Origin of the sequence: Leifsonia sp. NPDC102414 (assembly GCF_044765685.1) — a bacterium.
Taxonomy (GTDB): Bacteria; Actinomycetota; Actinomycetes; order Actinomycetales; family Microbacteriaceae; genus Leifsonia.
Genome location: NZ_JBIWKN010000004.1, coordinates 176785 through 233995, shown reverse-complemented (window position 1 = coordinate 233995; position 57211 = coordinate 176785). Strand labels below are relative to the sequence as shown.

Sequence of the window (57211 nt, the reverse complement as noted above, 5' to 3'; positions counted from 1 at the left end):
CGACCCCTGCAGGGATGTCGATGGGCAGTCTTCCAATACGCGACATGACGAACTACCACACGTAGGCGAGGACTTCCCCACCCACGCCCTTCTTCTCAGCCTGACGGTCGGTGAGCAGACCGGAGGAGGTGGACAGGATGGCGACGCCGAGGCCGCCGAGCACCTTGGGGATCTCGGTGGACTTCGCGTAAACGCGGAGTCCGGGCTTCGAGACGCGCTTGATGCCGGCGATGGAGCGCTCGCGGTTCGGTCCGAACTTCAGACCGAGTGTGAGGGTCTGGCCGACGCGTGCGTCGCTGACCTCCCAGCTCGCGATGTAACCCTCGGACTTGAGGATGTCGGCGATGTGCGCCTTGAGCTTCGAGTGCGGCATGGACACGGTGTCGTGGTGCGCCGAGTTCGCGTTGCGCAGTCTGGTCAGCATGTCTGCGACCGGATCTGTCATTGTCATTGCGGTGTTTCCTTTGTTCACCAGGTTTCGTTCAACCGTTACACGACTGACGACCTGTGGTGGAAGCGGGCCGGCCGGATCGGCCGGCCCGACAGGGTGAGGACTAGTTCGCTGCCTCGTTGGAACGGAAGGGGAAGCCGAGCTGCTTGAGCAGCGCGCGGCCCTCTTCGTCGTTCTTCGCGGTGGTCACCACAGTGATGTCCATTCCGCGAACGCGGTCGATCCTGTCCTGGTCGATCTCGTGGAACATAGCCTGCTCCGTGAGACCGAAGGTGTAGTTGCCCGTTCCGTCGAACTGCTTGTCCGACAGACCGCGGAAGTCGCGGATACGGGGAAGTGCAAGCGAGAGCAGGCGGTCGAGGAACTCCCACATGCGGTCGCCGCGCAGCGTGACGTGCGCGCCGATCGGCTGACCCTCGCGCAGCTTGAACTGCGCGATGGACTTGCGGGCCTTGGTGACCTGCGGCTTCTGACCGGTGATCTTGGTGAGGTCTGCGACCGCACCATCAATGACCTTGCCGTCGCGAGCAGCCTCGCCGACGCCCATGTTGACGACGATCTTCACGAGACCCGGCACCTGGTGCGGGTTGGTGAAGCCGAGGTCCTTGGACAGCTGAGCTGCGATCTCGTTCTTGTACTTCTGCTTGAGACGCGGCTGGATTTTGCCAGCAGCGGTTGCAGTGTCGGTCATTACAGGTCCTTACCTGACTTCTTGGCGTAACGAACGCGGACCGTCTTGCTGACGCCGTCCTTCGTGACAGTCTCGTTGCGGAAGCCGACGCGGGTCGGCTTCTTGGTCTCGGGGTCGACGAGAGCCACGTTGGAGACGTGGATCGGAGCCTCGTGCGTCTCGATGCCGCCGGTCTTCGTGCCACGCTGCGTCTGACCGACGCGCACGTGCTTGGTGACGAAGTTGACGCCCTCGACGATCACGCGGTTCTTCTCGACGAGAACCTCGATCACGCGACCCTGCTTGCCCTTGTCGCCTCCGCGCGCCTGCGACGCACCCGAGATGACCTGGACCAGGTCGCCCTTCTTGATGTTCGCCATCTGTTACAGCACCTCCGGAGCCAGCGAGATGATCTTCATGAACTTCTTGTCGCGGAGTTCGCGACCGACCGGTCCGAAGATGCGGGTACCGCGGGGGTCCCCGTCGTTCTTCAAGATCACTGCGGCGTTCTCATCGAACTTGATGTATGAGCCGTCCGGGCGGCGGGTGTTCTTCACCACGCGCACGATGACAGCCTTGACGACGTCGCCCTTCTTGACGTTGCCGCCGGGGATCGCGTCCTTGACCGTGGCGACGATCGTGTCGCCCAGGCCGGCGTAACGACGACCGGAGCCACCGAGAACACGAATCGTGAGGAGCTCCTTGGCGCCGGTGTTGTCGGCGACCTTGACTCGGGATTCCTGCTGAATCACTTGGCCTTCTCCAGAATCTCAACCAGGCGCCACCGCTTGGAGGCGCTCAGCGGACGGGTCTCGTTGATGAGAACGAGGTCGCCGATGCCGGCGCTGTTGCTCTCATCGTGCGCCTTCACCTTGGAGGTGCGGCGGATGACCTTGCCGTACAGGGGGTGCTTCACGCGGTCTTCGACCTCGACGACGATGGTCTTGTCCATCTTGTCGCTGACGACGTAACCGCGACGGGCCTTGCGGTACCCACGGACGAGGGCCTCGTCGGCCGCCGACTCCGCGGCCGCAGCCTTGGTGGTCTCAGCCATTACTTGGCCTCCTCAGTCTCAGTCTCGGCGGTCTCGGCGGCAGGAGCCGCCTTCTTCGCCTTGGTCTTCTTCTCCGCCTTCGCGTCGGCGACCTCGGCGGGGGCCGGGGTGGGCCTGATGCCGAGCTCACGCTCACGGATGACGGTGTAGATACGAGCGATGTCGCGCTTCACGGCGCGCAGGCGGCCGTGGCTCTCGAGCTGGCCGGTGGCCGACTGGAAGCGCAGGTTGAACAGCTCTTCCTTGGCCTTCTTCAGCTCGTCGACGAGACGCTCGTCTTCGAAAGTGTCGAGCTCCGCGGATGCGAGCTCCTTGGATCCGATCGCCATTACGCGTCGCCCTCCTCGCGCTTGATGATGCGTGCCTTGAGGGGCAGCTTGTGAATTGCACGGGTCATGGCCTCGCGAGCGAGTTCCTCGCTAACACCAGAGACCTCGAAGAGGACTCGACCCGGCTTGACGTTGGCGACCCACCACTCCGGCGAACCCTTACCGGAACCCATGCGGGTTTCGGCCGGCTTCTTCGTGAGCGGACGGTCGGGGTAGATGTTGATCCACACCTTGCCACCACGCTTGATGTGACGGGTCATCGCGATACGAGCGGACTCGATCTGACGGTTCGTCACATACGCGGGGGTCAGGGCCTGGATACCGAACTCGCCGAAGGAGACCTTCGTGCCACCAGTGGCCTGGCCGGAACGGCCAGGGTGGTGCTGCTTGCGGTGCTTGACTCTACGTGGGATCAACATGGTTATGCCTCAACTCCTGCTGCGGCCGGCGCAGTCTCGGCAGGGGCGCTGGTGCGCCCGCCGCGACGCGGACGGTCGTTACGCTCACGCGACGGCTTGGTGTTCGCCTGCTCGCGAGCGAGTTCCTTGTTCGTGATGTCGCCCTTGTAGATCCACACCTTGACACCGATGCGACCGAACGTGGTCTTGGCCTCGTAGAAGCCGTAGTCGATGTTGGCGCGGAGCGTGTGCAGCGGCACACGACCCTCGCGGTAGAACTCCGAGCGGCTCATCTCAGCGCCGCCGAGACGGCCGGACACCTGGATGCGGACACCCTTGGCGCCTGCGCGCTGGGCTCCCTGCAGACCCTTGCGCATCGCGCGGCGGAACGCCACGCGTGCGGAGAGCTGCTCTGCGATGCCCTGAGCGACGAGCTGAGCGTCGGCCTCGGGGTTCTTGACCTCGAGGATGTTCAGCTGGATCTGCTTGCCCGTGAGCTTCTCGAGGTCGGCGCGGATGCGCTCGGCCTCTGCACCACGGCGACCGATCACGATGCCCGGGCGGGCGGTGTGAATGTCGACGCGGACGCGGTCACGGGTGCGCTCGATCTCGATGCGCGAAACGCCCGCGCGGTCGAGCGACGTCTGCAGCAGACGACGGATCTTGACGTCCTCGGCGAGGTAGTCGCTGTAACGCTGACCCGGCTTGGTGCTGTCCGAGAACCACCGCGACACGTGGTCGGTGGTGATGCCCAGACGGAAGCCGTATGGATTGACTTTCTGACCCATTACTTGCTCGCCTTCTTCGTAGCCTTGGCAGCTGCGGCCTCATCCGGCGTCGCGAGGACGATCGTGATGTGGCTGGTGCGCTTGTTGATGCGGAAGGCTCGGCCCTGTGCACGCGGCTGGAAGCGCTTGAGGGTCGTGCCCTCGTCAACGAATGCGCTGCTCACGTACAGGTCCTGCTCGTCCAGATAGGTGTTCGACTGGTCGGCCTTGACTCGCGCGTTGGCGATCGCCGAGGCGACGAGCTTGTACACCGGCTCGCTCGCACCCTGCGGGGCGAACTTCAGGATGGCCAGGGCCTCCTGTGCCTGCTTGCCGCGAATCAGGTTGACGACGCGACGAGCCTTCTGGGGGGTCACGCGGATGTGTCGCACGCGTGCGATCGACTCCACCATTTCTCTCCTCCTTACGTCACCGCGTTAGCGGCGACGACCCTTCTTGTCGTCCTTCACGTGTCCACGGAAGGTGCGGGTGGGAGCAAACTCACCGAGCTTGTGCCCAACCATGGTCTCGGTGACGAACACCGGGATGTGCTTGCGACCGTCGTGCACCGCGATGGTGTGACCCAGCATGGCCGGGACGATCATCGAGCGGCGCGACCAGGTCTTGATCACGTTCTTGCTGTTGGCCTCGTTCGCGGCGACAACCTTGCGAAGCAGGTGGTCGTCGACGAAGGGGCCCTTTTTGAGACTGCGTGGCATCTTCTACTCCTACTTACGCTTCTTGCCGACAGTACGACGACGCACGATGAGCTTGTCGCTTTCCTTGTTCGGGTGGCGGGTGCGGCCTTCCTTCTGACCCCACGGGCTGACCGGGTGACGACCACCGGAGGTCTTGCCCTCACCACCACCGTGCGGGTGGTCGATCGGGTTCATCGCGACACCGCGAACGGTCGGGCGGACGCCCTTCCAGCGCATGCGGCCTGCCTTGCCCCAGTTGATGTTCGACTGCTCGGCGTTGCCGACCTCGCCGATCGTCGCGCGGCAGCGTGCATCCACGTTGCGGATCTCACCGGACGGCAGACGGAGCTGCGCGTACGGGCCGTCCTTGGCGACGAGACGCACGGATGCGCCGGCCGAACGGGCAAGCTTTGCGCCACCGCCCGGCTTGAGCTCGATCGCGTGGATCACGGTACCGGTGGGGATGTTGCGCAGCGGCAGGTTGTTGCCGGGCTTGATGTCCGCGCCTGCACCCGACTCGACGATGTCGCCCTGCGACAGCTTGTTCGGGGCCAGGATGTAGCGCTTGGTGCCGTCCACGAAGTGGAGCAGCGCGATACGCGCGGTGCGGTTGGGGTCGTACTCGATGTGAGCGACCTTGGCGTTCACGCCGTCCTTGTCGTTACGACGGAAGTCGATGACGCGGTACTGGCGCTTGTGGCCACCACCGATGTGACGGGTGGTGATGCGACCCTGGTTGTTGCGGCCACCGGTCTTCGACAGCGGACGGAGCAGCGACTTCTCAGGCGTCGAGCGAGTGATCTCGGCGAAGTCGGCAACGCTCGAACCGCGACGACCGGGGGTCGTGGGCTTGTACTTACGAATAGCCATTGTCTGTTTTCCTCTAGATCCCGGCCTTAGCCAACTGCCGTGAAGATGTCGATGGAACCGGACTTCAGCGTGACGATGGCACGCTTGGTGTCCTTGCGCTTGCCGGTGCCGAACTTGGTGCGACGGGTCTTGCCCTGACGGTTCAGGGTGTTGATCGACGCGACCTGGACCTTGAAGATGCTCTCGATGGCGAGCTTGATCTCGGTCTTGTTCGAACGCGGGTCGACGAGGAAGGTGTACTTGCCCTCGTCGATCAGGCCGTAGCTCTTCTCAGAGACGACCGGGGCGATGATGATGTCGCGCGGGTCCTTGTTGACGGCCATTACGCGTTCACCTCTTCCTTGTTGGACTTCGAAGCGATGAAGCCTTCGAGCGCACCCTTGGTGAAGACGATGTCGTCACTGACGAGCACGTCGTATGCGTTCAGCTGGTCGAAGGTCAGCGTGTGGACGGTGGGAAGGTTGCGGACGCTCTTGAGGCTCACCGCGTCGTCGCGCTCGAGCACGATGAGGACGTGCTTCGAGGTGGCGACGGTGGAGAGGTACTCGGCGACGGCCTTGGTCGACGGGGTCTCGCCGAGGGCGAGCGACTCGACGGCGTGCAGGCGGCTTCCGCGGGCGCGGTCCGAGAGAGCACCGAGCAGAGCAGCGGCGATCATCTTCTTGGGGGTGCGCTGCGCGTAGCTGCGGGGCACTGGTCCGTGGACGATGCCACCACCGGTCATCTGAGGGGCGCGGATCGAGCCCTGACGAGCGCGACCGGTTCCCTTCTGCTTGAACGGCTTGCGACCGGCACCGGAGACCTCACCACGACGCTTGGTCTTGTGAGTTCCCTGACGTGCGGCAGCGAGCTGCGCGACGACGACCTGGTGGATCAGCGGGATGTTGGTCTGGACGTCGAAGAGCTCGGCGGGAAGCTCGACAGAGCCCGCCTTCTTGCCCTTGACATCGAGAACGTCAATCGAGGTAGCCATACGACTAGGCCCCCTTCACTGCGTTGCGGACGAAAACGATGCGGCCACGAGCACCGGGAACGGCGCCCTTGACCAGCAGGAGGCCCTTCTCTGCGTCGACGGCCTGGACCTTGAGGTTCAGGACGGTAACGCGCTCGCCACCCATGCGACCGGCCATGCGCATGCCCTTGAAGACACGGCTCGGGGTCGAGGAGGCGCCGATGGAACCCGGCTTGCGGTGGTTGCGGTGCGCACCGTGCGAAGCGGAGACACCCTTGAAGTTGTGGCGCTTCATGACACCGGCGAAGCCCTTACCCTTCGACGTTCCGACGACGTCGACCAGCTGGCCGGCCTCGAAGGTCGCGTCGACGGTGAGCTCCTGGCCGGCCGAGTACTCGGCGGCGTCCGCGGTGCGGACCTCGGTGAGGTGACGGCGCGGCGTGACGCCGGCCTTGTCGAAGTGGCCTGCGGACGGCTTGTTGACCTTGCGCGGGTCGATCTGGCCGTACGCGATCTGGACGGCGTTGTAGCCATCGACCTCTGGGGTGCGGACCTGGGTCACGACGTTCGGCGTGATCTCGATGACGGTCACGGGGATGAGCTTGTTGTTCTCATCCCAGACCTGGGTCATTCCGAGCTTCTTGCCGAGGAGGCCACGGGAGGTCTTGGTTTCGATGTTCGACATGGCACTCCCCCTTAGAGCTTGATCTCGATGTTGACGTCGGCGGGCAGGTCGAGACGCATGAGCGAGTCGACGGCCTTCGGCGTCGGGTCGATGATGTCGATCAGCCGCTTGTGCGTGCGCATTTCGAAGTGCTCGCGGCTGTCCTTGTACTTGTGGGGAGAACGGATGACACACACCACGTTCTTCTCGGTGGGAAGGGGCACTGGGCCGACGACGGTAGCGCCTGCACGGGTAACCGTGTCGACGATCTTGCGCGCCGAGGTGTCGATGACCTCGTGGTCATACGACTTAAGCCGAATGCGGATCTTCTGTCCCGCCATGTCTGACTCACTCTCTTGTTATGGCGTCGTACGAGACCGGCTCCCGAGAGAACCTGCCTCGCATTGGACGCGGATGCGACGAACGCTTGTTGGGGAACGCCACTATTCTTCTGTCAACTCACCGACCCCCGCGCTCGGGCGTGTCACCCGCGCCGAGGACATGGGTGACCCCTTGTCCTCGTGGTTGTCGATTAAGCTTTGCTCTTCTACCCGCGGCCTAACCATCTTCCGCACACGGTCTGACGACCTCGCGGTGGGCTATGCACTGCCTGGCAGTGATCCGTTCGGAGCACACGTGAGCGCGCTCGTTCCGAAATGTTGAACTAGACAAGTTTGCCAGACTCTCGCCCAAGCTGCAACCCGGGCGTGTCGCGGGCGCGTCGCCGAGTACGTCGCAGCCTGATTCAGTGCCCTCCAGCGCGCACGATCACGTCGACGGCGAGCACGACGACGGCGATCCCGACCAGCAGATCGGTCCACGTCGCGAGCGATTCCTGGGCGTTCTTGCCCTTCTTCGGCAGGTGCATGATCCCGGCGATCAGCAGGAAGAGGCCTCCCGCGATCCCGGCCGGCAGCGCCCATCCAGGCACGAGCGCCAGGAGCCCTGCGGCGCCCATCCCCACGTTGGCCATGCCGAGCTCGCGCGTGAGCTGCTTCTCCTGCACACTCGGAGCCGTTGCCCCGAGGATCTCGGTGGTCGGCCCCTTGCCGGAGACCTGGGCGATGCCCGCGACGAGCAGCCGCGTTCCGACGCCCCAGAACACCCACCACTTGCCGAAGACGAAGACGGGGTCTCCCCCGGCCACCGCGAGCTCGATCGCGCCGGAAACGATCGGCAACGCGATCGTCTGCGCGATGACGAGAACGAAGTAGCCCATGGACATGACTGTAGCGCCGTGGAGAGCCTCCCCGAACGCAAGGAGCGGGGCCCGGCTGTGCGCCGGAGCCCCGCTCGGGTGACGCCTCGCGCCGTCACCCCGTGCTAGTGCCAATGGGACCGCTTACGCGACTCCCGAACTTTCCGTCCGAATGCCTGTCTGCGGGTTGGCCTGGTTTGCGAGGTCATGGATATCCATACGCTCTCCCTTCATCGACGGAACCGTCCGGTTGAAACGGTGTCCTCATTCTGCGCTTCGGCCAGCGGGAGGTAAACCCCCTGGAGGAAACGCCCAGTGGCCTCCCCGTGTGCCGTCAGGCCGCCTCTCCGCGGCGTCGGCGCATCCAGAGCAGGAACGCCAACCCGATGGCGACCAGCGCTGCTCCGCCGACGACGGGGGCCGTCACGTCGCTGCCTGTCGCCGCCAGGCCGACCGACGGTCCCCCTGCGACTGTCGTGGTCGCCGTCGCATTCACCGGCGTGCAGTGCGTCGACGGCGGCGGGTACGTGACAGCGGATGCGGTGGTCGGGTTGATGCGCACCTCGACCACGGCGTCGGTCCTCACGTCGTAGAACGGCGCGGCGGGGTCGAGCACCCAGGTGCCGTCACCGAGCTGCCGCCAGCCCGGCCACGCGTTTCCCTTGCCGGACGCGTCCACTCCTGCACCCGGCCAGAGCTGCGTGCCGGAGATGGTCTGCCCGCTCGTCCAGGTCGCCGGGACGGTCACATAGCTCACCTGCGCGGCGCCGTCCGCGAGGATCGCCGCCTCGTCACCGGCCGGGATGGACGGATCGTGGCCCGCGAACTTCGCCGGTGACCACCAGATGAGGGCGATCGTCGGGCTGCTGGTGAGGTTGTACGGCGTGATGGAGTACGACACGACGGGCGCGTCGTTCACGCAGAGCGACTGGGCGGCCACGGCGATCGACTTCACCGGTGTGGTGTCCGTGGAGCAGTTGTCCGACGGGTTCGCGTCCGGCTCCGCGCTCGAGACGCACGCTCTGTTGTCGATGTCGGGGATCGGGCCGCCGGACGGCGGACCGCTCAGCACGCCGACGGCAGCGGTGAAGGTCAGCGTCGCGCTCGCACCGACAGCGAAGGTACCGCTGTAGACGATCGTGACGACGCCGCCGGCGATGGAGGCCGTCCAGCCGGGAGGCGCGACCAGCGAGCCTGGCACGTAGCTGATGCCCGCGGGGAGCGGATCGCTCACGGAGACGCCGGTCGCCGCATCCTGGCCGTGGTTGGCAACGACCAGCTGGTACGCGATCGTCTCACCCTCGTTGGAGTCGACCGGCGCACCCTGACCCCCGGTGGGCGTCGAGTGGGTCTTGACGATGCTCAGGTCGACGGACGGCACCTGGTGATGCGTCTGGCACTCGGCAGGGAGCTCTGGAGACGGGTTGGGGTAGCCCTGCGGGACGCAGCTGCCGCCCGGTGGCGTGGTCACCACATTGTGCAGGAGCACGCCGGCCGCGGTCGGATCGACCTTCACCGAGTACGAGACCGTCTTGGTCTGCCCGACCGCCAGACCGCCGATCGCCCAGACGAGGTGGTCCCCCTGCTGCGTCAGTGCCGGGTCGATCGGCTGGACGAGCGTGGCGTGGTCGAGCACGGCACTCAGGTCGTCGTCCGCCTGCACCAGCATCGGGCTGTCGACCGGCGCATCCGAATGGTTGGCTGCGGTGAGCGTGTACGTGATCGTCTGACCGGGCTGCACGGTGGAACCGCTCGCCGGATCGGACGACTTGACCAGCGACCAGCCTGGCACCGGGTGATCGGTGGTGCAGCTCTCCGCGCATTCGCCTCCCGGTGGGACGAGCAGGACGTTGACGATGTGCGCATCCCGGGCGTCGGCGTTCACTGTCACGGAGTATGTGAGCACGAGTTCGTCGTCGAAGTTCGTGATCGTCCAGACCAGGTTCGTGCCGACGATCGCGGCCGTGCCCTGCGACGGAACGATCGAGCCACGCAGCGTGGCGTTGCCGAGGACGCCGGAGAGATCGTCGGTGATGACGAGCGACGACGGCAGGCGGCCGCCGGTGAACTGCACGTGCAGCGCGTAGTCGATGACATCACCGGGATGCACGACGGTGCCGGAGGCGGGGTCGCTCGTCTTCCACACCGACCAGGTGGCCGACTGCTCGCGGTTCACGACGACACAGCGGGTCGTCTGGTTGCTGGGTACGGAGACGCGGAAGCCGTCCGTCACATTGGCGACGGTGCCGTCGGCGTATGTGCAGACTGCGTTGAGGCCGCTCTGCGGGGAGAGGGTGTAGCCGCTCTGCTGGGCCTCGGTGACCGTGACGGCCATGGAGGTCGCGCCGGCCGGGATGGACAGCGCGTAGGTGACGGAGCCCGTGCCGTCCGTGGTCAGCGTCTGGCTGGCGAACTGCAGGCCGGCGCTGAGCGCGGTGAACGACCATCCGGCCGGTGTCGTGTCGACGATCGTGCCGTTCGCGTCCGCGATGTGCTTGACGACGATGAGCTTGCCCGTCGATCCGCCAGGTGGCGGGGAGCTGGGGCTGGGCGACGGAACGGCTGCACGCGGAGCGCTCGCGGGTTTCGGGGCAGAGGGAGCCGGCGCAGTGGAAGGAGCCGGCGCAGTGGAAGGACTCGGCGCAGTGGAGGGCGCGGGGTCTGAAGCGGCCTGCGGTGCCGGCGCCTGGTCCGGTGAAGGGCTCTGGGCAGGGCTCTGGGCAGCGTCTGCGGCCGGAGGGTCCGCCGGTGGCGTTGACGTGTCCGGCGCGGGAGACGGATCGGGCGCGGCGGCCGCTGGCGCAGCATCCGCGGCCGGCGCGGGCGCGCTGGTGGCGCTCGGAACGGCGGGCGCAGGCTCGGCGGCATTGGCGGGAGCGGCTGCCCCTGCGACGGCCAGCGCGATCGCGAGAGTCGGCGCTGCGAGGCGGCCGACCCACGTGCGGGTCAGAGAGAATGGCGAGCGAGAAATACCGTCGTCGGCGGGCGGGCGCGTGTTACGTCGCATGGTCGAGACCCCCTTGTCAGTGCGACCGTCACCCCAGATTCGGGCACTGAGGTTTCCTCAGTTTAGGTCACACTCGGCGTGTTGTCTCGCTTTAGTGATTAATTCTCGCTATTGTCCCGCGCCTTTGTGCCGGAATGCAGAAAGGGGCCGGACCTTTCGGTCCGGCCCCTTTCCGAGCAGTCGGAGAAGACTACTTGATGATCTTCGTGACCGTTCCAGCGCCCACGGTGCGGCCACCCTCACGGATGGCGAAGCCGAGGCCCTCCTCCATGGCGATCGGCTGAATGAGCTCGACCGTCATGTCGGTGGTGTCGCCGGGCATGACCATCTCGGTGCCCTCGGGCAGCGTGATGACGCCGGTGACGTCGGTGGTGCGGAAGTAGAACTGCGGACGGTAGTTCGCGTAGAACGGGTTGTGACGCCCACCCTCATCCTTGGACAGGATGTACGCGGTGCCCTCGAAGTTGGTGTGCGGCGTAACCGAACCCGGCTTCACGACGACCTGACCGCGCTCGACGTCCTCACGCTTGGTTCCACGGAGGAGCAGACCACAGTTCTCGCCGGCCCATGCCTCGTCGAGCTGCTTGTGGAACATCTCGATACCGGTGACCGTGGTCTTCTGCGTCGGGCGGATGCCGACGATCTCGACCTCGGAGTTGATAGCGAGGGTTCCACGCTCGGCGCGGCCCGTGACGACGGTTCCACGACCGGTGATCGTGAAGACGTCCTCGATCGGCATCAGGAACGGCTTGTCCTTGTCGCGCACCGGGTCGGGGATGGAGTTGTCGACGGCGTCCATGAGCTCGACGATCGACTCGACCCACTTCTCGTCGCCCTCGAGAGCCTTGAGGCCCGAGACGCGAACGACAGGAGCGTTGTCGCCATCGAAGTCCTGGCTCGACAGAAGCTCGCGAACCTCGAGCTCGACGAGCTCCAGGATCTCCTCGTCGTCGACCATGTCGGACTTGTTGAGCGCGACCAGCAGGTACGGAACGCCGACCTGCTTCGCGAGCAGCACGTGCTCACGGGTCTGCGCCATCGGGCCGTCGGTAGCGGCGACCACGAGGATCGCGCCGTCCATCTGAGCGGCACCGGTGATCATGTTCTTGATGTAGTCGGCGTGCCCAGGGGCGTCAACGTGCGCGTAGTGGCGCTTCGGGGTCTCGTACTCGACGTGCGAGATGTTGATCGTGATACCGCGCTGACGCTCTTCCGGAGCCGAGTCGATCGACGCGAAGTCGCGCTGAACGTTGGTCGCCGACGGGTACTTGTCAGCAAGCACCTTGGAGATCGCCGCGGTGAGCGTCGTCTTTCCGTGGTCGACGTGACCGATGGTTCCGATGTTGACGTGCGGCTTAGTCCGCTCGAACTTGGCCTTAGCCACTGGGTCCTCCTCAGGACTCTCGTGTAGAAGCCCCGGCCGATGGTTTCCGGCCGGCAACTCTACGGGATTGTTTATCTATGTTACGGGATACTGCTAAAGGAGGGTGACCGGAGTCACTCGCCCTTGTTCTTCTGGACGATCTCGTCGGCAACAGCCTTCGGAACCTCCGCGTAGCTGTCGAAGGTCATCGAGTAGACCGCACGACCAGAGGTCTTCGACCGCAGGTCGCCGATGTACCCGAACATCTCCGACAGCGGAACGTTCGCGCGGATAACCTTGACCCCGCTCGCGTCCTCCATCGACTGGATCTGACCACGTCGTGAGTTGAGGTCACCGATCACATCGCCCATGTACTCTTCCGGCGTGCGAACCTCGACCGCCATCAGCGGCTCGAGGAGCACAGGGTTCGCCTTGCGCGCGGCCTCTTTGTAGGCCATCGAGCCGGCGATCTTGAACGCCATCTCCGAAGAGTCGACGTCGTGCGAAGCGCCATCCACGAGGGTGGCCTTGACACCCACGGTCGGGAAGCCGGCGAGAACACCTACCTGCATCGCGTCCTGGATACCGTGGTCGACCGACGGGATGTACTCGCGCGGAACGCGGCCACCTGTCACGGCGTTGACGAACTCGTAGCTCGTCTCCGGGGTGACGTCCATCGGCTCGATCGTGATCTGGATCTTGGCGAACTGGCCAGAACCACCGGTCTGCTTCTTGTGCGTGTAGTCGTACTTCTCGACGGAACGGCGGATCGTCTCGCGGTAGGCCACCTGGGGCTTGCCGACGTTCGCCTCGACGTTGAACTCGCGCTTCATGCGGTCGACGAGGATGTCGAGGTGAAGCTCGCCCATTCCCTTGATGACCGTCTGACCGGTCTCCTGGTTCTGCTCGGTGCGGAACGTCGGGTCTTCCTCGGCGAGCTTCTGGATCGCGGTGCCCAGCTTCTCCTGGTCGGCCTTGGTCTTCGGCTCGATCGCGACCTCGATGACGGGCTCGGGGAACGTCATCGACTCGAGGACGACCTGGTTGTCCGGGTCGCACAGGGTGTCGCCCGTGGTGGTGTCCTTGAGGCCGATCACGGCGTAGATGTTGCCGGCGGTCAGGAAGTCGACCGGGTTCTCCTTGTTGGCGTGCATCTGGAAGATCTTCCCGATGCGCTCCTTCTTGCCCTTGGTCGAGTTTACGATGCCAGCACCGCTGTCGACGCGGCCGGAGTACACGCGCACGTAGGTCAGACGACCGAAGAACGGGTGGACGGCGACCTTGAAGGCCAGAGCGGAGAACGGCTCGGACGCGTCGGCGTGGCGAAGGATGACCTTCTCCTCGTCGCGCGGGTCGTGCGCCTCGATGGCCGGCACGTCGATCGGCGAAGGAAGGAAGTCGATCACAGCGTCGAGCATCGGCTGAACGCCGCGGTTCTTGAACGCGGAACCGCAGAGCACGGGGTAGAGCTCGCTGTTGATCGTCATCTTGCGGATGGCGCCCTTGATCTCTGCGACCGTGAGCTCCTCACCGCCGAAGAACTTCTCGAGCAGTGCGTCGTCGCTCTCAGCAACGGTCTCGAGCAGCGCCTGGCGGTACTCGTTGGCCTTGTCGACCAGGTCGGCCGGGATCTCCTCGATGGCGTACTTGGCGCCCATCTGAACGTCACCCTTGGCGTCTCCACGCCAGGTCAGCGCACGCATCTCGATGAGGTCGACGACGCCCTCGAACGCGGACTCGGAACCGATCGGGAGCTGCAGCACCAGCGGCTTGGCGCCGAGGCGGCTGACGATGGTGTCGACCGTGTAGTAGAAGTCGGCGCCGAGCTTGTCCATCTTGTTGACGAAGCAGATGCGCGGGACGTTGTACTTGTCTGCCTGACGCCAGACGGTCTCGGACTGGGGCTCGACGCCCTCCTTGCCGTCGAAGACGGCGACAGCGCCGTCGAGGACGCGGAGCGAACGCTCCACCTCGACGGTGAAGTCCACGTGACCGGGGGTGTCGATGATGTTGATCTGGTTCTTGTTCCAGAAACAGGTGACGGCCGCGGACGTGATGGTGATGCCGCGCTCCTTCTCCTGCTCCATCCAGTCGGTCGTCGAGGCGCCGTCGTGGGTCTCGCCGATCTTGTGGTTGACGCCCGTGTAGAACAGGATGCGCTCGGTCGTAGTGGTCTTGCCGGCATCGATGTGGGCCATGATGCCGATGTTGCGGACCTTGTTCAGGTCGGTGAGCACGTCCTGTGCCACAGGGTTCCTCCGAAAAGTAGAAAGTTGAAGGGGTGCCGGCCCGGGTGGGGCACTCCCGTGGAGTGCAACACCCGGACCGGCGTGGTAATGCCCGAAACCGGGATTACCAGCGAGCCTGGACTACCAGCGGTAGTGCGCGAAGGCCTTGTTCGACTCGGCCATCTTGTGCGTGTCCTCGCGACGCTTGACAGCGGCGCCGAGACCGTTCGACGCGTCGAGGATCTCGTTGGTGAGACGCTCGGTCATCGTCTTCTCACGACGACCCTTGGCGTAGCTGGTGAGCCAGCGCAGCGCGAGCGTGTTCGCGCGGTGCGGCTTGACCTCGACGGGGACCTGGTAGGTCGAGCCACCGACGCGGCGGCTGCGGACCTCGAGGGTCGGGCGGACGTTGTCGAGCGCCTTCTTGAGCGTGACGACCGCATCCTGACCGGACTTGGAGGCGACGCCTTCGAGCGCGTCGTACACGATGCGCTCAGCGAGGCCCTTCTTGCCGTCGAGCAGGATCTTGTTGACGAGCTGGCTGACGATCGGTGCGCCGTAGACCGGGTCTGCGACGACGGGGCGCTTGGGAGCTGGACCCTTGCGAGGCATTACTTCTTCTCCATCTTCGCGCCGTACCGGCTGCGAGCCTGCTTGCGGTTCTTGACGGCCTGGGTGTCGAGGGCGCCACGGACGATCTTGTAGCGCACACCGGGGAGGTCCTTCACACGACCGCCGCGGACGAGCACCATCGAGTGCTCCTGCAGGTTGTGGCCCTCACCGGGGATGTAGGCCGTGACCTCGGTCCCGTTGGAAAGCTTGACGCGAGCCACCTTGCGGAGAGCCGAGTTCGGCTTCTTCGGGGTGGTGGTGTAGACACGGGTGCACACGCCGCGCTGCTGGGGGTTGGCCTTCAGGGCGGGCGCCTTGGTCTTTGTGACCTTGGGGCTGCGGCCCTTCCGAACCAACTGCTGAATGGTTGGCACTGAACTTCTCCTTATATGGACTGCACGGTGACAGGTGTTGCTTCCCCAGGCCCAGGCACGCCCTGCTGGGCGCGGCTGTTCTTGGGGGGACCGATCGACGTTCAGAAGTGTTCGTCATCGATATGCCGTGGGGGCCGGACTCCCGTGCGGTCGTCCTGCCCATCGGATGAGTACGTGCCTGCCCACTCGCGGTAGCCATTTCTGGGCACCAGACGAGCGCGCGGCAGAGCGCACACCCGATAAATCTTAGCTCGCGGGCAGCGCCCGGTCAAATGGATGCGGGTGCGTGCGGCGCGCCTGCAGCGAACATCCGCAAGGCTGGGAGTATACGCCGAAGCGCGGGCATCCATCGTGGATGCCCGCGCTTCGCGAAGCGGATCGAGACGGGCTCAGCCGCCGATGCCCTTGGCGAGCTCGCTGTCGACGTTCTGCAGCGCGTCGGCGGCCTTGGTGAGGAACTGCGACATCCCGTCGAGTCCGTTCACCGCGTCCGTCGTGCCCTTGGTGAACTGCTCGTACGAGCTGTGGAACGCTCCGGAGGCCTGGTCGGTGACGAAACCGCCGTTGACCAGTCCGTTGACCAGGTTCTGCAGCTCGTGGAGCTTCGCGGTGATGTCGTCCTTGCCCGAGATGAGGCGGTTGGCGGCATCGGTCATCTCGCCGTACGTGACGTTCATGTTTGCCATGATGTCGTTCCCTTCGTGTTGTCCGAGAGGCCAACCCCTCGGCCGACCAGTGATTTCAAACTATCTGTGGATGCGGGTGGAACGGAATGGGGAGCACTCCCCATCCGCTCCCCTACGCGGCGGACTCTCCGGAGCCCAGCTCCTCGCCTGCCCGCCAGAAGTTGGTCGCGCAGACGATGCCTGCGACGATCATGACGACGCCGAGCGCGCAGAACGCGATCGTCCACGGCAGCGCGTCCGCGACCTCGGAGCTGGACGATGTCGCGCCGACCGCCGAGGACAGCGGGGTGAGCGCGAGCACCAGGATCACGCCGCCCAGCCCCGCCAGCCACAGGTCGAAGCGCCAGCGGTAGTCGAAGAAGCGCCAGAATCGGCGACCCGGCGCATCCACTCCCGGCTGCACCTTCCCCGCCGCCTGGGCGCGGTAGTAGGAGAGCTTCTTGATGAGGGAGACGATCGCTGCGACGGTCACGCCGAAGCCGATCGAGCCGTAGATGAGCCAGTAGCGGGAGAAGTCGTTCTCGTCGCCGACACTTGCCGGCCAGCCGCCGGTGAACCAGGAGATCACGGGAAGCCCGACCAGCAGCAGCGAGACGACGAGGCCGACGACGATCCAGAACACGTGCCAGCCGATCGGGAGCACCCGGAAGCGGGAGACCATGCTCGCGGACGGCAGGACCGTGTCCGGTGGAACAGGGTTGCGCTTCATCGCACCGCGGCGAAGCTGCTCGCCCGCGACGAGGCCGCACATGGCGAGCAGCAGGATCACTCCGGGTGTCGCACCCATCGCGACGGCGGCGAGGCCGCGAACGCTGTCGAGCGAGCCGTCGTCCGGGCCGCCCGCGACCGCGGTCATCACCAGTCCGCCTCCGACGAGCAGCACGAACGCGACGGCGGCGAGCACCCCGCCGATGATGCTCAGCACCTTGCCGAACGCACGGTTGGATGCGGCGACCCGCTCCTGGCGCGCTGCGAGAGCCTCGCCGGTCAGTCCGTCGGTCACATGGCCTCCTGTGTCTGTCGTTCCGCCCAGGTGAGCGAGTCGACGATCGCGTCGAAGAAGAGCGTGTACAGCTCAGGGTCGTGGGCTGTCGGCGCCGAGACGCTGACGGTGAGCAGTCCGGCGTCCTCTGGGTACGGCACCGAATACTCGAGATAGAGGGACGGCTCGCGCGTCTCGCCGATGGCGTCGTCGCCGATCTCGCGGATGCGCGCCACCGGGCCGGTGCGCTGCTCGAAGACCTGCGCGTCCGGCGTGGCGGCCGCCAGGCGCTCGCCCAGTGGCAGGGCGGGATCGATCCCGTCCGGCCAGGCGCGGTCGCGGACGATGAGCGACGCGGGAAGCGGGATGCCGGGCAGCACTTCGAGCGACATCCAGAACGCGGTGGCGCCGACCGCCCTCGCGCGCTCGGCCGTGCTGATCAGCTCCTCGCGCGCATCCCGTCGCATGCGCGCCAGCCGGTCGTTGCGGCCGACCTGCTGCAGCACGAGAGCACGGATGCGCTCGCGCATGGTCTCCTCGTCCGCCAGCGGGATCTCCGCCCAGGTGCCGGGAAGGATGATCGAGTACGAGCCCTGGGGGGAACGGGCGGTGAAGGTCATGACGGGACGTCCGCGGTGGCTGCGAGCGTGACGGTGAGCGTCGAGACGAGCGTCTGCACGTCCGACGCCATGTCGGTGAAGACGCCGAGGTTCTCCGCGGAGGCCACGAACTGCACGACCTGCGCGGCATCCGGAGGGTAGACGACGGCGACGACGCGCTCCTCCAGCTCGGCGCCGCCGTCCGGGACGGCATGCGCGATGAGGTTGTGCGAGCCGACCAGTTCGCCCGCATCCACGGTGGAACGCCAGGTCTGCACGGCGAAGTAGCTCTGGCCGGAGTCCGGCTCGACCACGGGGGCGGCGAGCGCCTCCTCGTACTGGTCGGGCGACCCGACGACCTCGAGCGGCGCGAGCGAGAAGACGAGGGCTGCGCCGGCGCGGCCGATCTCCGGATACGGGATCCAGACGGCGGCGGTCATGGCCGGGTTGCGCATCGCTCGGAAGCGGGAGCGCGCGAAGGTGAGTTCGTCGGCGAGCTTGGCGCGCATCCCCTTGTCGTCGACGAGGGAGCAGGCGAGCGTCGTCGCCCAGTCCGGATCGGACGCTTCGGCGAGCGGCATCGGATACCAGCGCTCCGGTGTGCCGATCCTGAAGTCGACGATGTCGCGCCGTGTTCCGTTGGCCGTCACTGAGCCTCCCCTTCGCCCACCGGTACCCTACCGGCTACTTCGTGCCGTCGTGAGCGACGTTCCAGACGTCCTTGACCACGCCGACCGTGCTGCTCGTGGCTCCGCCGATCTTGTCGTAGTCGCCTGGGACGAACGAGGAACCGGTGTCGATGGCCTGCCCGACCGGGTTGTCGCCGAAGCCGGAGACCGCTCCGGTGACCACCTTCACGGTGTTCTGCACCTGGTACAGCGTGGCGGCGCCAGCGGTGAACTTCATCCCGTTGGTGAGCAGGCTCGGGTCGGCCTTCGCCAGGTTGTAGAGGCCGACCAGGTCTTTGTTGATGCCGAAGCCCTTGCTGATGCTCAGGTTGAGGCCGGGGAACGCCTCGCGTGCCGCCTCCTTGATGAGCTCCGGGCCCGACTTGGTGCCCGATTGGAACGCCGTGAGCGCGGCTTTCTGCGCATCCGTGCGGATGAAGGGGGACTTGAAGGCGTCGGAGAGCGGCTTGGAGAGCGCCTCGCTGGCCTTCGTCGCACTCATGAAGTCCTCGCTGTGCGCGCCGACGCCCTGCAGCGCGGCGAGCTGGCGGCTGTCGGTGATCCCGGTGCGGATGACGGCGGTGGCGCGGAGGTTCTTGGCGACCATCGCGAAGATCTTGCCGCCGAACAGGGTGAGCACGCAGCCCACAGCGGCGAACGCGACATCCCACCAGGAGCCGTCGCCGTTGATGACCTTCACGATCGACTCGACCAGGTCGATGATCGCGCCGATCGCGCCGAGGACGATGAGGATCTGACCGAGGATCGGCACCCAGGCGAAGAAGATGGCGAGCACACCTGCCCACTTGCAGATGGTCTTGAAGATGCTGAAGACCGTCGCACCCCAGTCGTCCCAGAACGAGTCCTTGAGGCCGTGGTTGTTCTTGTCGACCACGTTGACGATGGCGGTGATGGCAGTCTCTGCTGCGGAGTTCTTCGCATCCAGCGCTGTGTGCCACTCTGCGTGCGCTGCGCGGAGGTCTGCGTCTGCGGCGTCCGCGGCATCCTTCGACTTGGTGGCCGCGGTCGTGGCGGTGGTCTTGTCGGCGTCCGTCGCGGTATCCGCGGCGTGCTGCGCCGTGCTGGCCGCGTGCTTGGCCGTGTTCGCGGCCTCCTGCTTGTTCTCGATGTGCGCGATGGCCGTGGTGGCCGCATCCTGTGCTGAACGGAGAGACGACGAGTATGTGATCAGGGCGTCGGCGGTCTTCCGGTAGCGGTCGTGCGCCTTGTCGATGTCGCCTGCGACGTCCTTGGCCGAGTCGCGGAAGGCGTCGATGGCCTTGCTGACCATCTCGTCCACGTCGCCGATCTTCTTCAGCGTGGTCACCGAGCGCTGGATGGCGTCCGCGATCTCCGCGTAGTGGCGCGCCTTCGAGAGCATCAGGTCGGGATCGCCCTTGAGCGGCTGGTATTCGACGTCACTCATTTCGTCCCCCTAGTTCTTCGCCGGAGCTGCCGGGTAGTCCTGCGACTTCGAGGCGTCTTCCAGCGCTTTCGCGAGGCCGTCGTCGACCTTGGTGAAGCCGTCCGTCACGCCGGCCACGGATTTGGACAGGCTCTCCACGGACTCCGTCATCTTCTTCCGCTTGTCGTTCCACTTGTGGGCGAAGTCTCGGACGTGACCGGAGAGTCCGTCGTGGCCGGTCGCTTCCGCGACGGCGTCGCTGAAGTCGTCCGCGCCCTTGAACTCGCTGACGATCGCCTCGAGGTCGGACTTCAGCTGTCCGAGCAGTTCCAGGTCGAGCTTCAGGTCGGTCATGGCGATCCCTTCCGTTTTCAGGCTGTAGCCAACCTACCGAGAGCGGTGCGGGGAAGCGATGGGGAGCGGTCCCCATGCAGTGCCGTGCAGGTATATAGGTATCGTTCTTGCGTGCGCCTCAAACTCACGCTCTCCCGCCCATCCGGAGCCGGGGACGACATCGTGGTCACCGCCGACGCGGCAGCCAGCATCTCCGAAGTCGCCTCGACCATCCGCCGCATCGACCCACGCGGGGCCGCTGGGCCGGTGACGGACGACCGGGCGCTGACTCTCCGCGCCGCGATCCCCGGCCAGGCTGAGACGCTGGTGCTTCCACCGGATGCGCCCATCGGCGAGGCGTGGATCGGCAGCGGCGCCACGGTCAGCCTGGCGGACGCCGGGGTGTACTACGCGCCGAGCGACCTCGGCGACGCTCCGGTGGTCGCCACGGTGCAGGTGCTCACCGGACCGGATGCCGGGCGGGAGTTCCCGCTCCGCCCCGGCACCGCCATGCTCGGCCGCGACGACGCTTGCGACATCGTGCTGCGCGACCCGCTGGTGTCGAAGCGGCACGTACGCCTCGAGGTCGGCGACGGCGTCGAGGTCATCGACCTCGGCTCGGCGAACGGCGTCGTGGTCGACGGCGGAATCGTGACGCGGCTGACCGTTCGGAGGTCGGAGACGCTGCTGATCGGCGACACCGAGGTGCGCATCGCGGTCTCTGGACTCTCCGGCATCCCTGCGGCGGCACCGAAGGCCGGCCCGGTGTTCTTCAATCGCTCTCCGCGCGTCGAGCAGCGCTACGCCGGTCAGGTCTTCCAGGCGCCCGAGGTGCCGACGGAGAAGGAGGACCCGCCATTCCCGCTCCTCGCGATGATCACGCCGCTGCTGCTCGGCGGCGCGATGTTCGCCATCACCCACCAGCCGACCACACTGCTGTTCGTGCTGCTCTCCCCCCTGATGCTGGTCGGCAACTACATGACCGGCCGCACCAGGGGAAAGCGCAAGCTCAAGAAGGCCATCGCGGTCTTCGACAAGCGACTGGATGCGCTCACCGCCAAGCTCGACGCCGAGCGGCTCAGGGAGGTCGAGCTGCGCCGCGCGGAGTCGCCGACCACGCACGCGGCGCTGGCCGACGCCGTGCAGCGCGGGCCGATGCTCTGGACCAGGCGGCCGGAGCACTGGTCGTTCCTCAACCTGCAGCTCGGCATCGGGTCGATGCGGTCGCGCAACACGATCGCGAGCAACGACAGAGGCGAGATGATCGTGGAGTTCCAGGAACGCCTGGACGCGGTCATCGACGCCAACGAGCGCGTCTTCGACGTGCCGGTGCTCGACAACCTGTTCGAGTCAGGCGCTCTCGGGATCGCGGGCCCAGCCGAGCACATCGCCGGATCGGTGAACGCCACGCTGGTGCAGCTCACCGCGCTGCACTCCCCCGCGGAGCTCGTCGTCGCCGCCCTGGTCTCCCCGCGCTGGTCGCGGGAGCTGGAATGGCTCAAGTGGATGCCGCACACCTCCTCGCCGCACAGCCCGCTCGCCGGCGGGCACCTGGCGGACAGCGCGTCGAGCGCATCCACTGTCCTCAGCGCGCTCGAAGGACTGGTGGAGGAGCGTCTCGCCCGTGCGAAGGGTCCGCAGCGACGCGGGGCGATGGAGCAGGAGCGCGCGGCGATCGAGCGAGGAGCAGAGGTCGGGAAGTCGCAGACCGTGGACGGGACGCCGTCGCCCGTTCCCGCGGTCGTGGTCGTCATCTCCGGCGACGTCGCCATCGACCGGCCGCGGCTCGTGCAGCTCGCGGAAGCGGCGGCCGACGCCGGGGTGTTCCCGATCTGGCTGGACACCGACGTCGCCGCCCTGCCTGCGGTCTGCCGCACCTACGTCGCGCACGAGGACCGCGACGACAGGGCGACCGTCGGGTTCGTGCGCATCGGCGAGACCATAGAGGACGTCGTCACCGAACCGATCGACCGCGACACCGCGCTGGACTACGCCAAGCGCATGGCGCCGGTCATCGACGCAGGCGCCCTGGTCGCGGACGCGAGCGACCTGCCGCGCAGCATCTCCCTGGTCAGCCTGCTCGGGCACGACCTGACGGAGTCGTCCGGTGCGGTGATCGACCGGTGGCGGCAGAACGCCTCCATCCACGACCGATCGGGCGCCCGCCCTGCCAAGCGCCGAGCGGGAAGCCTGCGCGCCATCATCGGCTCGGCCGGCGTGGATGCGATGCACCTCGACCTGCGCAGCCAGGGGCCGCACGCCCTCGTCGGCGGCACGACAGGAGCGGGCAAGAGCGAGTTCCTGCAGGCGTGGGTGCTCGGGATGGCCGCCGAATACAGCTCGGACAGGGTCACATTCCTGTTCGTCGACTACAAGGGCGGCTCTGCGTTCGCGGATTGCGTGAGCCTGCCGCACTGCGTCGGTCTCGTCACCGACCTCAGCCCGCACCTGGTGCGCAGGGCGCTCACCAGCCTGCGCGCCGAACTGCACCACCGCGAGCATCTGCTCAACCGCAAGAAGGCCAAAGATCTGCTCGAGCTGGAGAAACGCGGCGATCCGGAGTGCCCTCCGGCGCTCGTGCTGGTGATCGACGAGTTCGCCGCCCTCGTCGGCGAGGTGCCGGAGTTCGTGGACGGCGTGGTCGACATCGCCCAGCGCGGACGCTCGCTCGGCATCCACCTGATCATGGCGACGCAGCGCCCCGCCGGTGTCATCAAGGACAATCTGCGAGCGAACACCAACCTGCGCATCGCGCTCCGCATGGCGGACGAGTCGGACAGCCAGGACGTGGTCGGCGTCTCGGACGCCGCCCACTTCGACCCTGCCATCCCCGGCCGCGGCATGGCGAAGACCGGACCGGGCAGGCTCGCGCCTTTCCAGTCCGCATACGCAGGAGGCTGGACCAGCCGCGAACCGGAGCGCGCCGGTGTCGAGGTGGCGGAGCTGCGCTTCGGCGGCGAGATCCGCTGGGAAGAGGAAGGGTCAGGCCGTGAGGAAGAGCGGGACCTCGGCCCGACGGACCAGCAGCGCCTCGTCTCCTCGATCGTGCGCGCGCAGGGCGAGGCGCACATCCCGTCGCCGCGTCGGCCGTGGCTGGACGAGCTGGCGGCGGTCTATGACCTCGGCCTGCTGCGGCAGCGCACGGACGCCGAGCTGCTACTCGGCGTGAGCGACGTTCCGGACAGGCAGCAGCAGGCCCCCGTCTACTTCCAGCCGGATGTCGACGGCAACATCGCGATCTACGGCACGGGCGGCTCCGGCAAGTCGGCGGCGCTGCGAACCCTGGCGTCGTCGGCCGCGATCACGCCGCGAGGCGGGCCGGTGCGGGTGTACGGACTGGACTTCGGCGCAGGCAGCCTCCGGATGCTGGAGAAGATGCCGCACGTCGGCTCGATCATTCCAGGGGACGACGCTGAGCGCATCATCCGGCTGTTCCGGGTGCTCAAGGAGGAGCTGGAGGACCGCGGCCCGCGCTTCGCGGAGGCCAACGCATCCAGCATCACCGAGTACCGCAGGCTCACGGGGCGCCAGAACGAGGCGCGCATCCTGCTGCTCATCGACGGGTTCCCGAACTTCCGCGAAGACTTCGAGATCCCGGCCGGCCGCTCGCAGTGGTACGACGTGTTCAAGGACGTCCTCAGCGACGGCCGCCAGCTCGGGATGCACGTGGCGCTCACCGGCGACCGTGCGGGGGCCGTGCCCACCTCCATCGGCTCGCTGGTGCAGCGCAAGGTCGTGCTGCGCCTGGCGGACGACGGCTACGGGATGCTCGACGTGCCGAGCGACATCCTCGGCCCGTCGTCCCCTCCCGGCCGCGCGATCGTCGACGGCTACGAGACGCAGCTCGCCGTCCTCGGCGGAAGCGCCTCCGTCTCCGACCAGTCGGCGGCGACCACCCGTCTTGCCGAGGCGATGGTGCGCGCCGGCGTGCAGGAGACGCCGCCGATCGGCTCACTGCCGAAGGAGTACGCGCTCGAGACGCTGCCGTCGTCGCACGACGGTTCGCCCGTGCTCGGCGTCAGCGACCTCGACCTCGGGCCGTTCGGCTTCGACCCGGCAGGGACGATGCTCGTCGCCGGTCCTCCCGCGAGCGGACGGTCGAGCACGCTGGCTGCGCTCGCTGCGTCTGTGCTGCGGTTCGACCCTCAGGCGCGGTTGTACTACCTGGGCAACGCGCGTTCCGCCCTCGGCCGCGCGACGCACTGGACGGACACGGCCACGACGCCGGAGACCGCCGCCGCACTGGCGAAAGACCTCGTCGCCGCCATCGCGGACCCGGACACGGAAGGCCGCATCGCGGTGATCGTGGAGAGCATCGGCGACTTCCTGCAGACTCCGGCCGACTCTCCCATCGTGGACTTGGTGCGTGCCGTGCGCCGCAGCGACCACCTGCTCGTCGCCGAGGCGGAGTCGAGCGCCTGGGGATCGTCGTGGCCGCTGCTCGGCGAGGTGAAGAACGGTCGTCGCGGCATCCTGCTGCAGCCGGACTCCGTGGAGGGCGACCTGCTGCTGAAGACGCCGCTGCCCAGGCTCAATCGTTCCGAGTTCCCTCCCGGCCGCGGGGTGTACATCGCGAAGGGGAAGTTCGCGCGGGTGCAGGTGCCGCTCGTCGACGCGTGAGCGGGACCCGGCAGGCTACTCGTCGTCCTTCTCCCACGGCCAGCGCGGGCGTCCGCGCTGCTGGAACCGGCCGACCAGCACCAGCTGGTACAGCAGCGTGACGACGAACCCCGCGATGCCGACCGTGATCGCGTAGATGCTCCCGAGCTGGCCGACGGCGAACAGGAAGTAGGCGAACGGCTGCGACGGGTCCCCCGCCGCGCCCGCGACTCCACCGGCGACGATGAACACGAAATAGCAGGCGAATCCCACGGCGAGTGCGACGCCGGGTGAGATGCGCTGCTTGTTCGCCGGAACGCGCGTCCCGATCACCAGCAGGAACACGAACAGCATCAGCGTCGCGCATCCGGTCATGATCGGGCCGACGAGCGAGCCGATCGCCGGGTCGGCGATCACCTCGGTGTTCGTCGCCAGCGAGATCAGCCCGAAGGCGGCGACCACCAGCGCCAGGTAGAGGAACGTGGCGAAGGCGGCGACGACGGCCGCGTAGGCGCGCCAGTTACGCATGTCGGCCGGTCAGTACCCCTGCGGAGAGGCGTACGCGGCGACGGCCTGGTTCTGGGCATCCGCGAGCTGCTGGTCGTATGCGGCCTGCGCCTCGGCGTTGCGCACCTTGAGCTTGCGGCCGCGGGCGGCGAGCCAGGCGCCGGTCCACATCGAGATCTCGCGGGCGATCACACCGGCGAGGACGGCGAACGGGGCGACCCAGAGACGCTGCAGGACGACGGAGGCCTCGTTGGGGGTGAGGGTCCAGACGTGCAGATCGATCAGCGAGGCGCCGACGTAGGCGAAGTAGACGAACAGGGCGACGAAGAGGCCGCCGAGGATGTACGCCCACCAGCGGGCACGGTTGATGATCTGGATGAGCACCACCATGCCCACGAAGAACGCCACGACAGGCACCCAACCCGCAGTTTGCGACAGGAAGAAGCGCGAGAGCGACTCGGCGAACTGATTGCTCGGCGTCAGCGCGTACCCGACGAGGACGACCGCGATCACCCAGAGCAGCGCGAACACGACCGTGCCGACCAGAGCGATCAGGATGCCGAAGCCCCTGTTGCTCTTCTTCTTGGGCGGCTCGGGGCGCTGGACGTAGATCGGGGTCACCGGCTGCCCGTAGCCGGGGGCGGGCGCGACACCCGGCTCGGGAGCCCAGGTCGCCTCGCCCGTGGCGGGCGGCGCTGCGTACGCTGCGGTCGCCCCTGTCGCCTGCGCGGAGGTCGCGGCCTCTGCGGCGACGATCACCGGCGTCGCCGACTGGACAGGGGATGCGGTGTCGACGGTGGCCGTTCCGGCCGCGGCTGCCGCGGGAACGTCTCCGGTGTGCGAGCGTGCGACGGCGGCCGCGATGTCGTCGTCGGTCGTCACGACGGGCTCCGGCTCCGTGACCTTGGCCGGTGCGGCAGGTGCAGGCGTCGCCGGGACCTCTGGGGCGGCTGCGGTCTGGGTCTCGTCCGCCGGCGCATCCGGGCGGTTGATGTGACCGCGCGCGGAGACGGGGCTCGACGGCGGGTTCACGACCTCTGGGTCGGTGTCGGCCGGCTCGCGCGCGGCAGCGGGCTCTGCCGCTGCGGTCTGCGCGGGCGCCGTCGCCGGCGCCTGCTCTGCCGTGCCCGATGCACTGTCCCCCGCGGGCTCCGCGGCTGCGCCGTTGTCCGGCACAGATTCCGGCGTCGTCTCGCTCATGATGCCACTCCTCGATCAGCCCAGTCGGGCATCCGTCAGTGGTGCCCACTGTAGCAACGGGGTGGAGCAAGTCCAGGGAGCCGCGCGAGACCGCCCGCTACTTCGACTTCGGCTCGTCTGACGCTGGGATCAGGGAGTACACATACCCCGCGACCTTGGAGTCCACCTTGCCGGGAACATCAGTCGGCGCAATCGAGAAAGCTGTGACGAGGAACAGGCGAGGCCCGCTCTGGACACCCTTCACGAACGCGAGGACGTTGCCGACGGGGCCGGAGACGGAGACGGAGACGGGAATCGCGGCGAAGTTCCTCGCAGTGATGAGGGGATCGGTAACCGGCGGGAGGCCCGCCGAGGGTCGGCTCACGGGACCGGACGGAGTCGGCGTCGGCGTCGGCGTCGGCGTGCCGGTCGGTGTCGAGCCCGAGTCCTGCCCGTCCGACGTGGCAGAAGACGTAGCCGCAGCCGCGACAGGCTGATACGCCACCGCATCCGACACGGTCAGGGACGTCACCGTCACTCCAGCCTCAACGGCTGTACGGTCGACGCCTGAGACGAGAGCGGGGTACGCCCCGCCGGACGGCACAGACTCTGAGAGCTTCGCGAGCGTCTGCTTCGTCTGCGGCAATTCTGCATAGTCCTTCTTCAGCGCCGCCAGCTTCGCGGCATTCTGAGCGTTGGTCGCATCGATCTGCGCGCGCGTCATCGCGGCGGAACCCGCGAGCGCGAGTTGCGGCTGGATGGCGAGAAACCATCCCCCGATGACGACGACGACTGTTGCTAGAACGGCGCCGATGATCCAGATCCGCGTCTTGTCCACGGTCACTCCCCCTTTTTCGAGAATCGCTTGTCGAACGCATCCTGGTTGAGATGCAGGGTGACGTTGGCCTGATACAGGCCTGTCGTCTCATCGAGCGTCACAGCACCCGGGACCGCATCCGCATATCCGGGCAATTGGGCGAGGGTGACCAGCCAGGCTGAGATATCGGGAGTCGGCGTCAGCACGGAGAACGCGACCGTCGCCACTCGGGCTCCCTGCAAGGGTGAGCTCGGCTGGGCATAGAGCGCCAGCGGAGACGACGAGTCGATGGTGATGGTGTTCAACGCCACCCCGGCTGGGAGCCGGAGTTGGATCTCGGTCACGTACTTCTGCCAATCGATCTCGGTCGACGCGCCGACCGACTGCGCGGCCTCTGCTGTGGCCACCTGTTGCTTGAGCTGTCGCGCTTCCCCGTATTGATTCTGCTGACCAAGCAGTGATGCGGTCGTCGCCTGACCCTCCACCACGCTGGCCTGCATGACAGCGGCCAGCGCGCTCGCGGCCCCACAGGCGAGGATCACCAGGAGAATCATCCCGATCACCGCATAGACCAGCGCGCGGCGAAGGCTCTTGGCTTTTCGTTCCGCTCGGATCTCGGGCGGCAGCAGATCCACCTGCGGCATCGACGTGGCGAGCACGCTCTGCACGTTCTCAACCCGGTTGCTCTTCGGGGCTTTCCCCGCCCCGGCGGATTCCGATGGAGCGTCATCCTTACGTCCCAGCCGGATCGCCCGCGATGGCCGGTTAGCGGCGTAACTCATGCTGCACTCCTCAACGCTAAGCCGAGCGCTACGGCCAGCGCCGAGCGGTTGGCGCGGAGCGACTCTGCTGACAGGTTTCGAGACAGAGCGATCGACGCGAATGGATCGCCGGGTTCCACGCTCAACCGAGACATCTCTGCGAGCGCACTCCCAAGGCCGAGAAGCTGTGCCCCGCCTCCGGTCAGGATGATCCGGCCCACTGGCTCTTCTGGTCGCGTGTTGGCGTAGTAGCTGATCGTATTGCGGAGGCTCGTGAGCAGATCTCCCGTCAGGTGGTAAATCACCTCCACAACGTGCTGCTCTTCGATTGTTTTCACTTCCTTGGCCAACCCGATCTCGCGCTTGAGCCGTTCCGCCGTGAGCTCATCGAGGTCGAGTCGCTCTCGGAGTGCTTTCGTCACATCGTCTCCGCCCGCCGAGATGATGCGTACGAACTGCGGAATCCCGTCCTTCACGATGACGACGCTCGTTGTGCTCGCCCCGATGTCGACCAGAGCCGCTAGCCCGGCGACACCGCTTCGCGTCGACAGCACGCGGCTGAGCGCGAACGGAATGAGGTCGACATCCGTCGTAGTGAGGCCAGCGCTCTCTACGGCGCGGACGTTGCCGAGGACGGCATCCTTGACGGCCGCCACGAGCAGACCATGAACGACCGGCCCGGAGTCGCTCACGGCTTCCGACACCGGAAAGAAGTCGAGCAGGGCGTCGGCCACGGGGACGGGCAGCATTTCCTGAACGTGAAAGGGAAGGGCCTCGCGAATTCGGTCACGCGGTGCCTTCGCTACTGTGAGATCGCGGACGAGAACACGCTGGTTCCCCATACCGAGCACCACCTTCTTGCTCGTGAACTTCCCCGCCGACCAGAGCTGCTTCAGACACGCAGAGACCGTGTTCGGTTCGAGCACTTCCCCGCGGCTCACCGCCCCGAAGGGGAGAGGAATCATCGCGTGGCGAAGCAGCGTCGGCTTCGCCCGATCGGGTCGCTCCACCTCGACAGCGCGTATTGCCGTGCTGCCGATGTCGATGCCTACCACTCGATTGGCCATAGCTTTTCTCCCTTTATGACTGCTACGAAAGTCCGGTGAGCGACAGGTACGTCTGAGCGACCCAGGGGCCGAGGAACACGCCGAACCATGCGCCGGCGAGCATCCAGGGTCCGAACGGTATCCCGCCGTGTCTGGTCACTCGCCGTGTCGCGAGAAGACCGACGACGAAGATCCCTCCGAAAAGGAACGCCGCGAATGCCCCGACGACGAGTTGGGACCAGCCGAGGTAACCGAGGAACAACCCGACGAGAGCGGCGAGCTTGACATCGCCCATGCCCATGCCGCCCGGACGGATCCAGGCGACGATGAAATAGAAGACGAACAGTGCGATAGCGCCGACCACCATTCCGACAGCGGCTCCCAGATCGCCCCGAAGAAAGGCTGTCGTCCCAAGCAACACTGCCCCGGCACCGAACGACGGGAACACCACCGCATCAGGGAGCCGGTGCGTGTCGAGATCGATCAGGGTCAGAACCACGCTCACCGCCGCGAAGGACAGCAGCGCGATCAACTCCAGCACCGATGCGATCGCTGCTGCCGTGGAAGCAGCGAACTCCGTCGCGATCCGGCCCCACGACCACCAGGCCACAACGGCGAAGAACACGCCTGTCGCGGCCTCGACGAGGGGATAACGGAAGGAAATCGGAGTGCGGCAGTCGCGACACCTCCCGCGCAGCACGAGCCATGAGATCACCGGAATGTTGTCATACGGCCTGATCGCCGTACTGCAGGAAGGGCACGCGCTCGGCGGACTGACGATCGACCGGCCCGCCGGCACGCGAAACGCGACGACGTTGAGGAACGATCCGACGAGCAGGCCGAGAACACCCATCGCGCCGATGACGAATGCGGTCAGTGAGGCCGCCATCTGCAGCGAGATCATGGGATCGCCACCCCTCCTGGCGTGTAAGCCGTCTTCACTTCCACCACGGCGCTGGTTCCGTAGGTCGTCGACACAGGCGAGAGGAATTTCGGTGGCGCGGTGTACTGCAACCGTTGGTCGTACTGGTAGTTCTTGGCGAAGCCTGAGGTGATCGTGCCTCCGGACGACTGCGCAACCGGACCACGGAACTTTTGAGCGATCGCTCCCTTGACGGTCAAGGTCCCTTTCTTCCCCGCGGTGTAGTTCTGCACCTGGAAGGTGTGCGCAACGGAGAGGATCGCTGCATCGATCTCCAGACCGGATGTGGACGAATTCAGGAGATTGCCGCTGGAGTCGACGGGGTTGTAGACCCACACGGCATTCTGGCCGACGAGCCCTAACATGTCGGCCTGCTGATCGACGTACGTGATGTTGCCGACGACGTAGATGTAGTTGTCGGCGGCGACGGTCGCCGCCGCATGGATGCTGCCCTTGACGAACGCGTCGCCGTTTCGGCAGCCATAGGAAGGCGCCGCTGTCGTCGAGGACGGTGCCTTCTCCGACGCCGCGGGATAGCCGAGTCCATTGCTGGTGCCGGAGCTGCCAGACACGTTGGCGCAAGTGAAGTTGCTGGGGAACGCCGAAGCCGCCCAAAAGTTGGGATCGCCGATCGTGCTCGGAACGCTCTGAACGAAGATGAGGTTGTTGGCCGGAACCGGGATGGTTTGGCCGCCGGGGCTTCCCAGCCGTCCCGAGCTCGCATATCCCGGCGTACCGCAGGAGGCGCTCACAGAGCCGCCAGAAGGCAGGTTGCCGGTGATGTTCGTGGCGATGGTCCAGGGACTCCGCACTGTCATCGTGCCGCCGGAGTTGAACGTGATCGTCGTCGGGCCGGTGTACAGGCAACCAGGTCGTGGGACAGACGCGAGGTCCGAGCGGGTTTCCTGCTTCATCTGTGTGTTGGTCGCAGGCATCGGCACGGGTGGGCTGTATCGCGGATACCCGGCGATCGCGAAATTGCCTGCCGAGCATCCGCTCGGGATGATGTATGCCAGGCCGGAGGTCGGGTTCAACCCGGATGTCACGATGTTGTTGAATGTCGTTCCGCAGATCTGCAGAGTGTCGTTGGAGTGCACAGGCCCGTTGATCGTATCTGCGGCAGCGAATTGGATGGGTGTGCAATTCGGTCTGCTCGACACGGCCCACGCATAGGCGGGTGTGCAGGATGTGGACGACGTCGCCGGGTCCTGGATCTCATAGTCGGTGAAGTAGAGGAAGTCGATGAATCCGGACTGCTTAAGGTCTGCGACGATCGACCGAGTCGTCTGGCCGACATGCCCTGTCGACCGCAAGCGCAGTGTGCCGTTGGTCGAGTATTTCGAGTTGTCCACCTCGTAGCGGTAGGTTGCGCGACCGCCGCTGCCGGGGACAGTGGCCCACGAACCGTTCGGACCGGTGCCGAACGCGGGATTGCCGTTCGTCGACGTGAAGCTGCTTGTCGAGCTGAACAGCGCGGATGTCGAGCCGTACTGCTGGTAGGTGTTGTCGTTGGCAAGCTTTGCTTGATAGTCCTCCACCCCGGCGTATGCCGCGGACATGGCGGCGTTCCAGTCCTGGTCGTTGCTCGCTTTCCGAAATCCACCGAGCGACGACGCCAACACGACGGAGACGAGCAAGATCAATGCAGCTCCGATCCCCACCACCATGGCGAGCGCCATGCCATCGTCGTCGCGCCGTCCTTGTCCGAGTCCGCGCATCACAATGACCTCGCCAAGGGGAGATTCGGAAGTCCGACCGTGTTCTGAAGGGTCACATTGCTGCTGTCACCGGTTGCCGACTTGCCGACGGTCAGCGTCACACGAACGGCCGCGATGCTGCGCAGGTTCGACGTCGTGTATCCACCTGTGGGGATCGCGATGGGCTGATTGTTCACATCGAGGTACGTGAAAAGGAAGGGATTCGATCCGGTCCGCGTCACGACGGCGCCGCCGAGATTTCGCGTCGACGATGCGACGGTGGAAAATCCCCAGTATCCGGGGCTGAGGGCGTAAGCGTTGTACTTCGTCTCGATCAGATTGCGGTTGGCATCGAGGCTGAACGTGACTTTCACCGGGAGCTCCGCGGAAGACGCAAGATTGACGTAGGCGTACACCGTGACGGACTCCCCCGTGGCACTGGAGAACGCGGGATCATTGAGGGATTGTCCACTGACCGGGTTCTCGGTTGCAGCACGAAGGATTCGAGAGACCTCGTTCATCCCGTTCGACGCTGTCTTGGCGTTGCCTCCGACGGACTGATTGAGGCTGAAGGACTTCGTCGCCGTCATGAAGAAGCCAGCAACGGCTGCGAGCACGAGGCCGAAGATCGCGATGGCGATGAGGAACTCGGCGATCGTGAAACCTGAATCGTCCGACAGGGATCGGCGAGCGGCGATCATGGTCCCACCTGGCGGGGATCGAGTGTGATCGTCTGAACGGCGGGGGTCATGACTCCGCGTGTGACCAGCGCAATCGACGTGGTCGGCACGGTGCTGGACGTACTGCCTGAGGAGTTCCCGGTGTAGAACCTCCACGCGCCGAACGGAAGAGCGACTGTCATGGACGAGCCCGACGTCAGTTTGGGGAAGGTGTACGTGTTGGCCGTCGTGCATCCGGGGTCACCCGTTCCGGCCACGGGAGCCTGCGCGACCGCTGTCAGATACGTGTTGTTGCCGAGCCCGTTCACCGTCACAACGCCCATGGGGATCGGCAGAGTGGTGATGGTCTGACCAGGCGGGGCCGCCTGACCGGCTTGCACAGCGCGGCCCACCGCGCCATCGACCGCCGGCGTCGTCCACGCCGACGGATCGACGCTGAGGCAGTTCGGATGGCTCGCGATCGGAGCCACATATGCTCCGGCCAGAACGGCGTACCCGTCCGAGAAGGGAAAGAGCCTGCTCGTGGTGGCCGAACCGATCGTCTGAACGAAGGTTCCGCCGATCGGATTGACCCACGACAGGTCGAGGTTCGTCGGCCGGGTGGCGGTCGAAGAAGCGTACTGGACGGAGTACAGAGCACCGTTGTCGTAGGTGAACGGCGCAGTCTGTGCCGTACCTGCCGTCACCTGGACGGGACTCAGAACAGGGGCGGGCTTCTGGTGGATGTCCAGGTAGTTCGGGACAGAAAGCGAGACGTCATAGTTGCCTGGCGTCACTTTGAGTGCGTAGGTGCAACCGTCCGCGTCCGTCGGGGCGGGGACCGTCGTGAGCGGCACTGCTCCGTTGGGAACGCTGGACGGCGCTACGGACACCACCACACCTGGGGTTCCTGCGCCAGAAGCCGATTTCACCGAAACGATGATCGTCCCGAGTGTCGGGTCGTTGATTCTGTTGTTCGGTGCGATCAGGGTGTCCGCGCGGACAGCCGCGGTCGCCGTGCGCATACCCGACCAGGTGACACTGATGTTCACCTTCTTGAACTGTAGGGTCCCGCCTCCCGCGCCGCACGCGACGGTGCTGTTGTTCGTGGACACCCAGTCCGTGCCGCGCACGATCGTGAAGGTCGTGCCGTTGACAACCGTCGTCCAAGACGTGTCGGTGACAGCGAACACATTGCTAGCAGACCTGTCGAGATCGATCTCTTGCGCAGCGAGATTCGCGGCGATCTCGCGAGACCGGGTGTCGGTGGTCAAAAGCAGCGAGCTGGTGATCGACAGGGCGACGCCGATCGAGATGAGTGCGAAGACGAACATCGCGACCATGACCTCGATGAGCGTGAGGCCGGCGTCGTCGGATCGGTTGAGTGCTGCTCGAGTCAAGGTCCACCTCCTCATCGGGTCTTCTTGGAGAGGCTCAGAGCGTCGGTGGGCGGTGGACCGATTCGGTCACCGCCCACCGAGTGTCGGCAGATCGGCCGGATCAGCAGCCGGCCGGCTTGTGCGCCTCGTCCGAAACGCCCGAGTTGTCGGTCGTGTAGAACTTGGCTCCGGAATCGCTCGTGGCCACCAGGCAATAGGTCGTCGCGGTCGTCGCCGGAGCAGATGGGCTCCACGCGACGCTCGTTCCGCTGTAGCCGAAGGTGCCCAAGTTCGTGTTGTTGATAGCGGTGGGAAGGGCGCTGTTGCTGGTCTGGAAGGCGACTACGGCGGTCTTGGCGTTCGTCAGGTCGGACTTTGCCGCGCTGTCCTTCGCGTTGTTCTGGATGCCCAGGTACACGGGGATAGCGATGGCGGCGAGGATGCCGATGATGATGACGACCACGAGCAGTTCGATCAGGGTGAAGCCCTTCTCGTCTTCTTCGAGGAGTCCTTTGCGGCGGGCGTTCAACGTGCCCATGAGGCGGAAGTACATTGCGGTGTCCATTCGGTCGGGGGAATCGTTCGGTTCGAACGGGTGCGAGGTCCGTCCGGTGGCTTGATGCTATTTGGCAGGAAACTCACGGGATAATCCCACGAATGGGGGCAATATCAATCATTTATCACCCCAGTTCAGGGGAGGAAACATGAAAAATGCGTCACGATATTTCTATTTGACGACCGTGGCGATTTGGAAAATGGGCATGTAGAGGGCAATCACCATGCCACCGATGACGACGCCCAAGAAGGCGATCATCAGCGGCTCGATCATGGCGGTGAGTTGCTCCGTCGCGGCTTCGACCTCCTGCTCATAGAAGTCCGCGATCTTGTCCAGCATCGTCTCCAGCGACCCAGCGTCTTCTCCGACGGCGATCATCTGAGTGACCATCGCGGGAAACACCGGCTGCGTCGCCAACGGTTTCGAGATGGAGTCGCCCTGTCGCACGGACTCCGCCACCTCGACGAGCGCGTTCTCGATCACCCAGTTGCCGCTGGTCTCCCCAACGATCCGGAGCGCCTGCAAGATGGGGACGCCCGCCCCGATCATGTTGGCGAAGTTCCTGCTGAACCGGGCCACTGCGATCTTCTTGAGCAGCGACCCGAACACCGGTATTCGGAGCTTGAGAGGATCCACCCTCTTGCGAACGGATTCGCGGTTCTTGTTCCTCCCCCACCAGACCGCGAAGACGATGGCAGCGATCACCAGGACCGGTGCGATCCAGACCATCGCGTGGGACGCGACGACGAGGATCTCCGTGGGTAGCGGGAGCTGGCTCCCCAAACCCTCGAACATCTTCTCGAAGACCGGAACGATGAACAGGAGCATGGCGATGACAGCGAGGATCGACATGATGAGGACGATGACCGGATAGGTGAGAGCCGACTTGATGGTGCCCTTGAGTTTGACCTCCTTCTCGAACGTGCCCGCGATGGATTCGAGAGCGTCGTCCAGAAATCCGCCGGTCTCGCCTGCCCTCACCATGTTGACCATGAGCGGAGGGAAGACGTCGTCGCGCTTCTTCAATGCGTCGGAGACGGAGATGCCCGTCTCGACATCGTCTCTGACATCCGCCATGACGCTCGCGAGCTTCTTGTTCTCCGTCTGCTCGGCAAGAATGTTGAGCGTTCGCAGCAACGAGAGTCCCGACCCGATCATCGTCGCCATCTGACGACTCATGATCGCGAGGTCTTTGAGCTTGACGCCGCTGCCGAACGAGAACGAGACCTCGCGGTTGAGCCCGGTTCCCGCAGGCGCCTCCTCGATCGAGATGGGTGACAACCCCATGGTGCGGAGACGCGTTGCTGCCGACGCCTGCCCGGTGGCGTCGAGACGCCCCTTCACGACCTTGCCTGACGCGTCTCTGCCTTTGTACGCGTACGCCGTCGTCGTCGCCATCAGTGCGCTCCTGAGTATGTGTCGCCGAAGTCGGGCCCGCTCGACGCGATGGCCATCGCCGACGCGTCGGTGGGCGACTCCGCGCGCTGGATGAGGCGGCTGATGCCCTCGAGGTCGTGGGCCTTGTCCATGGCCGCCTTGCGGGTGATCTGACCGGAGTTGACCAGGTCGGCCAGGTGCTGGTCCATGGTGCGCATCCCGGAGTCGCGGCCGGCCTGCATCATCGAGGCGATCTGGTACGTCTTGCCCTCGCGGATCAGGTTGGCGACTGCCGGGGTCATCATCAGGATCTCTGTCGCCACGACGCGGCCGCGTCCGTTGGCGCGCTTCACCAGGGTCTGGCAGACGACGCCCTGCAGAGTCGCGGCGAGCTGGGCGCGCACCTGGTCCTGCTGGTGCGGAGGGAAGACGTCGATGACGCGGTCGATGGTCTGCGGCGCATCCTGGGTGTGCAGGGTGGCGAAGACGAGGTGGCCGGTCTCCGCGGCGGTGAGGGCGACCGAGATGGTCTCCAGGTCGCGGAGCTCGCCGATCAGGATGACATCTGGGTCCTGCCGCAGCACGTGTTTGAGCGCGGCGCCGAAGCTGTGCGTGTCGTGGCCGACTTCGCGCTGGTTGACGATCGACTTCTTGTGGGTGTGCATGAACTCGATCGGGTCCTCGACCGTCACGATGTGGTCGGCGCGGGTCGAGTTGACGAGGTCGATCAGAGCGGCGAGGGTGGTCGATTTGCCGGAGCCGGTGGGGCCGGTGACCAGGACGAGACCGCGCGGCAACTGGGAGAACGAGCCGACCGCGTCCGGGACGCCGAGCTCGTGCAACTGCTTGATCTCGGTGGGGATGAGGCGGAAGGCGGCGCCGACGGAGCCGCGCTGCTGGTAGATGTTCACGCGGAAGCGGGAGTTGGCGGAGATGGTGAACGCGAAGTCCAGCTCCAGCTCGCGGTCGAAGATCTCCTGCTGGCGGTCGGTGAGCAGGCTGGTGATCGCGGCCCTGGTGCGGTCGTGGTTCCACGGCGTCGCCGCGCCGGCAGGGCGGAGACTGCCGTCGACGCGCACCATCGGGGCCGTGCCGACGGTGACGTGCAGGTCGGATGCTCCCTGGTAGACGACCTCGTGCAGCGCGGCGACGAGCTCCGCGTCCGCCCGCTCCAGCGCCTCGCGCTCCACGGTGGTGAGGGTCTCGTCGATGGGTTGCGGCTCGTGCGGGTGCTGGATGGGGAAGGTGGCCTCCGGCACGGGCTCTGCCGCCCGGCGTCCAGCGGGGATGATGCGCTGGACGGGGTAGAGGTCCTCGGCGACGGGGACCGGCAGCGTCACAGGGTCGGACACCGGCGCAGGCAGCGACACTGGGTCGGACACCGGCGCAGGCAGCGGCACAGGGGCGGACACGGGCGCAGGCGGCGTCACGGAGACGGGCGGGAACGCGGGCGGCGGCAGCACGGGAGGCGACACCGGCTGCAGCACAGGCGGCGGCAGCAGCGGCACCCCCGGCCCCGGCGCCCACCCGGCAGCTGTCGATCCCGGTGACGTCACCGGGATCTCGTAGACCGGCTTCGCCTCCGGCGGCGGGAAGCCGCCCCAGCTCGTGTCGTTGCTCGCATCCGATGCCATGAGCCCTCCTAGGCCACCACTCGCAGGATCTCTTCCACCGAGGTCAGGCCGAGCTTGGCCTTCTCCCAGCCGTCTTCACGCAGCGTGAGCATGCCCTGCTCCCTCGCCGCCCTGCCGATCTCGGCACTGGATGCGCGGCCGACGGCGAGGCGCTCGATCTCCTCGCTCACCGCCATCACCTCGTGCACCGCGATGCGGCCGCGGTAGCCGGTGTTCGAGCAGGTCGGGCAGCCGACGGGCACGAACACCACGGGAGGAGCGTCGTCCGCTGTCACGGGGAAGCGCAGGCGCTGCAAGTCGTCGGCCGAGTATGTGGCCGGCTGCTTGCAGCGGTCGCACAGGCGACGGGCGAGGCGCTGGGCGACCACGCAGTCGAGGGCGGAACCCACCAGGAACGGCTCGATGTCCATTTCGGTGAGCCTGGTCACAGCGCTCGGCGCGTCGTTGGTGTGCAGCGTCGAGAGCACGAGGTGGCCGGTCAGCGACGCCTCGATGGCGATCTGCGCCGTCTCGTGGTCGCGGATCTCGCCGAGGAGGACCACGTCCGGGTCGCTGCGCAGGATGCTGCGGAGCGCGCTGGCGAATGTCAGGCCGGCCTTCGGGTTCACCTGAACCTGGTTGATGCCCGCCATCCGGTACTCCACCGGGTCCTCGACCGTGATGACGTTGATCTCCGGCCGCGCGACCGCGTTGAGCGTCGTGTAGAGCGTCGTCGACTTGCCGGAGCCGGTCGGACCGGTGACCAGGATCATCCCGTACGGCTTCGAGTACGACGTGCGGTACGTCTCGAAGTTGCGCTCCAGCAGATTGAGGTCGCGCAGCGTCATCCCGGTGTTCGTGTTGTCCAGGATGCGCATGACAACCTTCTCGCCCCATACCGTCGGCAGGGTGGCGACGCGCAGGTCGATCTGGCGGCCGCCGTGCACGACCGACATGCGACCGTCCTGCGGCTTGCGCCGCTCCGCGATGTCGATGTCGCTCATGATCTTCAGGCGGGAAATGACACCGTTCTGGATGCTCTTGGGCGCGCTCTGCATGGCGTGCAGCACCCCGTCGATGCGGTACCGGACGCGGACGTCGTGCTCGGCAGGCTCGATGTGGATGTCCGAGGCGTGGTCCTGGATGGCCTGGCTCACCAGCAGGTTCACGAACCGGACGATCGGGGCGTCGTCGTCGCTCGACTCCGCGATGGTGAGGCTGGACTCGTCCGGGGTGGCCGACTCCTCCTCGAGCGTGGTGGTCAGGTCGCTCAGCTCGTCGTCCGCGCGGATGTACCTGTCGATCGCGGCGAGCAGGTCCCCGAGCTCGGCGACGGCGGGGGCGATGTTCATCCTGGCGGCGGCGCGAACGTCGTCGATGGCGAACACGTTGCCAGGGTCGGCCATCGCGAGGATCACGGTGCCGTCGGCCGTGCCGATCGGGAGCACGGAGTGGCGGCGGCAGATCGCGCCGTTCACCAGGGAGACGGCCGTGCGGTCCACGGGGTAGTCTGCGAGCTCCACGAACGGGAGGCCGGTCTGGGCGGCGCGGGCGCGGGCCAACTGCACGGCGTTGATGGCACCGCGGGCGAGGAGGTCGCGCACAGCGGCCTCATCGGCCGTCGGCTCGCTCGTCACCGTGTCGAGGTACTCGATCGGCAGATGGCCGTGCAGGATTAGGATTTCCGTCATCGACGCCACGGGAGCCTCCTCGCAAGGACGATGCCGGGGCGGGTCGGGGGTCTCGGCAATTGCGGCGGTACTGCAATATCACTTCTTCGGGTGAAGCGGTGTCACACTATTCCCGCGCGTCCCGCGCGCACCACTCCCGCGTACAGGTGCCACGCACCTGGGGGTCAGCTAGGACTTAGCGCCCGACCCGGCGGCGGGCTCAGCGACGGCGTCAGCGGCGGCGGATGTCCGCGCGGCGCGATGCGAGGTACACGAAGACGCCTGCGATGACGGCGGAGGCCATGGTCGTGATCCAGAACGGAAGGGTCGCTGCGGCGTGGCCGGTGGTGGCCTGGACGATGCCGAGGATGAAACTGCCGACGGCCACGACGAGCAGCGCCACCGCGACGCCGACCATCGCACGGCCGGTCGAGTCGGTGTATTCGAGGAGGTGACGCCACATGCATCCATTGTCGCGCATCCAGACGGGTCGGAGCCACGACGAAGGCACTGGCGTTGTCTGCGAGTGGATCGTCGCTGGTGGCGTCACGCCATGACGACCCGTCGCTTCGGCGGGTGGGTTTCGGCGCGAGATTCGCTGAGCAATTAGCGCGATCGTCACCAGTTCTTCGGCAATACCGGGTCGTCCGGATCGATCGGAGCGCACCGGCTGTATCCGGAGAAGTCGGCGTAGTTCTCGCCGATCGTGAACACGATCGCGAAGCCGTCTTCACGAACACCGGTCAGATACGGCGGATACGACACCACCTTCCGCGGCGGGTAGATCTTGTCGTCCTCGACCACTTTCGTCGGGAACCCGTAATCGGTCCACATCTTCGCAACCCGCTCCGCCGTCTCCTCCGCACTGGACTTGGTCGGACCCTTGTACTGGTTGAAGATGTTCCACGACTCTGACGGGGTGCCATCGGCATAGTCACCACACCCGGTCCCCCAATCCATCGTGTCTGGACTCGGCCAGGTGTCGGCGACCAGCGCTGTCGCCTCATCGTAGAGACGCCGGATCTCTTGTTCGACCGCCACACGGTCGGCTCTGTCGCTATCTTCCACCTGCTGAATCTCCTTCGCAGTCCTCTGCTGTGGTGCGCATCCGGTCAAAGCACTGGATGTGAGGAGCGCTGCCAGCGCCACAACGCTCAGCGCACGGTGAGAATCCCGTGCAGCCGTCCTGCTCCGGACAGCCGGTAATGAGCGAGTCCACTTGACCACCCGCCTCTCATCGAAGCACCGTCACCAATTCTTCGGCAGCCGCGGGTCGTCGGGATCCTCCGGAGCACATCGACTATTGCCAACGAAGTCGGCGTAGTTCTCGCCGATCGTGAACTCGATCCCGAAACCGTCTTCACGAACGCCGGTTAGATACGGCGGATACGACACCACCTTCCGCGGCGGGTAGATCTTGTTGTCCTCGACCGCTTTCGTCGGGAACCCGTAATCGGTCCACATCTTCGCAACCCGCTCCGCCGTCTCCTCCGGACTCGACTTGGTCGGACCGTAGTACTGGTTGAAGATGTTCCACGTCTCTGACGGGGTGCCATCGGCATAGTCACCACACCCGGTCTGCCAACTCTTGTCCGGCGCGGTCGGCCACGAGTCCGCGACCAACGCAGTCGCCTCATCGTAGAGACGCTGGATCTCCTTCTCGACCACCACACGGTCGGCCCTGTCGCTATCTTCCACCTGCTCAATTTCCTTCTCTGTCCTCGGCTGTGGCGCACACCCAGCCAGCGCACCCGTGGCTAGCAGAGCGGCCAACGCCACAACACGCAGCACGCGGCGGGGGTGCCTGACGGTCGCTTTGCTCCCCTCAACCCGGATAGAGCGACGCCCTGTGGCTGACCTGCCTTTCGAGCGGCGCACGGTCACCAGTTCTTCGGTAGCCGCGGGTCGTCCGGGTCCTGCGGGGCACACCGGCTGTATCCCTGGAAGTCGGCGTAGTTCTCGCCGATCGTGAACACGATCGCGAAACCGTCTTCACGCACACCGGTCAGGTATGGCGGGTAGGACACCACCTTCCGGGGTGGGTAGATCTTGTTGTCCTCGACCATTTTCGTCGGGAACCCGTAATCGGTCCACATCTTCGCAACCCGCTCCGCCGTCTCCTCCGTACTGGACTTGGTCGGACCGTAGTACTGGTTGAATATGTTCCACGACTCTGACGGGGTGCCATCGGCATAGTCACCACACCCGGTCCCCCAGCTCCTCTCGGGGGCGGTCGGCCAGGTGTCGGCGACCAGCGCGGTCGCCTCATCGTAGAGACGCTGGATTTCCTGTTCGACCGCGGCCCGCTCGGCTTTGTCCTGATCGTCCACCTGCTGTATCTCCTTCTTAGTCTGAGGCTGGGGCGCGCACCCGGCCAGCGCACCCGACATGAGTAGCGCTCCCAGCGCTACGACGCGCAGCAGGGTGCGAGGGGTGCCCATGATCGTAGTGGTCATCGTCGCGATTCCGACGGGGTCGGGGTCGGGGTCGGGCTCGGGCGAGGTTGCGTGCTCGGCACCGTGGATCGGTCCTGCGGGGTTCCGCCGGTGGGGACTTCCTGCCCCCGCCCCATCGTCGCCATTGCTGTGGCGTATTGCGCGGAGGTGAGGTTGTCGAAGTAGCTGTAAGCGTCAGGGTTCTTTGGCCCCTTTTCCGAACGGGCCGTGTTTCGTGATCCCCTCCAGCGCGACACCATCAAGGGAGGTGTCCTCGGCGCTGAACGGGTGCGCGCCGAAGCCCGGGCTGGTGGGATCGGTGCGGCCGGAAATGTTCTGCCCGACCACGGCCCATCCGTCATTGACGCCCTGGGCTGCGTACACCTCTCCGCCCGGCACATGCAACGCGGCCGCTGAGGGGACGCTCGTGGAAACACCCGCTGATCCGAGGAGCACGACGTGCCCCGCTGACACGTCCTTCCTGGACAGGGCGAGGGCGGCGACGTTGGTCCCGTACGAGTGCGCCACGACCGAGAGCCCGGCCGCGTTCGCGGGCCAGTCCTTCACCGCCGTCAACCCGCGCAGTGTGTTCCCCAGGCGCTCCGCTCCCGCTTTGGCGAGGTCATCTTGGATGACGCCCAACCCATCCATCCCACCGGGCGGGTCGTAGTCCAGCCACGACAGCACCGCGATCTTGTCGCGCGGGACACCGGACGCCTTCGACTGCTGCTGTCGCAGGTCTTTCGCGGCGTTGCCGTATTGTCCGATGTCGTTGGCGGTGGTTCCCATGCCGGGCACCACGACGCTGATGTGTTCGGCCGTTTCCAGAAGCCCCGTGCTGATGGCGACTTTGGTGCGCTCGCCCGGTTGGTAGACATACAGCTCGCGCGGTGGTTCACCGGTCGGACCCTTACCGTAGGCGATATCGATCCGGGAGAGCGTGTCGGCCAGCTTCTGCGCCTCGTCGAGACGATTGAGCGCCCGCCGGCGCACCTCGTCGTACGGCGACCCGATCTCAGGGTCCGCCTTCGCATAGGCGAGACGCTTCTTCGCGTCGGCGAGGTCGACCTTCAGACATTCACGGTTCGCGTCGGAACGGACACGCGGTGGGATGCCGTCGAGGTTGCCGACGAGTCTCGGAACGGCCTTCGCCCACTCCTTCCGCTGTGTGGCGTCGAGCTTCTTCCACCACGCTGCCGCCTTCTCCGGCGCGGGCGGATGGTCCCAGAACCTCTGCAGGAGTCCAGGATGAGCTACCAGCATGGTCCTCATCTGCGACGGGGACAGGTTGTTCAGGAGCGAGGACAACTCACCGGGCGTCGCGGTCGCCCAATCCTTCGAGGCGCCGAGGCGGCCCAGGAAGGCCAGCACCTTCGTCCTCGCCGCGACACCATCGCCGCCAGCACGCGCACCACCCTCGGCCCGGCCGAGTTGCTCCAAAAGCGCAACGGTGTCGCCGATGGCAGCTTCCAGTTGTGTAACACCGTCTCGAAACAGCCCCTGCGTCGCGGAAGCGAAAGCCCGCAGCGCGCCCAACCTGTCTTCCAAGTCTCGAAGGTCCTTCTCGAGCTGGGCCAAGACCAACTCCAACTGCGCGTTCTTGAGCTGCAGGGCGCCGCTCAGACCAGGCGCGGCGGCGAAGATGTCCCCGGTGCTGATGTTGAACTCGATCAGCCGCTCGGTCGCATCCCGCTGGTTCCGAGTCGCAACGATCTGCACCTTCAGCCCCTCCTCTTGGAGGACCCCGAAACGACTCACCTTCTCATCAGCCACAACGTACGTGTCCAGCTCGCCCTGGATGGCATCCAGCTCCGCCTTCGCCCCCGTGATACAGGGCGCGATGATCCACGTGAACAACGCACCGACCGCGGAATACCCCTGCCCGGACAACTCTCCCGTGCCCAAGTCCGCGAGCAGCCGATCAGACGCCCCCTCCAGCTCGACCAGCACAGCCGACGCAGCAGTCAGGTTCGCCGACAACGCCGTCGTCATGCCTTCCGACTCGCCCGAGTCATAGCTCAATCCCACGATGCGCCCACCCTTTCCTGCCGGAGTCAGTCCAACTCCAACTCCGCCCGGGCCACAGTATCAGTTCTACATTTTCAACACCAATACTTTTGTTGCAGATACCACGTGTCGGGTTCCAAAGGCCACGCCGCACGGCGCGATAGGCACCGGGAACGAAGAAAGCCCCCGGTGCCGAAGCACCGGGGGCCGTCTGTCGTACGGAATCGCTTAGTTGTACGTTCCGGGGGTGTAGTCGTCCGAGCTGAAGCTGTCGAAGTCGACGAAGCTCAGGTCGTTCTCGCTGAAGGCCGAGTCGTCGGCGAAGATGCGGTTGGGGTACCGCTCCGCCTTCGCCTCTTCCGTGGCCTCGACCGTCACGTTGCGGTAGCGAGCCAGGCCGGTACCGGCCGGGATCAGCTTTCCGATGATGACGTTCTCCTTGAGGCCGATCAGCGGGTCGGACTTGCCCTCCATGGCCGCCTGCGTGAGGACGCGGGTGGTCTCCTGGAAGGACGCGGCCGACAGCCACGACTCGGTCGCGAGGGAAGCCTTGGTGATGCCCATGACCTCCTGGCGGGCCGACGCGGTCTTCTTGCCCTCGGTGAGAGTGGCGCGGTTGACCTCGTTGTACTTCGAGCGGTCGACCAGCTCGCCGGGCAGCAGGTCGGTGTCGCCGTGCTCGACGACGGTGACCTTGCGCAGCATCTGGCGGACGATGACCTCGATGTGCTTGTCATGGATCGGAACACCCTGCGACCGGTAGACGCCCTGCACACCACCGACGAGGTGCTTCTGCACCTCACGGACGCCCTTGACGCGAAGAACTTCCTTCGGGTCGACGGCGCCGACGATGATCTGCGTTCCGAGCTCGACGTGCTGACCGTCCTCGACGAGGAGGGTCGAACGCTTGAGCACCGGGTAGACGTGCGGCTCGTCGCCGTTGTCCGGGGTCAGGATGACCTTGCGGCTGCGCTCCGTGTCCTCGATGGTGATGCGTCCGGCTGCCTCGGCGATCGGGGACGCACCCTTGGGGGTACGAGCCTCGAACAGCTCCTGCACGCGGGGCAGACCCTGCGTGATGTCGTCAGCGGATGCGGAACCACCGGTGTGGAAGGTACGCATGGTGAGCTGGGTTCCCGGCTCACCGATCGACTGGGCCGCGATGATGCCGACGGCCTCGCCGATGTCGACGAGCTTGCCCGTGGCGAGCGAGCGGCCGTAGCAGGCAGCACACACACCGACGGCCGACTCGCAGGTGAGCACGGAGCGCACCTTGATGTCGGTGACACCGGCGGCGACGAGCTTGTCGATGAGGACGTCTCCGACGTCGTCACCGGCCTTCGCCACGACGGTTCCCTCCGGCGAGACAGCGTCGGCGGCGAGGGTACGGGCGAACACCGAGTTCTCCACGTTCGCGTCGCGCACCAGCACGCCGTCGGCGCCGGCCTCGGCGATCGGCAGGTCGAGACCCTTGGTCGTGCCGCAGTCGTCCTCACGGATGATGACGTCCTGCGAGACGTCCACGAGACGACGGGTCAGGTAGCCGGAGTCGGCGGTACGGAGGGCCGTGTCGGCCAGACCCTTGCGGGCACCGTGCGTCGCGATAAAGTACTCCGCCACCGACAGACCCTCGCGGTACGAGGAAATGATCGGACGCGGGATGATCTCACCCTTCGGGTTGTTCACCAGACCACGCATACCGGCGATGTTGCGCACCTGCAGCCAGTTACCACGGGCACCAGAGGTGACCATGCGGTTGATGGTGTTGTCTGCCGGGAAGTTGGCGCGCATGGCCTCGGCGACCTCGTTGGTCGCTTCGGTCCAGATCTTCACCAGTTCCTGACGACGCTCGAGGTCGGTCGTGAGACCCTTCTCGAACTCGGCAGTGACCTTGGCGGCCTTCTTCTCGTAGCCGGCGACGATCTGCGGCTTGTTCGGCGGCGTCAGAATGTCGCTCAGCGACACCGTCACACCGGACCGGGTGGCCCAGTAGAAACCGGCGTCCTTGATGCGGTCCAGCGCTGCTGCGACCTCCACCTTGGGGTAGCGCTCCGCGAGGGCGTTGACGATCGAGGAGATCACGCCCTTGTCAGCGACCTCGTCCACGAACGGGTAGTCCGCCGGCAGCGCCTCGTTGAAGAGGGCGCGACCGAGGGTCGTCTCGACGATGGCGGTGACGCCCTCGGTGCCGGTCTCGTTCGCGTCGGAGGGAACGTAGTTCTCCAGACGGATCTTGACCTTGGCGTTGAGGTGCAGCGAACCCTGGTCCTTGGCGAGGATCGCCTCGGAGACCGACGAGAACGCGCGGCCTTCGCCCTCCGCACCCTCGCGAACGGTGGTGAGGTGGTGCAGACCGATGATCATGTCCTGCGATGGCAGGGTCACCGGACGGCCGTCGGACGGCTTCAGGATGTTGTTCGATGCGAGCATCAGGATGCGCGCCTCGGCCTGGGCCTCGACGGACAGCGGCAGGTGGACAGCCATCTGGTCGCCGTCGAAGTCCGCGTTGAACGCGGCGCAGACGAGCGGGTGCAGCTGGATGGCCTTGCCCTCGACGAGCTGAGGCTCGAACGCCTGGATGCCGAGACGGTGCAGGGTCGGTGCACGGTTCAGCAGCACGGGGCGCTCGCGGATGATCTCCTCGAGCACGTCCCAGACCTGCGGACGCGAACGCTCGACCATGCGCTTGGCCGCCTTGATGTTCTGAGCGTGGCTCAGGTCGATCAGGCGCTTGATCACGAACGGCTTGAACAGCTCCAGAGCCATCTGCTTGGGCAGACCGCACTGGTGCAGCTTGAGCTGCGGGCCGACGATGATGACCGAACGGCCGGAGTAGTCGACGCGCTTTCCGAGCAGGTTCTGGCGGAAACGACCCTGCTTGCCCTTCAGCATGTCGCTGAGGGACTTCAGGGCGCGGTTGCCAGTGCCGGTGACGGGACGACCGCGGCGGCCGTTGTCGAACAGTGCGTCGACGGCCTCCTGCAGCATCCGCTTCTCGTTGTTCACGATGATCTCGGGAGCCCCGAGGTCGAGCAGACGACGCAGACGGTTGTTGCGGTTGATCACGCGGCGGTACAGGTCGTTCAGGTCGCTGGTCGCGAAGCGGCCACCGTCGAGCTGCACCATCGGGCGCAGCTCCGGCGGGATGACGGGGACGACATCCAGGACCATCGCGGCGGGCGAGTTGCCGGTGGCGAGGAACGAGGAGACGACGCGCAGACGCTTGATCGCGCGGATCTTCTTCTGTCCCTTGCCGTTCGCGATCTGGTCGCGGAGCAGCTCGGCCTCAGCGGCCAGGTCGAACGCGAGCAGGCGACGCTTGATCGCCTCTGCGCCCATGTACGCCTCGAAGTACAGGCCGAAGCGGTCGACGAGCTCGTTGAAGTCCGCGTCCTCCGGCTTGAGGTCGCCGACCTTGAGGGTGCGGAAGGACTCCCACACACGCTCCAGGCGAGCGATGTCCTCGTCGTAGGACTTGCGGATCTGGCCCATTTCCTTCTCGGCCGTGTCCTTGACGCGACGCTTCTGGTCGGCCTTGGCGCCTTCCTCCTCCAGTGCGGCGAGGTCGGTCTCCAGGCGCTGCAGGCGGTCCGCGATGCGGCTGTCGCGCTGGTCGGACAGGGTCTTGATCTCGAGACGGAGCTCGTTCTCAAGGCCGGGCATGTCGGCGTGACGGCCCTCTTCGTCAACCTCGATCACCATGTATGCGGCGAAGTAGATGACCTTCTCGAGGTCCTTCGGCGCCATGTCGAGCAGGTAGCCGAGACGCGAGGGCACACCCTTGAAGTACCAGATGTGGGTCACGGGAGCTGCGAGCTCGATGTGGCCCATGCGCTCGCGGCGGACGGAGGACTTGGTGACCTCCACGCCGCAGCGCTCGCAGACGATGCCCTTGAATCGCACCCGCTTGTACTTGCCGCAGGAGCACTCCCAGTCACGGCTCGGCCCGAAGATCTGCTCTCCGAAGAGACCGTCCTTCTCCGGCTTCAGCGTGCGGTAGTTGATGGTCTCGGGCTTCTTGACCTCGCCGTACGACCAACGACGGATGTCGTCAGCAGTGGCCAGGCCGATACGCAGTTCATCGAACGTTGTTGCGTCGATCAATTTTCCTTCTTTCCTGGAAAAAGTGTGTCAGTGAGGTCTGGCCGCTTAGATCTCGTCGATCGACGACGACTCGAAGCGGGAGGAGATGTTGATGCCGAGCTCTTCCGCAGCGCGGAACGCTTCGTCGTCCGCGTCGCGCAGGCTGACCTGCTGGCCGTCCGCCGAGAGCACCTCGACGTTCAGGCAGAGCGACTGCATCTCCTTGATGAGCACCTTGAAGGACTCCGGGATGCCCGGCTCCTGGATGTTCTCACCCTTGACGATGGCCTCGTAGACCTTGACGCGACCGATGATGTCATCCGACTTGATGGTCAGGAGCTCCTGGAGCGCGTACGCGGCACCGTATGCCTCGAGCGCCCAGACCTCCATCTCACCGAATCGCTGACCACCGAACTGCGCCTTACCACCGAGCGGCTGCTGGGTGATCATCGAGTACGGACCGGTCGAACGCGCGTGGATCTTGTCGTCGACCAGGTGGTGCAGCTTCAGGATGTACATGTAGCCGACCGAAACCGGGTCAGGGTACGGCTCGCCGGAACGGCCGTCGAACAGCTGGGTCTTGCCCGAGCTGCCGATGAGGCGGTCCCCGTCACGGGTGACGGTGGTCGAGTCGAGCAGACCGGCGATCTCCTCCTCCTTGGCACCGTCGAACACCGGGGTGGCGACCTTGGTGTTCGGGGCGGCGGAGAAGGCGGCCTCGGGGAGCTCTGCGGCCCACTTCGGCTTGCCCTTGACCTCCCAGCCGTTCTTCGCGATCCAGCCGAGGTGGATCTCGAGGACCTGACCGAAGTTCATGCGTCCGGGGACACCCAGCGGGTTGAGGATGACGTCGACCGGGGTTCCGTCCGCGAGGAACGGCATGTCCTCGACCGGCAGGATCTTGGAGATGACACCCTTGTTGCCGTGACGGCCGGCGAGCTTGTCACCAGCGGTGATCTTGCGCTTCTGGGCGATGTAGACCACGACGCGCTGGTTGACGCCGGAGCCGAGCTCGTCGTCGCCGTCCTGCGAGTCGAAGACCTTGACACCGATGATCGTGCCCTCTTCACCGTGGGGAACCTTGAGCGAGGTGTCGCGCACCTCGCGGCTCTTCTCGTTGAAGATCGCGCGGAGCAGACGCTCCTCTGCCGAGAGCTCGGTCTCGCCCTTCGGCGTGACCTTTCCGACCAGGATGTCTCCGGGGCGGACCTCTGCACCGATGCGGATGATGCCGCGCTCGTCGAGGTCGGCCAGGAGGTCCGGGCTGACGTTCGGCAGGTCGCGGGTGATCTCTTCCTTGCCCAGCTTGGTGTCGCGGGCGTCGACCTCGTACTCCTCGATGTGGATCGAGGAGAGGGTGTCGTCCTTCACCAGGTTCTGGCTGAGGATGATCGCGTCCTCGTAGTTGTGACCCTCCCACGGCATGAACGCGACGAGCAGGTTCTTACCGAGCGCGAGCTCGCCGTTCTCGGTGGCGGGACCGTCGGCGATGACCTCGCCTTCCTCGATCCGGTCGCCCTCGGAGACGATCACGCGGTGGTTGTACGACGTGCCCTGGTTGGAGCGGTCGAACTTGCGCAGGTAATAGGTCTTCGTCCCACCCTCGTCGAGCTGGATGGTGACGGCGTCAGCCGACACCTCCGACACGACACCGGCCTTGTCGTTGATCAGCACGTCGCCGGCGTCGATGGCTGCGTAGCCCTCCATACCGGTTCCGACCAGCGGGCTCTCCGAACGGACGAGCGGCACAGCCTGACGCTGCATGTTCGCACCCATGAGGGCGCGGTTCGCGTCGTCGTGCTCGAGGAACGGGATGAGCGAGGTCGCGACCGACACCATCTGGCGCGGCGAGACATCCATGTAGCCGATCTCGTCCGCCGGGATCAGGTCGACCTCTCCACCCTTCTGACGGGCCAGGACGCGGTCCTCCGCGAAGTGGCTGTCAGCGGTCAGCGGAGCGTTGGCCTGGGCGACGATGTAGTCGTCCTCCTCGCTCGCCGTGAGGTAGTCGATCTGGTCGGTGACCTTGCCGCCGACGACCTTGCGGTACGGCGTCTCGATGAAACCGAACGAGTTGATCCGCGCGAACGATGCGAGCGAACCGATCAGGCCGATGTTCGGGCCCTCCGGGGTCTCGATCGGGCACATGCGGCCGTAGTGCGACGGGTGGACGTCACGGACCTCGACGCCTGCGCGCTCACGGCTCAGACCACCGGGGCCGAGGGCCGAGAGACGGCGCTTGTGGGTCAGACCCGCGAGCGGGTTGTTCTGGTCCATGAACTGCGACAGCTGGCTCGTTCCGAAGAACTCCTTGATCGCGGCGACGACGGGGCGCACGTTGATCAGGGTCTGCGGCGTGATGGCCTCGATGTCCTGCGTGGTCATGCGCTCGCGGACGACGCGCTCCATGCGGGACAGACCGGTGCGGACCTGGTTCTGGATGAGCTCGCCGACGGCGCGGATGCGACGGTTGCCGAAGTGGTCGATGTCGTCGACATCGAGACGGATCTCGACAGGCTCTCCGTTGCGGACGCCGTTGAAGGTGGTCTGGCCGTCGTGCAGCGCGACGAGGTACTTGATCGTGGCCAGGATGTCCTGCACGGTCAGCACGGAGTCGCTGAGCGGGGCGTCGAGCCCGAGCTTGCGGTTGATCTTGTAACGGCCGACCTTGGCGAGGTCGTATCGCTTCGAGTTGAAGTAGAAGTTGTCGAGGAGCGCACGCGCGGCCTCTGCAGCCACCTGCTCACCCGGACGCAGCTTGCGGTAGATGTCCTTGAGCGCCTCCTCCTTGGTGAGGATGGCGTCCTTCTCGAGGGTCAGCTCGATCGACTGGTAGCCCTTGAACTCCGAGAGGATCTCCTCGGAGGTCAGACCGAGCGCCTTGAGGAACACGGTGACGGACTGCTTGCGCTTGCGGTCGATGCGAACGCCGACCTGGTCGCGCTTGTCGATCTCGAACTCGAGCCATGCACCACGGCTCGGGATGACGCGAGCGGAGTAGATGTCCTTGTCCGACGTCTTCTCGGGCGTGCGCTCGAAGTAGACGCCCGGGCTGCGGACGAGCTGCGACACAACGACACGCTCGGTGCCGTTGATGACGAAGGTGCCCTTCTCGGTCATCAGGGGGAAGTCGCCCATGAAGACGGTCTGCGTCTTGATCTCACCGGTGAGGTGATTCATGAACTCGGCTTCGACGTAGAGAGGAGCGGAGTAGGTCTTACCCTTCTCCTTGCACTCGTCGATCGAATACTTCTTCTCTTCGAGGAAGGGGTTGGTGAAGGAGAGCTGCATCGTCTCACCGAGGTCTTCGATCGGGGAGATCTCCTCGAAGATCTCCTCGAGACCGGTGTTGCTCGGCAGATCCTGGCGACCCTGCTCCTGGGCTTCGGCGACGCGGGCCTTCCACGCGTCGTTTCCGACCAGCCAGTCGAAGCTCTCGGTCTGCAGTGCGAGCAGATCCGGAACGGTGAGGGTGTCAGTGATCTTTGCGAACGAGAGACGAGATGCGTTTCGTCCGTTCTTGGGTGTCTTGTCAGTGTTGGTTGCGTTGCGCGCAGCAGCCAAGGAAATAACCTCCGTGGGCCCCGTCGGGCCTCAGTTACTGTCTGTCAGTGTGTGTACTGTATGGACGAGAACTCCCAGGGGATCGTGCTGGCGCCCATCTGACCTGTGAACCAGGCCCAGGCGCGCACGGAAGATAAGCAAGGCCGACCGCAATATGAAGGCAGATGTTTGTCTGGGAGCGCAAAAGACAACTATATGTCAAATGGGCGCGCCGTGTCTACTCTTTTCTTGACCCGATGCGCATCCTTGCGGTATAACCCGCGGGGCCTCTCCGTTATTTCCGCGGAAAGACGCGGATTCAGCCCGTCGGAAGCGAGTCGACGGTCGCGAGAATCGCCTCCTCGCGCGACCGCGGAGACCAGCCGAGCAGCCGTTCCGCCTTGGCCGCCGACGCCCTGCGCACGGCCCCGAGGTCCGGAAGCGACCCCCGCACGGCACGGCTGAACGGCGCGAGCGCCTTCAGCACCCCGTCCGGCATCGTCTTGGTGGTGATGCGGGCGCCGGCCTCTCCGAGATGCCCCCGGATGAGGAGTGCCACCTCCTGCGCGCTCATCACGTCGCCGGCGATCGCGAGGAACCGCTGACCAGCCGCCTCCGGCCTGGTCATGGCCAGGAGGTGCAGCGCAGCGACGTCGCGGACGTCCACGATGCCGAAGCTGACGTTCGGCAGGCGAGGGAGGCGTGCATCCCGCACCGCCTTGATGAGCTGCACGGAGCTGGAGTAGTCGTGCCCGAGCACGGGGCCGAGGATGCCGACCGGGTTCACGGTCGCGAGTTCCAGCCCGCCGCCCTGTTCTTCCTGGATGAACGCCCAGGCCGCGCGCTCGGCGAGCGTCTTGGACTTCGCGTACGCGCTCACCGGCACGCCGCTGTCGAGGTCGGTCCAGTCGTCCTCGGTGAACGGGCGGTCGGTCGGCGGGTGGCCGTAGCCGATGGCGGCGAACGAGGAGGTGAGCACGACCCGCTGCACGCCCGCATCCCGAGCCGCGCGCAGGACGCGGAGTGCGCCGTCGCGAGCGGGCACGATGAGGTCGTTCTCGTCCTTCGGCTGCGTCGCGGGGAACGGAGACGCGACGTGCAGCACGAACGCGCAGCCGGCGACCGCCTCCGCCCAGCCGTCGTCGGAGGTGAGGTCCGCGACGGCGAAGGTGAGTCTGTCCCCTCCCGCGTCCTCCAAGCCGCCGGCGACGAGCTGGGAGCGGACGTCGGCTGCGCGGGCGGGGGTCCGGATAGTGGTCCGCACCTCGTAACCGGCCTGCAGGGCCTGGAGAACGCAGTTCGCCCCGACGAAGCCGGAACCGCCGGTGACGAGCACTCGTTGTGTCATGCCGCTCATCCTCCTCCTCAATCAAGGAGCGGACGAGGCTCCTCGATCTAGGAACGGACGATGGCGATGGCCTGGGCGCGGTCGCGCACGGCCAGCTTGGCGAAGATCGCGTTGATGTGCGTCTTCACGGTGGCGACGCTGACGAACAGGGCGGACGCGATCTCGCCGTTGCTGAGGCCGTCCGCGACGAGGGCGAGCACCTCCACTTCCCGTTTCGTGAGGGTGGGGAAGCGGGCGGAGAGCGACGAAGCCGGCGCCGGCGCAGAGCCAGTGCCTGTTCCGCCGGTCAGGGTGCTGACCAGCAGCGCCCCGACCTCGGGCGCGAACGTCGACTGTCCGCTGGCGACCGCCCGCACGGCGGCGGCGAGTTCAGCGCGGCCCGCATCTTTGGTGAGGTAGCCGCGCGCTCCCGCGCGCAGTGCGCTCAGTATCGATTCGTCGTCCGCGTACGTGGTGAGCACCAGGATCGCCGTGCCTGGCACCTCCCGGACGATGCGCTCAGTAGCGGCCACCCCGTCGAGCCCTGGCATCCGCAGATCCATCAGCACCACATCCGGATGCTCGGCTGCGGCGAGCGCGACAGCCCGCTCCCCGTCCTCCGCCTCCCCGACCACCTCGATGTCGGGGAGGAGGCCGAGCACGGTGACGAGGCCGTCGCGGATGATCGCCTGGTCGTCGGCGACGACGACGCGGATGCTGTGCTGGTCGGTCATGAGAGCTTCGCCTCCGCTGTCACCGTGAATCGGTCGCCCAGTACACCAGCGGTCGCCGCCCCGCCGAGCGGGAGGGCGTGGAAGCGCTCGCGCATCCCCTCCAGGCCGTGGCCTCCACCGGAGGCGGCGAGCGCGGAGGTTCCAGGAGCGGCGGCTGCTTCGTCGGAGAGCGGATTGGAGACGGTAAGGCGCACACTGCCAGTGTTCCAGGCGAGGTCTGCGCGCACGGGTTCGCCGGGCGCGTGTTTGCGCGCGTTGCTGAGGGATTCCTGCAGTGCTCGTTGCAGCGCGGCGGCCTGGCCGGCGCTGAGCGTGACCGGTTCGCCGTGCAGCGTGACGTCGACCACGCCGCCGAGTGAGCGGTGCGCAGCGAGCAGATCGTCGACGGCCGCCGAGAACGCGGACGGCGAGACAGAGCCGGATGCGCCGCTCCCGTCCGGATCGCGAAGCGCCGCGACCGCGCGCCTGGCCTCACTGAGCCCGCTCGCGGCGAGCGCCCTCGCGTCCGTCACCCTGGCGCCTGCCGCTGCGCTGTCTCCCGCTTCGAGCAGCGCTTCGACGGCGTCGAGCTGGATGACCAGACCGCCCAGGCTGTGCGCGAGCACATCGTGCAGGTCGCGGGCGATGGCGATGCGTGCCGCTTCCTCTCTCATCTCCAGCTCGCGCTGCTGCAGAAGCACGGCCTGCTCCTCCGCCTGGCGGAACTGCCGTCTGCTGAGTCCGGCGAAGACGGCGAGGATGACGCCGCCCATCATCGCGAGAACGGCAGCGACGTCCGTGCCGAACGGGATCGCTCCGACGGCGACCAGCGCCAGCGTGACGGCCGCCAGCCTGAGACCGGCGAGCACGGGGAAGCGCAGCATTCCGACCGTGGCGAGGACGGCGATGGCAGCAGGGACGACCGAGAGGCCGTCCGACGGGGCGGCGACGATGCCGCCTGTCACCGCCGCGATGACGAGGAGGGTCGGTTCGAGACTGCGAACCCCCGCGAGGGCGAGCGCGCCGCGAGCGAGCCAGGCTGCGACAGACACCAGGGCGATCACGAGCACCCAGACCGGCCGCTCACCGGAGTGCGAGACGACGAGGGAGAACCCGATGGCGAGCGCGCCGAAGAGATTGAGCGCGAAAGCCAGCGGGCTCTGTCGTCCTGACTGATTCACGATCCCATCATGCTGCGAATCGTCCGGCAGGGGATCACACGGTCACGGCCGCGTGGCGGCCGAGCCTGGTTGCGAAGACCGCTGTGCGGGCTGCACGGTTCGCGGCGAGCATGAGCAGGATGACCCCCGTGGATGCTGCGAGGTGCGACCCCGCCATGCCTGCCAGCACGTCGATGCCGACGCGCACGACGATGACGAGCACCCAGAGCACGAGTCCCCACGCCCCCGTGCGGGACTCGTACGTCGCGAGCTCCCTGCGGTCCTTGCCGATGTCGATCGGTTCCGGCAGCGGGCGGAAGTGGGCGATGGCGCCCATCCACGCCCCGATGCCGAGGGAGATCACGAGCTCGACGACGAGGACCCCGAGGTCGAGAGCGGTGAGCGCGGTCGGCTTGGTGGTCTGCACGATCATGACGAGGCCGACGATGCCGAAGATCGCCGGCATCCGCCACATCCGGCCGATCGAGACGGGGCGCCAGCTCATCTGCCTGACGCCGATCCAGCCGATCGCGACGAGGATGAGGAGAGCGTTCCCGAGCGTTTGGAGCGTCATGGCCGGCCTTTCGTGTCCGTGCGGCGCCGGATTGTTCCGGCACTGTTCCAGCGTGCCCGGACGGGAGCGCATCCGGCATAGCCCCAGGGAGGGGATGCGGGTGGAGATCCGGGTGGAGATCGCAGCCTCATCCCGCGCGACTAGGGTGGATGCCGTGCCAGAGAACCCGTCCGTCGTGCTCAAGGAGAGCGGCTATCTCGCGACGATCGAGCCGGACAGGTTCGTGCCTGGCTCGTACCAGCTCGTGGTGGACGGCACTCCACAGTCGCATGTCAACCTCGACGACCCGTCGCAGCTCTTCTTCGAGTACGTGCAGCGGATGGGGAACGTCATCGACCTCATCGGCGACCCGGGCCAGCCGATCACGGCCGTGCACCTCGGCGCAGGCGCGCTGACTCTGCCGCGGTACATCGCGTACACCAGGCCGGGCTCCCGCCAGCAGGTGGTGGAGCTGGAGAGCAACCTCGTCGACCTGGTGCGGGAGAACCTTCCGCTCCCCCGCTATGCGCAGGTGCGCATCCGGCACGGCGACGCCCGCGAGGTGGTCGGGAAGCTGCCGGCCGGGCTGCGCGGCTCTGTCGACCTGCTGGTCATCGACATCTTCAGCGGCGCGCGCACCCCGGCGCACGTCACCAGTGTGGAGTTCTACCGCTCAGCGATGTCGCTGCTCGCCCCGGACGGGATCGTGCTGGTCAACGTGGCGGACGGGCCTCCGCTGACGTTCGCGCGCAGCCAGATCGCGACACTCGGTTCCGTGGTGGAGAACGTCGCAGCGCTGGCAGAGACGCAGGTGCTCAAGGGGCGCAGGTTCGGCAACGTCGTACTGGTCGGGTCGAACGCCTCCCTTCCGCTCGACTGGCTTCCCCGGCTGCTCGCGAGCGGCCCGCACCCTGCCAAAGCGGTCGCGGGCGCCGAGCTGAAGACCTTCGCAGGCAAAGCTCCGATCGTCACGGACGCCACCAGCGTCCCCTCCCCGCCGCCCGCCCGCAGCATCTTCCAGACCGGCACCCGCCGCGATTGACAGCCGTCGAGTCCGAAGCTGTTCACACCGCGGCCCGGCGTGTCGCCTGAACAACTCCGGGCTCGATGGCTGCGCGCGCGGGTCAGGCGTGGCGGAAGGTGACGAGCTGGCCGGGGCGGAGCTGGGCGAAGGCGTCGAGGGAGGCGGTGGCGACCACCGCGATCACGGGGTAGCCGCCTGTCACGGGATGGTCGGCGAGCAGCACGGTCGGCCTGCCGTCCGGTGACACCTGCACGGAACCCGCGACCATCGGCTCGCTCGGCAGCTCGGTGGTGATCGCCCGCTCCAGCAACGGCACGGGATGCTGTTCCACCCCCGCGGCGTGCGCGGGCGTGCGCGGAGGGTCGAGTCGCGCGCCGACCCTGTTGCTCGACGCGCTCAGCCGCCACTCCACCGCGTAGAACGCCTCCAGGGCGGCCGAGGTGAACCAGTCGGCCCGTGGCCCAGGATGTGCGCGCACCTCCACCACGCCGGCGGAGGGCTCGGCCACCGGCACGAAGTCGAGCAGTGGCACCTCGGCCAGGGGATGCTCGCCCACCGCGAGCACGTCGCCCGCCCGCAGCGGCGCAGGTCCGATGCCGGACAGCAGATCGGACGACCGCGAACCGAGTACCTGCCCAGCGGCGATGCCGCCGCGCACGGCGAGATAGCTGCGCGCTCCGGCAGCGGGAGCAGCGATGGTGAGCACGGCTCCGGCCTCCGCGTGCTGCGCGAGGTGCAGGTCCACCGGTCGGCCGTCGAGCACGATCTGGCCTGCTGCGCCGGTCACGGCGAACCAGGCAGGCGCGGCGAACCGCGCGGTGAAGCCGCCGAAGAGGAGCTCGAGCCCCGCGCATCCGCCGTCGTTGCCGACCAGGCGATTGCCGAGCGCGAGCGCCGCCCTGTCGAGCGCGCCGGACGGGCTGACGCCGAGGTGGGCGAGGCCCGGCCGTCCGCCGTCCTGGACCACGGCAAGCGGGCCGGGCTCCACGACCACGATGCTCACGACGCCTCCACGAACCGCACCGCCGTGCCGGGCGATAGCAGCGCCGGCGTCTCGGCCGAGGCGTCCCAGATGGTGGCGTCCGTCGTGCCGATCAGCTGCCAGCCGCCAGGACTCGACCGCGGGTACACCCCACTGAACTCTCCCGCGAGTCCGACCGCCCCGGCGGGGACCGCCGTTCGCGGGGTCGCGCGGCGTGGCACCACCAGACGCTCGTGGTCGGTGACCAGGTAACCGAACCCCGGCGCGAACCCGCAGAACGCCACCAGCCAGGGA

General features: G+C 66.4%; 56 protein-coding genes (2 of these 56 running past the window's edge). 2 read left to right on the top strand and 54 right to left on the bottom strand.

Features of this window, described 5'->3' with window-relative positions; translation table 11 throughout:
• From rplF to ACIRCZ_RS16340, 28 genes are all read right to left on the bottom strand, one after another.
• Nucleotides 1–46, bottom strand: partial view of a 50S ribosomal protein L6 gene (rplF, locus tag ACIRCZ_RS16475; protein WP_055894811.1) — the beginning only. 491 nt of this gene lie to the left of the window's left edge; the window shows 46 of its 537 coding nt (coding positions 1–46); its start codon is at nucleotides 44–46; the stop codon falls past the left edge of the window.
• Nucleotides 47–52: 6 nt separating this feature from the next.
• Entirely contained in the window at nucleotides 53–451 is a 399-nt protein-coding gene (gene rpsH / locus ACIRCZ_RS16470; RefSeq protein ID WP_055894808.1) for a 30S ribosomal protein S8, read from the bottom strand.
• A gap of 103 nt (nucleotides 452–554) precedes the next feature.
• Nucleotides 555–1142 (bottom strand): 50S ribosomal protein L5, encoded by a 588-nt coding sequence (rplE, locus tag ACIRCZ_RS16465; protein ID WP_055894806.1) that lies wholly within the window; start codon nucleotides 1140–1142, stop codon nucleotides 555–557.
• Complete coding sequence (rplX, locus tag ACIRCZ_RS16460) at nucleotides 1142–1501, bottom strand: 50S ribosomal protein L24 (protein WP_055894802.1); 360 nt, start codon at nucleotides 1499–1501, stop codon at nucleotides 1142–1144. The genes rplE and rplX overlap by 1 nt, the downstream gene beginning before the upstream one ends.
• Nucleotides 1502–1504: 3 nt before the next feature.
• Nucleotides 1505–1873 carry a 50S ribosomal protein L14 gene (gene rplN, locus ACIRCZ_RS16455; protein WP_055894798.1) on the bottom strand — a complete coding sequence of 123 codons (369 nt, stop codon included), beginning with the start codon at nucleotides 1871–1873 and terminating at the stop codon, nucleotides 1505–1507.
• Nucleotides 1870–2175 (bottom strand): 30S ribosomal protein S17, encoded by a 306-nt coding sequence (rpsQ, locus tag ACIRCZ_RS16450; RefSeq protein ID WP_055894793.1) that lies wholly within the window; start codon nucleotides 2173–2175, stop codon nucleotides 1870–1872. Before rpsQ ends, rplN begins: the two co-directional genes overlap by 4 nt.
• On the bottom strand, nucleotides 2175–2504 hold the full coding sequence (gene rpmC / locus ACIRCZ_RS16445; protein WP_402854893.1) for a 50S ribosomal protein L29: 330 nt from the start codon (nucleotides 2502–2504) through the stop codon (nucleotides 2175–2177). The genes rpsQ and rpmC overlap by 1 nt, the downstream gene beginning before the upstream one ends.
• Nucleotides 2504–2923, bottom strand: a complete 420-nt coding sequence (gene rplP, locus ACIRCZ_RS16440; RefSeq protein ID WP_055894786.1) for a 50S ribosomal protein L16 — start codon at nucleotides 2921–2923, stop codon at nucleotides 2504–2506. Before rplP ends, rpmC begins: the two co-directional genes overlap by 1 nt.
• A gap of 2 nt (nucleotides 2924–2925) precedes the next feature.
• Complete coding sequence (gene rpsC / locus ACIRCZ_RS16435) at nucleotides 2926–3690, bottom strand: 30S ribosomal protein S3 (protein ID WP_055894781.1); 765 nt, start codon at nucleotides 3688–3690, stop codon at nucleotides 2926–2928.
• Nucleotides 3690–4082 carry a 50S ribosomal protein L22 gene (gene rplV / locus ACIRCZ_RS16430; protein WP_055894778.1) on the bottom strand — a complete coding sequence of 131 codons (393 nt, stop codon included), beginning with the start codon at nucleotides 4080–4082 and terminating at the stop codon, nucleotides 3690–3692. The genes rpsC and rplV overlap by 1 nt, the downstream gene beginning before the upstream one ends.
• Nucleotides 4083–4106: 24 nt before the next feature.
• Nucleotides 4107–4388 carry a 30S ribosomal protein S19 gene (rpsS, locus tag ACIRCZ_RS16425; protein ID WP_055894775.1) on the bottom strand — a complete coding sequence of 94 codons (282 nt, stop codon included), beginning with the start codon at nucleotides 4386–4388 and terminating at the stop codon, nucleotides 4107–4109.
• 9 nt (nucleotides 4389–4397) lie between these two features.
• On the bottom strand, nucleotides 4398–5237 hold the full coding sequence (rplB, locus tag ACIRCZ_RS16420) for a 50S ribosomal protein L2 (protein ID WP_055894771.1): 840 nt from the start codon (nucleotides 5235–5237) through the stop codon (nucleotides 4398–4400).
• A gap of 26 nt (nucleotides 5238–5263) precedes the next feature.
• Nucleotides 5264–5560 (bottom strand): 50S ribosomal protein L23, encoded by a 297-nt coding sequence (rplW, locus tag ACIRCZ_RS16415; RefSeq protein WP_055894767.1) that lies wholly within the window; start codon nucleotides 5558–5560, stop codon nucleotides 5264–5266.
• Nucleotides 5560–6210 carry a 50S ribosomal protein L4 gene (rplD, locus tag ACIRCZ_RS16410; RefSeq protein ID WP_055894764.1) on the bottom strand — a complete coding sequence of 217 codons (651 nt, stop codon included), beginning with the start codon at nucleotides 6208–6210 and terminating at the stop codon, nucleotides 5560–5562. Before rplD ends, rplW begins: the two co-directional genes overlap by 1 nt.
• A 4-nt stretch (nucleotides 6211–6214) precedes the next feature.
• A complete protein-coding gene (gene rplC / locus ACIRCZ_RS16405) occupies nucleotides 6215–6874 on the bottom strand; it encodes a 50S ribosomal protein L3 (protein ID WP_055894761.1) in 660 nt (219 codons plus the stop codon).
• An 11-nt stretch (nucleotides 6875–6885) separates the two neighbouring features.
• A complete protein-coding gene (rpsJ, locus tag ACIRCZ_RS16400) occupies nucleotides 6886–7194 on the bottom strand; it encodes a 30S ribosomal protein S10 (protein WP_005050520.1) in 309 nt (102 codons plus the stop codon).
• Nucleotides 7195–7598: 404 nt separating this feature from the next.
• Complete coding sequence (locus ACIRCZ_RS16395; RefSeq protein WP_402854887.1) at nucleotides 7599–8072, bottom strand: hypothetical protein; 474 nt, start codon at nucleotides 8070–8072, stop codon at nucleotides 7599–7601.
• 313 nt (nucleotides 8073–8385) lie between these two features.
• The gene (locus tag ACIRCZ_RS16390) at nucleotides 8386–11058 is read right to left on the bottom strand and encodes a hypothetical protein (RefSeq protein WP_402854885.1); all 2673 of its coding nucleotides are present in this window, start codon (nucleotides 11056–11058) and stop codon (nucleotides 8386–8388) included.
• A 190-nt stretch (nucleotides 11059–11248) separates the two neighbouring features.
• Nucleotides 11249–12442 carry an elongation factor Tu gene (gene tuf / locus ACIRCZ_RS16385; RefSeq protein WP_055894752.1) on the bottom strand — a complete coding sequence of 398 codons (1194 nt, stop codon included), beginning with the start codon at nucleotides 12440–12442 and terminating at the stop codon, nucleotides 11249–11251.
• 113 nt (nucleotides 12443–12555) lie between these two features.
• A complete protein-coding gene (fusA, locus tag ACIRCZ_RS16380; protein WP_055894749.1) occupies nucleotides 12556–14670 on the bottom strand; it encodes an elongation factor G in 2115 nt (704 codons plus the stop codon).
• A 120-nt stretch (nucleotides 14671–14790) separates the two neighbouring features.
• The gene (rpsG, locus tag ACIRCZ_RS16375) at nucleotides 14791–15261 is read right to left on the bottom strand and encodes a 30S ribosomal protein S7 (RefSeq protein WP_055894744.1); all 471 of its coding nucleotides are present in this window, start codon (nucleotides 15259–15261) and stop codon (nucleotides 14791–14793) included.
• Complete coding sequence (gene rpsL, locus ACIRCZ_RS16370) at nucleotides 15261–15635, bottom strand: 30S ribosomal protein S12 (protein ID WP_055787040.1); 375 nt, start codon at nucleotides 15633–15635, stop codon at nucleotides 15261–15263. The genes rpsG and rpsL overlap by 1 nt, the downstream gene beginning before the upstream one ends.
• A 389-nt stretch (nucleotides 15636–16024) precedes the next feature.
• Nucleotides 16025–16321 carry a WXG100 family type VII secretion target gene (locus tag ACIRCZ_RS16365; RefSeq protein WP_055894741.1) on the bottom strand — a complete coding sequence of 99 codons (297 nt, stop codon included), beginning with the start codon at nucleotides 16319–16321 and terminating at the stop codon, nucleotides 16025–16027.
• A gap of 112 nt (nucleotides 16322–16433) precedes the next feature.
• Nucleotides 16434–17324: a hypothetical protein gene (locus ACIRCZ_RS16360; protein ID WP_402854877.1), complete on the bottom strand. Its 891-nt coding sequence runs from the start codon at nucleotides 17322–17324 to the stop codon at nucleotides 16434–16436.
• Complete coding sequence (locus ACIRCZ_RS16355) at nucleotides 17321–17923, bottom strand: hypothetical protein (RefSeq protein ID WP_402854875.1); 603 nt, start codon at nucleotides 17921–17923, stop codon at nucleotides 17321–17323. The genes ACIRCZ_RS16360 and ACIRCZ_RS16355 overlap by 4 nt, the downstream gene beginning before the upstream one ends.
• On the bottom strand, nucleotides 17920–18552 hold the full coding sequence (locus ACIRCZ_RS16350) for a hypothetical protein (RefSeq protein ID WP_402854873.1): 633 nt from the start codon (nucleotides 18550–18552) through the stop codon (nucleotides 17920–17922). Before ACIRCZ_RS16350 ends, ACIRCZ_RS16355 begins: the two co-directional genes overlap by 4 nt.
• A 34-nt stretch (nucleotides 18553–18586) precedes the next feature.
• Nucleotides 18587–19996, bottom strand: coding sequence for a putative T7SS-secreted protein (locus tag ACIRCZ_RS16345; RefSeq protein ID WP_402854871.1), 1410 nt, complete (start codon nucleotides 19994–19996; stop codon nucleotides 18587–18589).
• A 9-nt stretch (nucleotides 19997–20005) separates the two neighbouring features.
• Nucleotides 20006–20329 carry a hypothetical protein gene (locus ACIRCZ_RS16340; RefSeq protein ID WP_055894724.1) on the bottom strand — a complete coding sequence of 108 codons (324 nt, stop codon included), beginning with the start codon at nucleotides 20327–20329 and terminating at the stop codon, nucleotides 20006–20008.
• A 111-nt stretch (nucleotides 20330–20440) separates the two neighbouring features.
• Between ACIRCZ_RS16340 and ACIRCZ_RS16335 the strand changes: the two genes are divergently transcribed.
• A complete protein-coding gene (locus tag ACIRCZ_RS16335; RefSeq protein ID WP_402854869.1) occupies nucleotides 20441–24928 on the top strand; it encodes an FtsK/SpoIIIE domain-containing protein in 4488 nt (1495 codons plus the stop codon).
• 15 nt (nucleotides 24929–24943) lie between these two features.
• Here ACIRCZ_RS16335 and ACIRCZ_RS16330 read toward each other — a convergent pair whose 3' ends face one another.
• From ACIRCZ_RS16330 to ACIRCZ_RS16215, 24 genes are all read right to left on the bottom strand, one after another.
• Nucleotides 24944–25435 (bottom strand): DUF6121 family protein, encoded by a 492-nt coding sequence (locus ACIRCZ_RS16330; RefSeq protein WP_402854867.1) that lies wholly within the window; start codon nucleotides 25433–25435, stop codon nucleotides 24944–24946.
• A gap of 9 nt (nucleotides 25436–25444) precedes the next feature.
• Complete coding sequence (locus ACIRCZ_RS16325; protein WP_402854865.1) at nucleotides 25445–26614, bottom strand: hypothetical protein; 1170 nt, start codon at nucleotides 26612–26614, stop codon at nucleotides 25445–25447.
• A 97-nt stretch (nucleotides 26615–26711) separates the two neighbouring features.
• Nucleotides 26712–27431, bottom strand: coding sequence for a hypothetical protein (locus ACIRCZ_RS16320; protein ID WP_402854863.1), 720 nt, complete (start codon nucleotides 27429–27431; stop codon nucleotides 26712–26714).
• Nucleotides 27432–27433: 2 nt separating this feature from the next.
• Nucleotides 27434–28192 carry a hypothetical protein gene (locus ACIRCZ_RS16315; protein ID WP_402854861.1) on the bottom strand — a complete coding sequence of 253 codons (759 nt, stop codon included), beginning with the start codon at nucleotides 28190–28192 and terminating at the stop codon, nucleotides 27434–27436.
• On the bottom strand, nucleotides 28189–29238 hold the full coding sequence (gene pilM, locus ACIRCZ_RS16310; protein ID WP_402854859.1) for a type IV pilus assembly protein PilM: 1050 nt from the start codon (nucleotides 29236–29238) through the stop codon (nucleotides 28189–28191). Before pilM ends, ACIRCZ_RS16315 begins: the two co-directional genes overlap by 4 nt.
• A gap of 22 nt (nucleotides 29239–29260) precedes the next feature.
• Complete coding sequence (locus tag ACIRCZ_RS16305) at nucleotides 29261–30121, bottom strand: prepilin peptidase (protein ID WP_402854857.1); 861 nt, start codon at nucleotides 30119–30121, stop codon at nucleotides 29261–29263.
• Entirely contained in the window at nucleotides 30118–31857 is a 1740-nt protein-coding gene (locus ACIRCZ_RS16300) for a hypothetical protein (RefSeq protein WP_402854855.1), read from the bottom strand. Before ACIRCZ_RS16300 ends, ACIRCZ_RS16305 begins: the two co-directional genes overlap by 4 nt.
• Complete coding sequence (locus tag ACIRCZ_RS16295) at nucleotides 31857–32537, bottom strand: type II secretion system protein J (protein ID WP_402854853.1); 681 nt, start codon at nucleotides 32535–32537, stop codon at nucleotides 31857–31859. The genes ACIRCZ_RS16300 and ACIRCZ_RS16295 overlap by 1 nt, the downstream gene beginning before the upstream one ends.
• A complete protein-coding gene (locus tag ACIRCZ_RS16290; protein WP_402854851.1) occupies nucleotides 32534–33895 on the bottom strand; it encodes a prepilin-type N-terminal cleavage/methylation domain-containing protein in 1362 nt (453 codons plus the stop codon). Before ACIRCZ_RS16290 ends, ACIRCZ_RS16295 begins: the two co-directional genes overlap by 4 nt.
• Nucleotides 33896–33995: 100 nt before the next feature.
• Entirely contained in the window at nucleotides 33996–34439 is a 444-nt protein-coding gene (locus tag ACIRCZ_RS16285) for a type II secretion system protein (protein WP_402854849.1), read from the bottom strand.
• A 162-nt stretch (nucleotides 34440–34601) separates the two neighbouring features.
• Nucleotides 34602–35828, bottom strand: coding sequence for a type II secretion system F family protein (locus ACIRCZ_RS16280; protein ID WP_402854847.1), 1227 nt, complete (start codon nucleotides 35826–35828; stop codon nucleotides 34602–34604).
• Nucleotides 35828–37441, bottom strand: a complete 1614-nt coding sequence (locus ACIRCZ_RS16275; protein ID WP_402854845.1) for a type IV pilus twitching motility protein PilT — start codon at nucleotides 37439–37441, stop codon at nucleotides 35828–35830. The genes ACIRCZ_RS16280 and ACIRCZ_RS16275 overlap by 1 nt, the downstream gene beginning before the upstream one ends.
• Before the next feature lie 8 nt (nucleotides 37442–37449).
• Nucleotides 37450–39120, bottom strand: a complete 1671-nt coding sequence (locus ACIRCZ_RS16270) for a GspE/PulE family protein (RefSeq protein WP_402854843.1) — start codon at nucleotides 39118–39120, stop codon at nucleotides 37450–37452.
• A 202-nt stretch (nucleotides 39121–39322) separates the two neighbouring features.
• Nucleotides 39323–39553 carry a hypothetical protein gene (locus ACIRCZ_RS16265; protein WP_402854841.1) on the bottom strand — a complete coding sequence of 77 codons (231 nt, stop codon included), beginning with the start codon at nucleotides 39551–39553 and terminating at the stop codon, nucleotides 39323–39325.
• A gap of 155 nt (nucleotides 39554–39708) precedes the next feature.
• The gene (locus tag ACIRCZ_RS16260) at nucleotides 39709–40158 is read right to left on the bottom strand and encodes a hypothetical protein (protein WP_402854839.1); all 450 of its coding nucleotides are present in this window, start codon (nucleotides 40156–40158) and stop codon (nucleotides 39709–39711) included.
• A gap of 180 nt (nucleotides 40159–40338) precedes the next feature.
• Complete coding sequence (locus ACIRCZ_RS16255; RefSeq protein WP_402854837.1) at nucleotides 40339–40974, bottom strand: hypothetical protein; 636 nt, start codon at nucleotides 40972–40974, stop codon at nucleotides 40339–40341.
• A complete protein-coding gene (locus ACIRCZ_RS16250; RefSeq protein ID WP_055894683.1) occupies nucleotides 40971–41546 on the bottom strand; it encodes a hypothetical protein in 576 nt (191 codons plus the stop codon). Before ACIRCZ_RS16250 ends, ACIRCZ_RS16255 begins: the two co-directional genes overlap by 4 nt.
• A 174-nt stretch (nucleotides 41547–41720) precedes the next feature.
• Nucleotides 41721–43553 (bottom strand): alpha/beta hydrolase, encoded by a 1833-nt coding sequence (locus ACIRCZ_RS16245; RefSeq protein ID WP_402854834.1) that lies wholly within the window; start codon nucleotides 43551–43553, stop codon nucleotides 41721–41723.
• Between the two features lie 207 nt (nucleotides 43554–43760).
• The gene (locus tag ACIRCZ_RS16240) at nucleotides 43761–47636 is read right to left on the bottom strand and encodes a DNA-directed RNA polymerase subunit beta' (RefSeq protein ID WP_055894679.1); all 3876 of its coding nucleotides are present in this window, start codon (nucleotides 47634–47636) and stop codon (nucleotides 43761–43763) included.
• Nucleotides 47637–47681: 45 nt separating this feature from the next.
• Nucleotides 47682–51179 (bottom strand): DNA-directed RNA polymerase subunit beta, encoded by a 3498-nt coding sequence (gene rpoB / locus ACIRCZ_RS16235; RefSeq protein ID WP_055894677.1) that lies wholly within the window; start codon nucleotides 51177–51179, stop codon nucleotides 47682–47684.
• A gap of 298 nt (nucleotides 51180–51477) precedes the next feature.
• Nucleotides 51478–52506: an aldehyde reductase gene (locus ACIRCZ_RS16230; RefSeq protein WP_235500461.1), complete on the bottom strand. Its 1029-nt coding sequence runs from the start codon at nucleotides 52504–52506 to the stop codon at nucleotides 51478–51480.
• A 47-nt stretch (nucleotides 52507–52553) separates the two neighbouring features.
• Entirely contained in the window at nucleotides 52554–53219 is a 666-nt protein-coding gene (locus ACIRCZ_RS16225) for a response regulator (RefSeq protein WP_402854831.1), read from the bottom strand.
• A complete protein-coding gene (locus ACIRCZ_RS16220) occupies nucleotides 53216–54379 on the bottom strand; it encodes a sensor histidine kinase (RefSeq protein ID WP_402854829.1) in 1164 nt (387 codons plus the stop codon). Before ACIRCZ_RS16220 ends, ACIRCZ_RS16225 begins: the two co-directional genes overlap by 4 nt.
• Nucleotides 54380–54413: 34 nt before the next feature.
• A complete protein-coding gene (locus ACIRCZ_RS16215; protein WP_402854827.1) occupies nucleotides 54414–54932 on the bottom strand; it encodes a hypothetical protein in 519 nt (172 codons plus the stop codon).
• A 154-nt stretch (nucleotides 54933–55086) separates the two neighbouring features.
• On the opposite strand from ACIRCZ_RS16215, the gene ACIRCZ_RS16210 reads away from it, so the two are divergent.
• The gene (locus tag ACIRCZ_RS16210) at nucleotides 55087–55953 is read left to right on the top strand and encodes a spermidine synthase (protein ID WP_402854825.1); all 867 of its coding nucleotides are present in this window, start codon (nucleotides 55087–55089) and stop codon (nucleotides 55951–55953) included.
• 82 nt (nucleotides 55954–56035) lie between these two features.
• Here ACIRCZ_RS16210 and ACIRCZ_RS16205 read toward each other — a convergent pair whose 3' ends face one another.
• Both ACIRCZ_RS16205 and pxpB read right to left on the bottom strand, forming a co-directional pair.
• Entirely contained in the window at nucleotides 56036–56938 is a 903-nt protein-coding gene (locus ACIRCZ_RS16205) for a biotin-dependent carboxyltransferase family protein (RefSeq protein WP_402854823.1), read from the bottom strand.
• A protein-coding gene (gene pxpB / locus ACIRCZ_RS16200; RefSeq protein ID WP_055896318.1) for a 5-oxoprolinase subunit PxpB crosses the window boundary here: on the bottom strand, nucleotides 56935–57211 show its end. 341 nt of this gene lie beyond the right edge of the window; 277 of the gene's 618 nt are visible here — the last part of the coding sequence; its start codon lies off the right edge, out of view — the gene reads right to left on this strand; the stop codon is at nucleotides 56935–56937. Before pxpB ends, ACIRCZ_RS16205 begins: the two co-directional genes overlap by 4 nt.

Bases quoted from the DNA above. Each gene is read 5' to 3' on its own strand.
- ACIRCZ_RS16225 (WP_402854831.1), bottom strand. From the start codon at position 53,219: ATGACCGACCAGCACAGCATCCGCGTCGTCGTCGCCGACGACCAGGCG.
- rplE (WP_055894806.1), bottom strand. From the start codon at position 1,142: ATGACCGACACTGCAACCGCTGCTGGCAAAATCCAGCCGCGTCTCAAG.
- rpsG (WP_055894744.1), bottom strand. From the start codon at position 15,261: ATGCCTCGCAAGGGTCCAGCTCCCAAGCGCCCCGTCGTCGCAGACCCG.
- ACIRCZ_RS16340 (WP_055894724.1), bottom strand. From the start codon at position 20,329: ATGACCGACCTGAAGCTCGACCTGGAACTGCTCGGACAGCTGAAGTCC.
- rplB (WP_055894771.1), bottom strand. From the start codon at position 5,237: ATGGCTATTCGTAAGTACAAGCCCACGACCCCCGGTCGTCGCGGTTCG.
- ACIRCZ_RS16280 (WP_402854847.1), bottom strand. From the start codon at position 35,828: ATGGCGACGACGACGGCGTACGCGTACAAAGGCAGAGACGCGTCAGGC.
- rpsH (WP_055894808.1), bottom strand. From the start codon at position 451: ATGACAATGACAGATCCGGTCGCAGACATGCTGACCAGACTGCGCAAC.
- ACIRCZ_RS16325 (WP_402854865.1), bottom strand. From the start codon at position 26,614: ATGAGCGAGACGACGCCGGAATCTGTGCCGGACAACGGCGCAGCCGCG.
- rpsC (WP_055894781.1), bottom strand. From the start codon at position 3,690: ATGGGTCAGAAAGTCAATCCATACGGCTTCCGTCTGGGCATCACCACC.
- rpsS (WP_055894775.1), bottom strand. From the start codon at position 4,388: ATGCCACGCAGTCTCAAAAAGGGCCCCTTCGTCGACGACCACCTGCTT.
- ACIRCZ_RS16265 (WP_402854841.1), bottom strand. From the start codon at position 39,553: ATGTGGCGTCACCTCCTCGAATACACCGACTCGACCGGCCGTGCGATG.
- rplC (WP_055894761.1), bottom strand. From the start codon at position 6,874: ATGTCGAACATCGAAACCAAGACCTCCCGTGGCCTCCTCGGCAAGAAG.
- rplV (WP_055894778.1), bottom strand. From the start codon at position 4,082: ATGGTGGAGTCGATCGCACGCGTGCGACACATCCGCGTGACCCCCCAG.
- ACIRCZ_RS16250 (WP_055894683.1), bottom strand. From the start codon at position 41,546: ATGACCACTACGATCATGGGCACCCCTCGCACCCTGCTGCGCGTCGTA.
- ACIRCZ_RS16330 (WP_402854867.1), bottom strand. From the start codon at position 25,435: ATGCGTAACTGGCGCGCCTACGCGGCCGTCGTCGCCGCCTTCGCCACG.
- rpsJ (WP_005050520.1), bottom strand. From the start codon at position 7,194: ATGGCGGGACAGAAGATCCGCATTCGGCTTAAGTCGTATGACCACGAG.
- rplP (WP_055894786.1), bottom strand. From the start codon at position 2,923: ATGTTGATCCCACGTAGAGTCAAGCACCGCAAGCAGCACCACCCTGGC.
- ACIRCZ_RS16345 (WP_402854871.1), bottom strand. From the start codon at position 19,996: ATGAGTGACGTCGAATACCAGCCGCTCAAGGGCGATCCCGACCTGATG.
- ACIRCZ_RS16215 (WP_402854827.1), bottom strand. From the start codon at position 54,932: ATGACGCTCCAAACGCTCGGGAACGCTCTCCTCATCCTCGTCGCGATC.
- rpsQ (WP_055894793.1), bottom strand. From the start codon at position 2,175: ATGGCTGAGACCACCAAGGCTGCGGCCGCGGAGTCGGCGGCCGACGAG.
- rplW (WP_055894767.1), bottom strand. From the start codon at position 5,560: ATGGCCGTCAACAAGGACCCGCGCGACATCATCATCGCCCCGGTCGTC.
- rplX (WP_055894802.1), bottom strand. From the start codon at position 1,501: ATGGCGAACATCAAGAAGGGCGACCTGGTCCAGGTCATCTCGGGTGCG.
- rplD (WP_055894764.1), bottom strand. From the start codon at position 6,210: ATGGCTACCTCGATTGACGTTCTCGATGTCAAGGGCAAGAAGGCGGGC.
- pilM (WP_402854859.1), bottom strand. From the start codon at position 29,238: ATGGCCAATCGAGTGGTAGGCATCGACATCGGCAGCACGGCAATACGC.
- ACIRCZ_RS16395 (WP_402854887.1), bottom strand. From the start codon at position 8,072: ATGGGCTACTTCGTTCTCGTCATCGCGCAGACGATCGCGTTGCCGATC.
- ACIRCZ_RS16315 (WP_402854861.1), bottom strand. From the start codon at position 28,192: ATGAGTTACGCCGCTAACCGGCCATCGCGGGCGATCCGGCTGGGACGT.
- ACIRCZ_RS16355 (WP_402854875.1), bottom strand. From the start codon at position 17,923: ATGACCTTCACCGCCCGTTCCCCCCAGGGCTCGTACTCGATCATCCTT.
- ACIRCZ_RS16300 (WP_402854855.1), bottom strand. From the start codon at position 31,857: ATGCGCGGACTCGGACAAGGACGGCGCGACGACGATGGCATGGCGCTC.
- ACIRCZ_RS16230 (WP_235500461.1), bottom strand. From the start codon at position 52,506: ATGACACAACGAGTGCTCGTCACCGGCGGTTCCGGCTTCGTCGGGGCG.
- ACIRCZ_RS16295 (WP_402854853.1), bottom strand. From the start codon at position 32,537: ATGATCGCCGCTCGCCGATCCCTGTCGGACGATTCAGGTTTCACGATC.
- ACIRCZ_RS16285 (WP_402854849.1), bottom strand. From the start codon at position 34,439: ATGGACACCGCAATGTACTTCCGCCTCATGGGCACGTTGAACGCCCGC.
- ACIRCZ_RS16365 (WP_055894741.1), bottom strand. From the start codon at position 16,321: ATGGCAAACATGAACGTCACGTACGGCGAGATGACCGATGCCGCCAAC.
- rpmC (WP_402854893.1), bottom strand. From the start codon at position 2,504: ATGGCGATCGGATCCAAGGAGCTCGCATCCGCGGAGCTCGACACTTTC.
- ACIRCZ_RS16275 (WP_402854845.1), bottom strand. From the start codon at position 37,441: ATGGCATCGGATGCGAGCAACGACACGAGCTGGGGCGGCTTCCCGCCG.
- ACIRCZ_RS16390 (WP_402854885.1), bottom strand. From the start codon at position 11,058: ATGCGACGTAACACGCGCCCGCCCGCCGACGACGGTATTTCTCGCTCG.
- ACIRCZ_RS16305 (WP_402854857.1), bottom strand. From the start codon at position 30,121: ATGATCTCGCTGCAGATGGCGGCCTCACTGACCGCATTCGTCATCGGC.